Source organism: Enterobacter sp. R-25, from assembly GCF_049913205.1.
Taxonomy (GTDB): Bacteria; Pseudomonadota; Gammaproteobacteria; order Enterobacterales; family Enterobacteriaceae; genus Enterobacter; species Enterobacter ludwigii.
Genome location: NZ_CP183982.1, coordinates 3,502,590 through 3,559,513, shown reverse-complemented (window position 1 = coordinate 3,559,513; position 56,924 = coordinate 3,502,590). Strand labels below are relative to the sequence as shown.

Annotated in this window: 56 protein-coding genes (2 of these 56 cut by a window edge); 39 read left to right on the top strand and 17 right to left on the bottom strand. The window is 55.4% G+C overall.

What is annotated here, in order from left to right; all coding sequences use genetic code 11:
* The 3 genes from ACN9MQ_RS16895 to trxC all read right to left on the bottom strand — a co-directional run.
* Positions 1-169, bottom strand: the 5' portion of a protein-coding gene (locus ACN9MQ_RS16895; RefSeq protein WP_426262658.1) for a bifunctional acetate--CoA ligase family protein/GNAT family N-acetyltransferase. It extends 2,495 nt beyond the left edge of the window; the window shows 169 of its 2,664 coding nt (coding positions 1-169); it begins with the start codon at positions 167-169; its stop codon lies off the left edge, out of view.
* A gap of 35 nt (positions 170-204) precedes the next feature.
* Positions 205-903, bottom strand: coding sequence for a tRNA-uridine aminocarboxypropyltransferase (tapT, locus tag ACN9MQ_RS16890; RefSeq protein ID WP_151711808.1), 699 nt, complete (start codon positions 901-903; stop codon positions 205-207).
* A 69-nt stretch (positions 904-972) separates the two neighbouring features.
* Positions 973-1,392: a thioredoxin TrxC gene (gene trxC / locus ACN9MQ_RS16885; protein WP_014171226.1), complete on the bottom strand. Its 420-nt coding sequence runs from the start codon at positions 1,390-1,392 to the stop codon at positions 973-975.
* A 204-nt stretch (positions 1,393-1,596) separates the two neighbouring features.
* On the opposite strand from trxC, the gene ACN9MQ_RS16880 reads away from it, so the two are divergent.
* Positions 1,597-2,682 carry a tRNA/rRNA methyltransferase gene (locus ACN9MQ_RS16880; RefSeq protein ID WP_063214627.1) on the top strand — a complete coding sequence of 362 codons (1,086 nt, stop codon included), beginning with the start codon at positions 1,597-1,599 and terminating at the stop codon, positions 2,680-2,682.
* A 46-nt stretch (positions 2,683-2,728) separates the two neighbouring features.
* Here ACN9MQ_RS16880 and ung read toward each other — a convergent pair whose 3' ends face one another.
* Positions 2,729-3,418 carry a uracil-DNA glycosylase gene (ung, locus tag ACN9MQ_RS16875; protein ID WP_426021512.1) on the bottom strand — a complete coding sequence of 230 codons (690 nt, stop codon included), beginning with the start codon at positions 3,416-3,418 and terminating at the stop codon, positions 2,729-2,731.
* A gap of 314 nt (positions 3,419-3,732) precedes the next feature.
* Between ung and grcA the strand changes: the two genes are divergently transcribed.
* On the top strand, positions 3,733-4,116 hold the full coding sequence (grcA, locus tag ACN9MQ_RS16870; RefSeq protein ID WP_013098327.1) for an autonomous glycyl radical cofactor GrcA: 384 nt from the start codon (positions 3,733-3,735) through the stop codon (positions 4,114-4,116).
* A gap of 52 nt (positions 4,117-4,168) precedes the next feature.
* Here grcA and srmB read toward each other — a convergent pair whose 3' ends face one another.
* Entirely contained in the window at positions 4,169-5,497 is a 1,329-nt protein-coding gene (gene srmB, locus ACN9MQ_RS16865; protein ID WP_020882998.1) for an ATP-dependent RNA helicase SrmB, read from the bottom strand.
* A gap of 132 nt (positions 5,498-5,629) precedes the next feature.
* Here srmB and trmN point away from each other — a divergent pair, with 132 nt between their 5' ends.
* On the top strand, positions 5,630-6,367 hold the full coding sequence (gene trmN, locus ACN9MQ_RS16860) for a tRNA(1)(Val) (adenine(37)-N(6))-methyltransferase TrmN (RefSeq protein ID WP_426021513.1): 738 nt from the start codon (positions 5,630-5,632) through the stop codon (positions 6,365-6,367).
* On the opposite strand, the gene nadB is transcribed toward trmN, so the two are convergent.
* Positions 6,352-7,971, bottom strand: a complete 1,620-nt coding sequence (nadB, locus tag ACN9MQ_RS16855) for an L-aspartate oxidase (protein ID WP_426021515.1) — start codon at positions 7,969-7,971, stop codon at positions 6,352-6,354. The genes trmN and nadB overlap by 16 nt on opposite strands.
* A 424-nt stretch (positions 7,972-8,395) precedes the next feature.
* Between nadB and rpoE the strand changes: the two genes are divergently transcribed.
* From rpoE to acpS, 11 genes are all read left to right on the top strand, one after another.
* On the top strand, positions 8,396-8,971 hold the full coding sequence (gene rpoE / locus ACN9MQ_RS16850; RefSeq protein WP_006176728.1) for an RNA polymerase sigma factor RpoE: 576 nt from the start codon (positions 8,396-8,398) through the stop codon (positions 8,969-8,971).
* A 31-nt stretch (positions 8,972-9,002) separates the two neighbouring features.
* Entirely contained in the window at positions 9,003-9,653 is a 651-nt protein-coding gene (gene rseA, locus ACN9MQ_RS16845) for an anti-sigma-E factor RseA (protein ID WP_025203448.1), read from the top strand.
* Positions 9,653-10,606: a sigma-E factor regulatory protein RseB gene (gene rseB / locus ACN9MQ_RS16840; protein ID WP_047955969.1), complete on the top strand. Its 954-nt coding sequence runs from the start codon at positions 9,653-9,655 to the stop codon at positions 10,604-10,606. Before rseA ends, rseB begins: the two co-directional genes overlap by 1 nt.
* Positions 10,603-11,079 (top strand): SoxR-reducing system protein RseC, encoded by a 477-nt coding sequence (gene rseC, locus ACN9MQ_RS16835; RefSeq protein ID WP_014171217.1) that lies wholly within the window; start codon positions 10,603-10,605, stop codon positions 11,077-11,079. The genes rseB and rseC overlap by 4 nt, the downstream gene beginning before the upstream one ends.
* 185 nt (positions 11,080-11,264) lie before the next feature.
* Entirely contained in the window at positions 11,265-13,064 is a 1,800-nt protein-coding gene (lepA, locus tag ACN9MQ_RS16830) for a translation elongation factor 4 (protein ID WP_014171216.1), read from the top strand.
* Between the two features lie 15 nt (positions 13,065-13,079).
* A complete protein-coding gene (gene lepB, locus ACN9MQ_RS16825) occupies positions 13,080-14,054 on the top strand; it encodes a signal peptidase I (protein ID WP_014171215.1) in 975 nt (324 codons plus the stop codon).
* A 222-nt stretch (positions 14,055-14,276) separates the two neighbouring features.
* Complete coding sequence (gene rnc / locus ACN9MQ_RS16820; protein ID WP_003860711.1) at positions 14,277-14,957, top strand: ribonuclease III; 681 nt, start codon at positions 14,277-14,279, stop codon at positions 14,955-14,957.
* Entirely contained in the window at positions 14,954-15,859 is a 906-nt protein-coding gene (gene era, locus ACN9MQ_RS16815; RefSeq protein WP_014171212.1) for a GTPase Era, read from the top strand. The genes rnc and era overlap by 4 nt, the downstream gene beginning before the upstream one ends.
* Before the next feature lie 11 nt (positions 15,860-15,870).
* Entirely contained in the window at positions 15,871-16,578 is a 708-nt protein-coding gene (recO, locus tag ACN9MQ_RS16810; protein ID WP_014171211.1) for a DNA repair protein RecO, read from the top strand.
* 77 nt (positions 16,579-16,655) lie between these two features.
* On the top strand, positions 16,656-17,387 hold the full coding sequence (gene pdxJ / locus ACN9MQ_RS16805; RefSeq protein ID WP_014171210.1) for a pyridoxine 5'-phosphate synthase: 732 nt from the start codon (positions 16,656-16,658) through the stop codon (positions 17,385-17,387).
* On the top strand, positions 17,387-17,767 hold the full coding sequence (acpS, locus tag ACN9MQ_RS16800; RefSeq protein WP_014171209.1) for a holo-ACP synthase: 381 nt from the start codon (positions 17,387-17,389) through the stop codon (positions 17,765-17,767). Before pdxJ ends, acpS begins: the two co-directional genes overlap by 1 nt.
* Here acpS and ACN9MQ_RS16795 read toward each other — a convergent pair.
* A complete protein-coding gene (locus tag ACN9MQ_RS16795; protein WP_020883006.1) occupies positions 17,764-18,024 on the bottom strand; it encodes a YfhL family 4Fe-4S dicluster ferredoxin in 261 nt (86 codons plus the stop codon). The two genes, acpS and ACN9MQ_RS16795, sit on opposite strands and share 4 nt — an antisense overlap.
* A gap of 56 nt (positions 18,025-18,080) precedes the next feature.
* A complete protein-coding gene (locus tag ACN9MQ_RS16790; protein ID WP_014171207.1) occupies positions 18,081-18,929 on the bottom strand; it encodes a MurR/RpiR family transcriptional regulator in 849 nt (282 codons plus the stop codon).
* A 118-nt stretch (positions 18,930-19,047) separates the two neighbouring features.
* Between ACN9MQ_RS16790 and murQ the strand changes: the two genes are divergently transcribed.
* Genes murQ through tadA form a run of 4 tightly spaced genes read left to right on the top strand, consistent with a single transcriptional unit; the run spans position 19,048 to position 22,517 of the window.
* Positions 19,048-19,941 (top strand): N-acetylmuramic acid 6-phosphate etherase, encoded by an 894-nt coding sequence (gene murQ / locus ACN9MQ_RS16785; protein ID WP_047356626.1) that lies wholly within the window; start codon positions 19,048-19,050, stop codon positions 19,939-19,941.
* An 11-nt stretch (positions 19,942-19,952) separates the two neighbouring features.
* Positions 19,953-21,314: a PTS transporter subunit EIIC gene (locus ACN9MQ_RS16780; RefSeq protein ID WP_014171204.1), complete on the top strand. Its 1,362-nt coding sequence runs from the start codon at positions 19,953-19,955 to the stop codon at positions 21,312-21,314.
* Positions 21,315-21,317: 3 nt separating this feature from the next.
* Entirely contained in the window at positions 21,318-21,953 is a 636-nt protein-coding gene (gene yfhb / locus ACN9MQ_RS16775; RefSeq protein WP_121339128.1) for a phosphatidylglycerophosphatase C, read from the top strand.
* Between the two features lie 24 nt (positions 21,954-21,977).
* The gene (gene tadA, locus ACN9MQ_RS16770; protein WP_052445456.1) at positions 21,978-22,517 is read left to right on the top strand and encodes a tRNA adenosine(34) deaminase TadA; all 540 of its coding nucleotides are present in this window, start codon (positions 21,978-21,980) and stop codon (positions 22,515-22,517) included.
* Here tadA and mltF read toward each other — a convergent pair.
* Positions 22,405-23,955 carry a membrane-bound lytic murein transglycosylase MltF gene (gene mltF, locus ACN9MQ_RS16765; protein ID WP_014171200.1) on the bottom strand — a complete coding sequence of 517 codons (1,551 nt, stop codon included), beginning with the start codon at positions 23,953-23,955 and terminating at the stop codon, positions 22,405-22,407. The two genes, tadA and mltF, sit on opposite strands and share 113 nt — an antisense overlap.
* 267 nt (positions 23,956-24,222) lie before the next feature.
* On the opposite strand from mltF, the gene purL reads away from it, so the two are divergent.
* From purL to glnB, 5 genes are all read left to right on the top strand, one after another.
* The gene (gene purL, locus ACN9MQ_RS16760; RefSeq protein WP_426021517.1) at positions 24,223-28,110 is read left to right on the top strand and encodes a phosphoribosylformylglycinamidine synthase; all 3,888 of its coding nucleotides are present in this window, start codon (positions 24,223-24,225) and stop codon (positions 28,108-28,110) included.
* 535 nt (positions 28,111-28,645) lie between these two features.
* Complete coding sequence (gene qseE, locus ACN9MQ_RS16755; RefSeq protein WP_025203453.1) at positions 28,646-30,073, top strand: two component system sensor histidine kinase QseE/GlrK; 1,428 nt, start codon at positions 28,646-28,648, stop codon at positions 30,071-30,073.
* Between the two features lies 1 nt (position 30,074).
* Positions 30,075-30,824 carry a two-component system QseEF-associated lipoprotein QseG gene (gene qseG, locus ACN9MQ_RS16750; protein WP_014171197.1) on the top strand — a complete coding sequence of 250 codons (750 nt, stop codon included), beginning with the start codon at positions 30,075-30,077 and terminating at the stop codon, positions 30,822-30,824.
* Positions 30,821-32,158, top strand: a complete 1,338-nt coding sequence (gene glrR / locus ACN9MQ_RS16745) for a two-component system response regulator GlrR (protein WP_014171196.1) — start codon at positions 30,821-30,823, stop codon at positions 32,156-32,158. Before qseG ends, glrR begins: the two co-directional genes overlap by 4 nt.
* 80 nt (positions 32,159-32,238) lie before the next feature.
* Positions 32,239-32,577, top strand: a complete 339-nt coding sequence (glnB, locus tag ACN9MQ_RS16740; protein ID WP_003860685.1) for a nitrogen regulatory protein P-II — start codon at positions 32,239-32,241, stop codon at positions 32,575-32,577.
* Positions 32,578-32,672: 95 nt separating this feature from the next.
* Here glnB and hmpA read toward each other — a convergent pair whose 3' ends face one another.
* Positions 32,673-33,863, bottom strand: a complete 1,191-nt coding sequence (gene hmpA / locus ACN9MQ_RS16735) for an NO-inducible flavohemoprotein (protein ID WP_014171194.1) — start codon at positions 33,861-33,863, stop codon at positions 32,673-32,675.
* A 304-nt stretch (positions 33,864-34,167) separates the two neighbouring features.
* Here hmpA and glyA point away from each other — a divergent pair, with 304 nt between their 5' ends.
* Entirely contained in the window at positions 34,168-35,421 is a 1,254-nt protein-coding gene (glyA, locus tag ACN9MQ_RS16730) for a serine hydroxymethyltransferase (protein ID WP_020883014.1), read from the top strand.
* A gap of 53 nt (positions 35,422-35,474) precedes the next feature.
* On the opposite strand, the gene ACN9MQ_RS16725 is transcribed toward glyA, so the two are convergent.
* Positions 35,475-35,897 carry a DoxX family protein gene (locus ACN9MQ_RS16725; RefSeq protein ID WP_014171191.1) on the bottom strand — a complete coding sequence of 141 codons (423 nt, stop codon included), beginning with the start codon at positions 35,895-35,897 and terminating at the stop codon, positions 35,475-35,477.
* A 173-nt stretch (positions 35,898-36,070) separates the two neighbouring features.
* Here ACN9MQ_RS16725 and ACN9MQ_RS16720 point away from each other — a divergent pair, with 173 nt between their 5' ends.
* A complete protein-coding gene (locus ACN9MQ_RS16720) occupies positions 36,071-37,210 on the top strand; it encodes a 3-phenylpropionate MFS transporter (protein ID WP_032678696.1) in 1,140 nt (379 codons plus the stop codon).
* On the opposite strand, the gene csiE is transcribed toward ACN9MQ_RS16720, so the two are convergent.
* Positions 37,211-38,488, bottom strand: coding sequence for a stationary phase inducible protein CsiE (csiE, locus tag ACN9MQ_RS16715; RefSeq protein WP_014171189.1), 1,278 nt, complete (start codon positions 38,486-38,488; stop codon positions 37,211-37,213).
* 125 nt (positions 38,489-38,613) lie between these two features.
* On the opposite strand from csiE, the gene ACN9MQ_RS16710 reads away from it, so the two are divergent.
* Together ACN9MQ_RS16710 and ACN9MQ_RS16705 are read left to right on the top strand one after the other, a co-directional pair.
* Complete coding sequence (locus ACN9MQ_RS16710) at positions 38,614-39,252, top strand: DUF1007 family protein (protein WP_047955965.1); 639 nt, start codon at positions 38,614-38,616, stop codon at positions 39,250-39,252.
* On the top strand, positions 39,243-40,223 hold the full coding sequence (locus tag ACN9MQ_RS16705) for a nickel/cobalt transporter (protein ID WP_426021518.1): 981 nt from the start codon (positions 39,243-39,245) through the stop codon (positions 40,221-40,223). Before ACN9MQ_RS16710 ends, ACN9MQ_RS16705 begins: the two co-directional genes overlap by 10 nt.
* 52 nt (positions 40,224-40,275) lie before the next feature.
* Here ACN9MQ_RS16705 and suhB read toward each other — a convergent pair whose 3' ends face one another.
* Positions 40,276-41,079, bottom strand: coding sequence for an inositol-1-monophosphatase (suhB, locus tag ACN9MQ_RS16700; protein WP_020883019.1), 804 nt, complete (start codon positions 41,077-41,079; stop codon positions 40,276-40,278).
* Between the two features lie 130 nt (positions 41,080-41,209).
* On the opposite strand from suhB, the gene trmJ reads away from it, so the two are divergent.
* The 11 genes from trmJ (at position 41,210) to sseB (ending at position 49,885) form a co-directional block, all read left to right on the top strand.
* Positions 41,210-41,938, top strand: a complete 729-nt coding sequence (gene trmJ, locus ACN9MQ_RS16695; RefSeq protein ID WP_032669904.1) for a tRNA (cytosine(32)/uridine(32)-2'-O)-methyltransferase TrmJ — start codon at positions 41,210-41,212, stop codon at positions 41,936-41,938.
* A gap of 165 nt (positions 41,939-42,103) precedes the next feature.
* The gene (gene iscR, locus ACN9MQ_RS16690; protein WP_020883021.1) at positions 42,104-42,595 is read left to right on the top strand and encodes a Fe-S cluster assembly transcriptional regulator IscR; all 492 of its coding nucleotides are present in this window, start codon (positions 42,104-42,106) and stop codon (positions 42,593-42,595) included.
* A gap of 119 nt (positions 42,596-42,714) precedes the next feature.
* Positions 42,715-43,929 carry a cysteine desulfurase gene (iscS, locus tag ACN9MQ_RS16685; RefSeq protein ID WP_020883022.1) on the top strand — a complete coding sequence of 405 codons (1,215 nt, stop codon included), beginning with the start codon at positions 42,715-42,717 and terminating at the stop codon, positions 43,927-43,929.
* Positions 43,930-43,952: 23 nt separating this feature from the next.
* On the top strand, positions 43,953-44,339 hold the full coding sequence (gene iscU, locus ACN9MQ_RS16680) for a Fe-S cluster assembly scaffold IscU (protein ID WP_003860661.1): 387 nt from the start codon (positions 43,953-43,955) through the stop codon (positions 44,337-44,339).
* Positions 44,340-44,352: 13 nt separating this feature from the next.
* Positions 44,353-44,676 carry an iron-sulfur cluster assembly protein IscA gene (iscA, locus tag ACN9MQ_RS16675; protein ID WP_003860659.1) on the top strand — a complete coding sequence of 108 codons (324 nt, stop codon included), beginning with the start codon at positions 44,353-44,355 and terminating at the stop codon, positions 44,674-44,676.
* A gap of 76 nt (positions 44,677-44,752) precedes the next feature.
* On the top strand, positions 44,753-45,268 hold the full coding sequence (gene hscB, locus ACN9MQ_RS16670) for a co-chaperone HscB (protein ID WP_014171181.1): 516 nt from the start codon (positions 44,753-44,755) through the stop codon (positions 45,266-45,268).
* 14 nt (positions 45,269-45,282) lie between these two features.
* A complete protein-coding gene (gene hscA, locus ACN9MQ_RS16665; protein ID WP_025203461.1) occupies positions 45,283-47,133 on the top strand; it encodes a Fe-S protein assembly chaperone HscA in 1,851 nt (616 codons plus the stop codon).
* A gap of 1 nt (position 47,134) precedes the next feature.
* Entirely contained in the window at positions 47,135-47,470 is a 336-nt protein-coding gene (fdx, locus tag ACN9MQ_RS16660) for an ISC system 2Fe-2S type ferredoxin (RefSeq protein WP_014171179.1), read from the top strand.
* Position 47,471: 1 nt separating this feature from the next.
* A complete protein-coding gene (iscX, locus tag ACN9MQ_RS16655; protein ID WP_014171178.1) occupies positions 47,472-47,672 on the top strand; it encodes a Fe-S cluster assembly protein IscX in 201 nt (66 codons plus the stop codon).
* Between the two features lie 53 nt (positions 47,673-47,725).
* Entirely contained in the window at positions 47,726-49,012 is a 1,287-nt protein-coding gene (gene pepB, locus ACN9MQ_RS16650; RefSeq protein ID WP_426021519.1) for an aminopeptidase PepB, read from the top strand.
* Between the two features lie 96 nt (positions 49,013-49,108).
* Positions 49,109-49,885, top strand: a complete 777-nt coding sequence (sseB, locus tag ACN9MQ_RS16645; protein WP_025203462.1) for an enhanced serine sensitivity protein SseB — start codon at positions 49,109-49,111, stop codon at positions 49,883-49,885.
* A gap of 17 nt (positions 49,886-49,902) precedes the next feature.
* Here the strand turns inward: sseB and ACN9MQ_RS16640 are convergent, their stop codons facing one another.
* The 4 genes from ACN9MQ_RS16640 to ACN9MQ_RS16625 all read right to left on the bottom strand — a co-directional run bounded on the left by ACN9MQ_RS16640 (position 49,903) and on the right by ACN9MQ_RS16625 (position 54,536).
* Positions 49,903-50,673: a MurR/RpiR family transcriptional regulator gene (locus ACN9MQ_RS16640; RefSeq protein WP_014171175.1), complete on the bottom strand. Its 771-nt coding sequence runs from the start codon at positions 50,671-50,673 to the stop codon at positions 49,903-49,905.
* Positions 50,673-51,521, bottom strand: a complete 849-nt coding sequence (gene sseA / locus ACN9MQ_RS16635; protein WP_426262657.1) for a 3-mercaptopyruvate sulfurtransferase — start codon at positions 51,519-51,521, stop codon at positions 50,673-50,675. Before sseA ends, ACN9MQ_RS16640 begins: the two co-directional genes overlap by 1 nt.
* 90 nt (positions 51,522-51,611) lie before the next feature.
* On the bottom strand, positions 51,612-52,979 hold the full coding sequence (locus ACN9MQ_RS16630; RefSeq protein ID WP_014171173.1) for a 6-phospho-alpha-glucosidase: 1,368 nt from the start codon (positions 52,977-52,979) through the stop codon (positions 51,612-51,614).
* A 12-nt stretch (positions 52,980-52,991) separates the two neighbouring features.
* Positions 52,992-54,536, bottom strand: coding sequence for a PTS transporter subunit EIIC (locus tag ACN9MQ_RS16625; protein ID WP_279258521.1), 1,545 nt, complete (start codon positions 54,534-54,536; stop codon positions 52,992-52,994).
* A gap of 285 nt (positions 54,537-54,821) precedes the next feature.
* On the opposite strand from ACN9MQ_RS16625, the gene ACN9MQ_RS16620 reads away from it, so the two are divergent.
* Positions 54,822-56,924 carry the beginning of an alpha-2-macroglobulin family protein gene (locus ACN9MQ_RS16620; RefSeq protein WP_426021520.1) on the top strand. Its footprint extends 2,850 nt past the window's final position, so 2,103 of the gene's 4,953 nt are visible here — the first part of the coding sequence; its start codon is at positions 54,822-54,824; its stop codon lies beyond the right edge, outside the window.

Sequence of the window (56,924 nt, the reverse complement as noted above, 5' to 3'; positions counted from 1 at the left end):
CCCCCTGAACAGCCTTATAGGCAGGCGTCACGGGCATGACGGGGCCATTAAATCCGCCAGCCAGCAGGTTACGCATCATCAGATAGCCTGCGCGATCCGGTTTCATTGATGCGCCGATAACGGCAATGGATTTAGGACGAAGTAGCGCTTCTAACCCTCGCTGGCTCATGCAGGCCTCCTGTGAATGCAAGCGACCTGATGATTTTAAACGTTTTCTGTCTCAGTTGCTGTGACGCTGCCCTTATGAACGGTTTTTCCTGCCAGGTAACGTTCACGAAAGCAGGAGAAATGGCTCCCCAGCGCACCTGCCGCGACGGTATCTCCCGCTAAATCCAGAAGGGCAATCGCCACTTCAGCGGTACAGTATTGCCCGTCAGCATGCGCTTCTCGCAGGCGGTAGGCCGAGACGCGTGAAAGGTCGACCGAAATCACCGGCAATGAATCGAGATAAGGACTTTTGCGGAACATTTTTCGCGCTTCGGTCCAGGTTCCGTCCAGCATAATAAACAGCGGCGGTTTACCAGATGGCGGTGCCGAAAGCACCTGGCGATCTTCGCCAGCATACGAGGCCGGAAATACGACCATTGGCTGATAGTCCGGGTTTGCCACTAAGTCGAGCAGGGCCTGCGGAGGTTCCGTGCGTGACCACTGAAATGCCGCGGTATCCGGCAGAATGTCGGCAATAAGGCGTCCGGTATTGCTGGGTTTCATTGGTTCGGTATCGAACATGACCAGGCAAAAACGACTCTTCGCCGTGCTCGGCGCAAGGGTCTCGCACAGACAAACTTTTAGCGGCAGCAGACAACGCTGACAGCGGCGAATACGATTGCCGCGGGCAAGAAAAGGGCGAGTCGCGCGGGCCAGGCGTGCGGCGCGCAGTTGAAGAACAGCGTTATCAGTCATGGGCGAAGTGCAGGAAAAACCCTATTTTCGCAGAGGAAGGAACGGGGCACAAGATGCGCCCCGTTAATGTTACAGCGATTCGTTTAACCAGCTATCAAACGGTGCTTTAGGAACGGCACCGTTAAGCATGTCGATCACTTCACCATTTTTGAAAATCATGATGGTTGGGATGCTGCGAATGCGAAAGCGTGCGCTTAACTCACGTTCTGCTTCGGTATTGACCTTAACAAAACGCATTTTGCCGCTACGTTCTTCGGCAACATCTTCGAAGACTGGCGCGAAGCTACGGCACGGACCACACCACGGTGCCCAAAAATCGACAACCACCGGAAGATCGTCCTTGAGGAGTTTGTCCAGCGTAGCACCCGTAGCGTTGATAACATCGCCATCAAACAGTTCATGGCCACAACGCCCGCATTTCGCACCATCTTCAATCCGATCGTCCGGAATGCGATTAAGAGCCTGACAGTTGGCACATACGGTATTCATAACTAACCTCTGATAGAGCCGTGGGACAGCGGCAGAATGCCGATAATGTTTCTAATATGTTACATATTATCATTCAGCCTGTTTGAAACGACAATGCGTTTTATTCAATGAGAACAATAGTCACAGGCTTTTGTACGAATTTATGGCTATGAGCTTGCACATCGGGTAATCTGCGCGCTTCGCGCAGCGCTGGTGGAGAAAAGCATGAACGACGAAATGAAAAACAAAAGCGGCAAGGTCAAAGTGATGTATGTCCGCAGTGATGATGACTCTGATAAACGCACCCAAAATCCGCGTACCGGAAAAGGTGGCGGGCGTCCGGCGTCTTCTCGTGCAGACGGTGGCCGTCGCCCCGCCCGCGATGACAGAAATAACCGCGGTGATGACCGCAAACGTGATGACCGCAAGCGTGACGATCGCAAACGCGATGATTTCTCGCGCGAGGGTTCATCCCCCTGGCGTACTGTTTCTCGCGCCCCTGGTGATGAGGCGCCTGAAAAAGCCGATCACGGCGGCATCAGCGGGAAAAGCTTTATTGACCCGGAAGTGCTGCGCCGTCAGCGTGCAGAAGAGACCCGAGTCTATGGCGAGAACGCCTGCCAGGCGCTGTTCCAGAGCCGTCCTGAGTGCATCGTTCGCGCATGGTTTATCCAGAGCGTAACCCCGCGCTTTAAAGAAGCGCTGCGCTGGATGGCGGCAAACCGTAAAGCCTACCATGTGGTGGATGACGCTGAGCTGACGAAAGCATCAGGCACTGAACACCACGGTGGCGTGTGCTTCCTGATCAAAAAACGTAACGGGACTACCGTACAGCAGTGGGTTAGCCAGGCGGAAGCCGATGACTGCGTGCTGGCACTTGAAGATGTGGGCAACCCACATAATCTGGGTGCAATGATGCGTAGCTGCGCGCACTTTGGCGTGAAAGGCGTGCTGTTACAGGATGCCGCGCTGCTGGAATCGGGTGCCGCGATCCGTACTGCAGAGGGCGGGGCAGAGCATGTTCAGCCGATCACCGGCGACAGCGTTCTGGATGCCATTGAGCAGTTCCGTAATGCGGGATATGCCATCGTCACGACCTCCAGCCATGCCGCTACGCCGCTGTTTAAAGCGACACTGCCGCGTAAAATGGTGCTGGTGCTGGGTCAGGAGCGTGATGGCCTGTCGGATGCTGTGCTTTCCAGCGCGGATCTGAGCGTCTCTATCGACGGTACAGGCAATGTTGAAAGTCTGAACGTTTCCGTTGCGACTGGCGTACTGCTGGCGGAATGGTGGCGTCAGAATAAAGCATAATACTGTGCGTCGGATGTGCCCGCTAAAAAAGGGCACATCCGATGCGTTACTCACTCTCAGCCGGTAACACTGGCATCCAGTCAATTGGCGTTTCGCCACGTTTTTCCAGCCACTCGTTCGCCAGAACAAAATGATTACAACCAAAGAAACCACGATGCGCTGACAGCGGTGACGGATGCGGTGCCTTCAGGACATGATGACGCTGCCTGTCGATAATCGCCCCTTTCTTCTGAGCGTGGGAACCCCACAGTAAAAACACCACCCCTTCACGATGCTCGTTGATAAGGCTGATGACTTTATCGGTAAAGGTTTCCCAGCCCAGGCTGGCGTGAGAATGTGCCTGACCGGCACGTACGGTGAGTACCGTATTCAGTAACAGCACGCCCTGGCGCGCCCAGCTTTCCAGATAACCATGCGTGGGCCGGGTAAAGCCGGGCACGGTCTTTTCGAGTTCTTTGTACATGTTCAGAAGCGAAGGGGGGATAGCAACCCCAGGACGTACAGAGAAAGCAAGCCCGTGAGCCTGTCCCGGTCCGTGGTAAGGATCCTGGCCGAGGATAACCACTTTCACATCGCTGAGCTCGGTATAGCGAAACGCGTTGAAAACATCTTTTTGTGGCGGATAAATCGTCTGGCCAGACTGCCGCTCTGCCGCAACGGTGCTGAGGGTGTTAATAAAATAGGGCTGCTGTTTCTCTTCTGCCAGCACATCGTGCCAGGTCAACAGTGTCGTCATCTCGCTCTCCTGCGAATCACATTCTGCGCCTAGCTTAACCGCTAAAACCCGGGGTGCAAAATCCCAGGCATAAAATCACCGTAAGTCATTCAATTTATTTTGAATGGATGCGAAAGGAGTTGAGCTGGTAAAGCAATGAAATTGATCTGGAACAATAAAATCAAACCACACTCTTTGTGTGGTTGGTGTTTTTGTTGATTTAAATCAATAAATGACCGGGGTGCGAGTGATATATATACACACAAGAAACAATGGTTTTACCAATTGGCCGCGCAAGGCCGACACCAGTTAATGTAGCCTAAGGGAGGCAACACATGATTACAGGTATCCAGATTACTAAAGCTGCAAATGACGACCTGCTCAACTCTTTCTGGCTGCTGGACAGCGAGAAAAATGAAGCGCGCTGTGTAGTAGCGAAAGCGGGTTTTGCTGAAGATGAAATCGTTCCGGTGAACAAACTGGGCGAAATCGAATACCGTGAAATCCCAATGGAAGTAAAACCGGAAGTGCGCGTTGAAGGTGGTCAGCACCTGAACGTGAACGTGCTGCGCCGTGAAACGCTGGAAGATGCGGTTAAGCACCCGGAAAAATACCCACAGCTGACCATTCGTGTATCAGGTTATGCAGTACGTTTTAACTCTCTGACCCCGGAACAGCAGCGCGACGTTATTGCGCGTACCTTTACTGAAAGCCTGTAAGGTTTCAGTCTCGGGGGTGGAATAAAAAAGCCGGGGTTTTCCCCGGCTTTTTTTACTCTTCAGTTTTCGTCTCTGGTGCGGCAGAGCTTGGTTTACGGCGCTTACCAATATTCTTGGTATCGCGGTGGCGCTGCTTCACGCGCGGCTTCTCTTTTTCTTTCTCTTTTTTCTCAGCACGTTTTGCGAGCGCTTTTTTAGACGGTTTGCCCGTCATTTTTTCACTCGGAGCACGTGTGGTCGGACGAAGCTCATCAATAACGCGTGCTTTCAGTGGCTCATCAACGTAGCGGCCAATTTTCTGCAGCAGCAGGTAGTCATGCGCTTCGACCAGAGAGATCGCGATACCTTTGCGTCCGGCACGGCCGGTACGGCCAATGCGGTGCAGATAGGTGTCGCCGCTGCGTGGCATATCGAAGTTAATGACGTGACTGACGTCCGGAATGTCGATCCCGCGTGCAGCAACGTCTGTTGCGACCAGCACGTTCACGCGACCATCAGTCAGACGTTTAATCCCTTCGGTACGCTTAACCTGCGCCATCTCGCCTTCGAGATAGCAGTTATTGATTCCGGCATTACGCAGCATTTCAGCCAGTTCATGCACACGCTCGCGCTTACGCACAAAGACGATGGTACGGGTGGCATCGTCCTGCTTCAGCAGGTGCTTAAGTAACTCAACCTTGTGTTCAAGGTTATCTGCACGGTAATACCACTGGTGGATCTTCTTGCGCTCGCGCGTGGACGGCGTCGCGGAAACTTCCACCGGATCTTCCAGCAGGCGCTCTGCGAAGTCTTTGATCGCGTCCCCTTCAAGGGTGGCAGAGAACAGCATTGTCTGGTTACGCCAGCGTGTCTCACCCGCGATATGTTCGATATCCTGCGCGAAGCCCATGTCCAGCATGCGGTCAGCTTCATCCAGAATCAGTGTTTCTACCGCGCGGCAGTCGAAGTTCTCTTCTTTAATGTACTGCAGCAGGCGACCGGTCGTCGCAACGACGATGTCCTGATTTTCGCTGAACACTTCGGCGTGGTTCATATACGCAACGCCGCCAGTGATCGTGGCGATATCCAGATGGGTATTGGCCGCCAGCTCGCGGGCGTGATCGGCAACCTGCATCGCCAGCTCGCGCGTCGGCGTCAGGATCAAAATACGCGGCGGGCCTGATTTTTTACGTGGAAAATCGAGCAGATGCTGCAACACAGGCAGCAAGTAAGCTGCTGTCTTCCCCGTGCCGGTTGGCGCAGAACCGAGCACATCGCGGCCCTCAAGCGCAGGCGGAATGGCCGCTGCCTGAATGGCGGTCGGGCGTGTAAAGCCTTTGCTCTCAAGTGCATTGAGCAGGCTTTCATCGAGTTCAAGTTCGGAAAAAGTCGTTACAGTCATGTTCTACCTCTGTGTGGGGCGCTGATTATAGACGTTACGGCTGTAATCTTCATCTGTTTGTATGGATATCGCTTTGCGGCCACTTCGCTTTCCCCTATGCTACTCCAGTTTCACTTAGAAGGTTGCCCTGACATGTCTCAACTCAAAGCGCAGTTGCGCCGCGATGGTTTTACGTTTAAACAATTTTTTGTCGCTCACGATCGCTGTGCCATGAAAGTCGGTACAGACGGTATTTTACTGGGTGCCTGGGCACCTGTCGCAGGTGTAAAGCGTATTCTGGATATTGGGACGGGCAGCGGGCTGTTGGCGCTGATGCTGGCGCAACGTACCGAAGCGCATGTCACCATAGATGCGGTGGAGCTGGATGCGCAGGCGGCAGAGCAGGCGAGTGAAAATGCGGCTGAATCTCGGTGGGCCGCCCGGATTAACGTTGAATGTGTAGATGTGCTCGACTGGACGCCGGAGCAAACCGCGCGTTACGACCTGATTGTCAGCAATCCTCCTTACTACGCGCCCGGAGTTGAGTGCGGAACGCCTGAGCGTGAACAGGCCCGTTATACCGGCTCTCTCGACCATAAGGCGCTGCTGATCAGTGCCGCAGAGCTTATTTCAGAAGAAGGGTTTTTCTGCGTGGTTCTGCCAGAAAGCACCGGCAATGCGTTTATTGGCATAGCGCAAGAGATTGGCTGGAAATTACGTTTACGCACCGATATTGCGGATACCGAAGGGCGATTGCCGCACCGCGTGCTGCTGGCGCTCTCACCCAAAGAAGGTGAATGCTTTAACGACCGAATGGTGATCCGTGGGCCAGACCAGCGTTATTCCGAAGATTACACCGCTCTGACCCAGGCGTTTTATCTGTTTATGTGAACCTGCGGGGAGAGGATCGACGGCCCGGACTCGGCCAGCTGATCGGGGTAGTCGAGGGTATAGTGCAAACCGCGGCTCTCTTTGCGCATCATCGCGCAGCGAACAATCAATTCGGCAACCTGAACCAGATTGCGCAGCTCCAGCAGATTATTGGATACGCGGAAATTGGCATAATATTCATCGATTTCCTGCTGTAACATCGTGATACGGCGTAATGCGCGTTCAAGACGTTTCGTGGTCCGCACAATCCCGACGTAGTCCCACATAAACAGCCGCAGTTCGTGCCAGTTATGCTGAATAACGACCAGCTCATCCGGGTTCTCCACGCGGCTTTCATCCCAGGCAGGCAGGTTTTCAGTCTGACGGGCGTAAGGCATGCGCTTCGTGATATCTTCCGCGGCAGACCAGCCGTAAACCAGACACTCCAGCAGTGAGTTCGACGCCATCCGGTTCGCGCCATGAAGCCCGGTATAACTTACTTCACCGATAGCATACAGGCCATCCACATCGGTGCGACCATGATCGTCAACCATTACGCCCCCGCAGGTATAGTGGGCGGCAGGCACGATAGGCACCGAATCGCGGGTTAAATCAATCCCCAGACCCAGCAGCTTTTCGTAGATCATCGGGAAATGCTGGCGGATAAACTCTGCCGGCTTATGGCTGATGTCCAGATACATGCAGTCTACGCCAAGACGCTTCATTTCATGGTCGATGGCGCGGGCAACGATATCGCGCGGTGCCAGCTCGCCCCTGGGGTCAAAGTCCGGCATAAAGCGGGAGCCGTCAGGACGTTTCAGGTATGCGCCTTCACCGCGCAGGGCTTCCGTCAGCAGGAAATTACGCGCCTGAGGATGGAACAGGGCGGTAGGGTGAAACTGGTTGAATTCAAGGTTTGCCACGCGACAACCGGCGCGCCAGGCCATGGCGATGCCGTCTCCGGAGGCAATATCGGGGTTGGTGGTATACTGATACACTTTGGATGCACCGCCAGTCGCCAGCACCACGGCTTTCGCCTGACAGGTCTCAACCTTCTCTTTATTGCGATTCCAGACCCAGGCACCCACGACACGACGCGTACCAGGCAGGCCAATCTTGTCGGAAATAATCAGGTCAACGGCATTGCTGCGCTCAAGGACCCGAATGTTAGGATGGCTGAGGGCTTTACTGGCCAGCGTGGTTTCGACTTCTTTACCGGTAGCGTCTGCGGCATGCAGGATACGGCGGTGGCTATGCCCGCCTTCGCGGGTGAGGTGGTAGCTTTCTTCACCGTTTGGCTGTACCTGCGTATCAAATAATACGCCCTGATCGATCAACCACTGCACGCAATGACGGGCATTACTGGCCACAAACTCTGCGGCATGTGCATCCACGATCCCGGCCCCGGCAATCAGCGTATCGTCGACATGCGACGCAATGCTGTCTGTCTCATCAAACACGGCGGCAATACCGCCCTGGGCATAAAACGTAGAACCTTCACTTATCGGCCCTTTGCTCAGAACGATAACGCTCTGATGTTCGGCCAGACGCAGTGCCAAGGAGAGACCGGCAGCGCCGCTACCGATGATCAGTACATCACAATGCAGTTCAGGTGTTGTGTTCATGATTTTTGTTTAATTTACTAAACAGTGTTTGGTCAGAATAGCATCCGAATGCGAGATATCGCACGTTTTTTTTGATGTGAGTTGTAACCGCTAAACTCGAGGCGGAGGATTAAAACCACGTAAAAGAAAGAAAATATTTTGCGAAGCAGATCGTTAGCGTCAGATTTTGTGGTGAAATAAAGACTGGGTTGCGTTACTCTTCTGGCGGGAAAAGAGATGTTTCTTGTCATAAAGTGGTGCGTATCGTGAACAGACTTATAATGAGAGAAAATGAACAGTCTGCGGCGCGATGAACAAAAACAAAGGCGTTACGGAACTTATTGAAGATCAGACACTCTAATTCGGTGCTTGCTCAAAGTGCGGTTTTTTAAGAGTGGCGTTTCGATAACGCGTGGAATTTAGGTTTGGGGAGACATTACCTCGGATGAGCGAGCAGTTAACGGACCAGGTCCTGGTTGAACGGGTCCAGAAGGGAGATCAGAAAGCCTTTAACTTACTGGTGGTGCGCTACCAGCATAAGGTGGCGAGCCTGGTTTCCCGCTATGTACCGTCAGGCGATGTGCCTGATGTAGTACAAGAGTCTTTTATTAAGGCCTATCGCGCGCTGGATTCATTCCGGGGAGATAGTGCTTTTTATACCTGGCTGTACCGTATTGCGGTCAATACGGCAAAGAATTATCTGGTCGCTCAGGGCCGCCGTCCGCCTTCAAGTGATGTGGACGCAATCGACGCCGAAAACTTCGAAAGTGGCGGTGCGCTGAAAGAAATTTCGAACCCTGAGAACTTAATGTTGTCAGAAGAACTGAGACAAATCGTTTTTCGCACGATCGAGTCGCTCCCGGAAGATTTACGCATGGCAATTACGTTACGGGAGTTGGATGGTCTGAGCTATGAAGAGATAGCCGCCATCATGGATTGTCCGGTCGGCACGGTACGTTCACGTATTTTCCGTGCGCGAGAAGCAATTGATAATAAAGTTCAACCGCTTATCAGGCGTTGACGATAGCGGGATACTGGAAAAGGTATTAGGCATGCAGAAAGAAAAACTTTCCGCTTTAATGGATGGTGAAACGCTGGATAGTGAGCTGCTCAACGAGCTGTCTCATTCTCCCGAAATGCAAGAGACCTGGGAGAGTTATCATCTCATCCGTGACACCCTTCGCGGTGACACCGGCGAGGTTCTCCATTTCGATATCTCAGCTCGCGTGATGGCGGCCATTGAAAATGAGCCTGTCCGTCAGACCACTCCGCTGATTCCTGAAGCTCAACCTGCGCCTCACCAGTGGCAGAAAATGCCGTTCTGGCACAAGGTGCGTCCGTGGGCCAGCCAGCTCACCCAAATGGGTGTGGCTGCATGCGTATCGCTTGCAGTTATCGTTGGCGTCCAGCACTATAATACTCAGTCTGAAACTAATCAGCAGCCAGAAGCGCCAGTGTTCAACACACTGCCGATGATGGGCAAAGCCAGCCCGGTAAGTTTGGGTGTTCCGGCTGATGCATCCGCCAGCGGCGGCCAGCAACAGCAGGTTCAGGAGCAACGCCGTCGCATTAATGCGATGTTGCAGGATTACGAGTTGCAGCGTCGTCTGCACTCTGAACAGCTTCAGTTTGAGCAGGCACAAACCCAGCAAGCGGCTGTGCAGGTGCCCGGAAACCAAACTTTAGGAACGCAATCGCAGTAATGAAGCAACTTTGGTTCGCCATGTCTCTGATGGCGGGTAGCCTGTTCTTCTCTGCCAACGCCTCGGCTGATGTTTCATCCGGGGCGTTGTTGCAGCAAATGAATCTGGCCAGCCAGTCACTCAATTACGAGTTGGCATTTATCAGTATCAATAAGCAGGGCGTCGAGTCGTTACGATACCGCCATGCCCGTCTTGATAACCAGCCGCTCGCCCAGCTTTTACAGATGGATGGCCCGCGTCGGGAAGTTGTCCAGCGTGGTAACGAAATCAGTTATTTCGAACCCGGTCTGGAGCCTTTCACGCTGAATGGCGATTATATCGTCGATTCTCTGCCATCGCTTATCTACACCGACTTCAAACGTCTTGCGCCTTACTATGACTTCATTTCGGTAGGGCGTACGCGCATTGCGGACAGACTGTGTGAGGTGATCCGCGTTGTTGCCCGTGACGGAACGCGCTACAGCTATATCGTCTGGATTGACGCCGAAACCAAGCTGCCAATGCGTGTAGACCTGCTTGACCGTGATGGTGAAACGCTGGAACAGTTCCGCGTTATCTCCTTTAGCGTGAACAATCAGGTGGGTAATAGCATGCAGAATCTGGCGAAAGCCAGCCTGCCGCCGCTGCTTTCGGTACCGGCGGGTGATTCCGTCAACTTCAACTGGGTTCCTTCCTGGATCCCGCAAGGGTTTAGCGAAGTCTCCAGCAGCCGTCGACAACTGCCAACCATTGAAACACCGGTTGAATCGCGTCTTTATTCCGATGGTTTGTTCAGTTTCTCGGTGAACATTAACCGCGCATCGGCAAACAGTTCTGAACAAATGCTTCGTACCGGACGCAGGACGGTCAGCACCACGGTTCGCGATAACGCAGAGATCACCATTGTGGGTGAATTACCGCCACAAACGGCGAAGCGTATTTCCGACAGCATTAAATTCAGGACTGCACAATGATTAAAGAGTGGGCTACGGTCGTATCGTGGCAGAATGGCATTGCGCTGGTGAGCTGTGATGTTAAGGCCTCATGCAATAGCTGTGCTTCCAGAGCCGGTTGCGGTAGCCGCGTGCTGAACAAGCTCGGGCCGCAAACCTCGCATACCATTTCCGTGCCAAGCGATCGGCCGCTGATGGTGGGGCAAAAGGTGGAGCTGGGAATTGCAGAAGGTAGCCTGCTCACGTCCGCCATGCTGGTTTATCTCTCTCCGCTGGTGGGGCTGTTTGTTATGGGCGGCGTATTCCAGATGCTGTTTGGTACCGATGTGGCCGCCATGTGCGGTGCTGCATTGGGCGGCGTAGGGGGATTCTGGCTGGCCAAAGCTCTCTCCCCGAAGCTTGCCGCACGCGAAGAATGGCAGCCTGTTATTCTCAGCGTTGGGCTGGCACCCGACCAGCTTCGTGTTGAGACGCTCTCTTCTGAGGCCCGGTGATCCATCGGGCTTTGTCCTTTTTTACGTCCTAAAACAGAAAACGTCATTTCTTCACGCTATACCTGGCGCTAAGTACATTTCCAGGTAACGGGGATGTAGTGTAGAATGCGGCGTTTTCGCACTGAAAAACGTCAGGCTAAGAACAGCGGCCTCCAGGAATTCGTAAGGCATAATTATTTAACTATATGAAGAACATACGTAACTTTTCGATCATTGCTCACATTGACCACGGTAAGTCGACGCTGTCTGACCGTATTATCCAGATTTGCGGTGGCCTGTCTGATCGTGAAATGGAAGCCCAGGTTCTGGACTCCATGGACCTGGAACGCGAACGCGGTATCACCATCAAAGCGCAGAGCGTTACGCTTGATTACAAAGCGGCTGATGGCGAAATCTATCAGCTGAACTTTATCGACACCCCAGGCCACGTTGACTTCTCCTATGAAGTTTCACGCTCGCTGGCGGCCTGTGAAGGCGCGCTGCTGGTTGTGGATGCCGGGCAGGGCGTTGAAGCCCAGACCCTGGCAAACTGCTACACCGCGATGGAAATGGATCTCGAGGTTGTTCCGGTTCTGAACAAAATTGACCTGCCAGCTGCCGATCCTGAGCGCGTAGCGGAAGAGATTGAAGATATTGTCGGCATCGACGCGACCGATGCGGTGCGCTGCTCCGCTAAAACGGGCGTGGGCGTGACCGACGTGCTGGAACGCCTGGTGCGTGATATCCCGGCACCAGAAGGTGACCCGGATGCCCCGCTGCAGGCGCTGATCATCGACTCCTGGTTTGATAACTACCTGGGCGTTGTCTCACTGGTGCGTATTAAAAACGGCACCATGCGTAAAGGCGACAAAATCAAGGTAATGAGTACTGGCCAGGTTTACAACGCTGACCGTCTGGGTATCTTCACGCCAAAACAGGTTGACCGTACCGAGCTGAAATGTGGCGAAGTAGGCTGGCTGGTCTGCGCCATTAAAGACATCCTCGGCGCGCCAGTGGGCGATACCCTGACCGGTGCACGTAACCCGGCAGACAAAGCGCTGCCAGGCTTTAAAAAGGTTAAACCGCAGGTTTACGCGGGTCTGTTCCCGGTCAGCTCTGACGACTATGAAAACTTCCGTGATGCGCTCGGCAAGCTGAGCCTCAACGATGCTTCCCTGTTCTATGAACCAGAAAGCTCTACGGCGCTGGGCTTCGGCTTCCGCTGCGGCTTCCTTGGTCTGCTGCACATGGAGATCATCCAGGAGCGTCTGGAGCGTGAATACGATCTGGATCTGATCACCACGGCACCGACCGTTGTGTACGAAGTGCAGACCACCAACAAAGAGATCGTCTACGTCGATAGCCCGTCCAAGCTGCCACCGCTGAACAATATCGAAGAACTGCGCGAGCCCATTGCAGAGTGTCATATGCTGCTGCCGCAGGAGTTCCTGGGTAACGTTATTACGCTGTGTATTGAGAAGCGTGGCGTACAGACCAACATGGTTTACCACGGTAATCAGGTTGCGCTGACGTACGAAATCCCTATGGCGGAAGTGGTCCTCGACTTCTTCGATCGTCTGAAGTCTACCTCTCGTGGCTATGCGTCACTGGATTACAACTTCAAACGCTTCCAGGCGTCTAACATGGTGCGTGTGGACGTGCTGATCAACGGCGAGCGTGTGGATGCGCTGGCACTGATCACTCACAACGACAATGCGCCATACCGTGGCCGTGAGCTGGTTGAGAAGATGAAAGAGCTGATCCCGCGTCAGCAGTTTGATATCGCGATTCAGGCCGCCATCGGTAACCACATTATTGCCCGTTCTACTGTGAAACAGCTGCGTAAAAACGTTCTGGCGAAATGCTACGGCGGTGACGTCAGCCGTAAGAAAAAGCTGCTGCAGAAACAGAAAGAAGGTAAGAAGCGTATGAAGCAGGTCGGTAACGTCGAACTGCCGCAGGAAGCATTCCTTGCCATCCTTCATGTTGGTAAAGACGGCAAATAACCCTAAGGAGTTGGCATGGCGAACATGTTTGCCCTGATTCTGGTCATTGCTACCCTGGTGACAGGTTTGTTGTGGTGTCTGGATAAGTTTATTTTCGCCCCAAAACGCCATGAACGTCAGGCTGCCGCACAGGCAGCCACTGGCGATGGGCTGGACGCGAAAACCCTGAAGAAAGTCGGTCCGAAACCGGGCTGGCTGGAAACCGGGGCATCAGTATTTCCGGTGCTGGCGATTGTGCTGGTTGTCCGCTCGTTTATTTACGAGCCATTCCAGATCCCGTCTGGTTCAATGATGCCAACGCTGCTGATTGGCGATTTTATTCTGGTTGAGAAGTTTGCCTACGGGATTAAAGATCCGATCTACCAGAAAACGCTGATCGAAACCGGTCATCCAAAACGTGGCGACATCGTGGTGTTTAAATACCCGGAAGATCCGCGTCTGGATTACATCAAGCGTGCAGTGGGTCTGCCGGGTGATAAAGTCACCTACGATCCGGTGGCGAAAGAAGTTACCGTTCAGCCTGGCTGCAGCTCCGGTACCGCGTGTGAAAACGCGCTGCCAATCACTTACTCAAACGTTGAGCCAAGTGATTTTGTGCAGACCTTTGCTCGCCGTAACGGCGGTGAAGCGACCAGCGGTTTCTTCCAGGTCCCCAAAGGCGAGACCAAAGAGGACGGTATTCGCCTGGTAGAACGTAAAGAGACGCTGGGTGATGTGACCCACCGTATCCTCACCGTGCCAATCGCGCAGGATCAAGTGGGGATGTACTACCGGCAGCCGGGCCAACAGCTGGCCAGCTGGATCGTACCACCGGGACACTACTTCATGATGGGTGATAACCGCGATAATTCCGCGGACAGCCGTTACTGGGGCTTTGTGCCGGAAGCGAATCTGGTAGGTAAAGCGACCGCTATCTGGATGAGTTTTGAGAAGCAGGAAGGCGAATGGCCGACCGGCGTTCGCCTGAATCGTATCGGCGGGATCCATTAATTCTCATTAAATGAACGCGTAGCCGCGTTAATTAGCGGCTACGTGAATTATTTCAGCGATAAATCTCTTTGGACTAACGACATCCCCTGTCGTTGTGTATAGAATATTCCCCCGAAGTTTAAGGTTGGCCCTGCAAGGGTGCCACGGCACACGAAACCGCGTTGGTCTTCTCAGGTCGGTTTCGTGTGCTGCATTTTTGACGCATTCATTTACTGGTATCGCATGAACCCCATCGTAATTAATCGGCTTCAACGGAAGCTGGGCTACACTTTTCATCATCAGGAGTTGTTGCAACAGGCATTAACCCACCGCAGTGCCAGCAGCAAGCATAATGAGCGCCTCGAGTTCCTGGGTGACTCTATTTTAAGTTTCGTGATCGCGAATGCGCTTTATCATCGTTTCCCACGTGTGGACGAAGGTGATATGAGCCGCATGCGCGCGACGCTGGTTCGGGGTAATACCCTGGCGGAAATCGCTCGTGAATTTGAACTGGGCGAATGTCTGCGACTTGGGCCGGGTGAACTGAAAAGCGGCGGCTTCCGTCGTGAATCTATTCTTGCCGACACGGTCGAAGCATTAATTGGTGGTGTGTTCCTGGACAGCGATATTCAGACCGTAGAAAAGCTGATCCTTAACTGGTATCAAACCCGTCTGGACGAAATCAGTCCGGGCGATAAACAAAAAGATCCGAAAACGCGTCTGCAGGAATATTTGCAGGGTCGCCACCTCCCGCTGCCATCCTATCTGGTGGTGCAGGTGCGGGGCGAAGCGCACGATCAGGAATTTACCATCCATTGCCAGGTCAGTGGCCTGAGTGAACCGGTGGTCGGCACAGGTTCTAGCCGTCGTAAGGCTGAACAGGCTGCCGCCGAACAGGCGTTAAAAATGCTGGAGCTGGAATGAGCGAAGAAAAAACGTATTGCGGGTTTATTGCCATCGTCGGACGTCCGAACGTTGGCAAATCTACCCTGTTGAATAATCTGCTTGGGCAGAAAATTTCCATTACTTCCCGTAAGGCGCAGACCACGCGTCACCGCATCGTCGGTATCCACACGGAAGGCGCCTATCAGGCGATCTACGTTGATACCCCGGGCCTGCACATGGAAGAGAAGCGCGCCATCAACCGCCTGATGAACAAGGCGGCGAGCAGCTCGATTGGCGACGTAGAGCTGGTGATTTTCGTGGTGGAAGGCACCCGCTGGACGCCTGACGACGAAATGGTGCTGAACAAACTGCGCGACGGTAAAACGCCGGTGATCCTTGCGGTCAACAAAGTGGACAACGTGCAGGAAAAAGCCGATCTGCTGCCGCACCTGCAGTGGCTGGGAAGCCAGATGAACTTCCTTGATATCGTCCCGCTGTCTGCCGAGACCGGTCTGAACGTCGATACCATCGCAGGCATCGTGCGCAAACATCTGCCGGAAGCGATTCATCACTTCCCGGAAGATTACATCACCGATCGTTCTCAGCGCTTTATGGCCTCTGAGATCATCCGTGAAAAACTGATGCGTTTCCTTGGCGCGGAACTGCCGTACTCCGTAACGGTTGAGATTGAACGTTTTCAGACCAACGAACGCGGCGGCTATGACATCAACGGCCTGATCCTCGTTGAGCGCGAAGGGCAGAAGAAGATGGTGATCGGCAACAAAGGTGCCAAGATCAAAACCATCGGCATTGAAGCGCGCAGAGACATGCAGGACATGTTTGAAGCCCCGGTTCACCTTGAACTGTGGGTGAAGGTGAAATCAGGCTGGGCCGATGATGAGCGTGCATTGCGCAGCCTCGGTTACGGCGACGACGTCTAAGACTGAACATCGTGGATGGATGGCAGCGTGCCTTTGTCCTCCATAGCCGTCCGTGGAGCGAGACCAGCCTTATGCTGGACGTTTTCACGGAAGAGTCGGGCCGTGTGCGCCTTGTTGCTAAAGGCGCACGTTCCAAACGCTCCGGCCTGAAGGGCGCCTTACAGCCTTTCACTCCGCTGCTGGTACGCTTCGGCGGGCGTGGGGAAGTCAAAACCCTGCGCAGTGCCGAAGCCGTCTCTCTGGCGCTCCCCCTTTCTGGTATCACGCTGTACAGCGGTCTCTATGTCAACGAACTCATCTCACGTGTTCTGGAGCATGAGACTCGCTTCTCTGAACTTTTCTTTGATTACCTGCACTGTATCCAGGCGCTGGCCGGCGCTACCGGTACGCCCGAACCTGCCCTGCGTCGTTTTGAACTGGCGCTGCTTGGACACCTGGGCTATGGGGTCGATTTTTTGCATTGTGCAGGGAGCGGAGACGAGGTAGAGGATGCGATGACCTATCGCTACCGTGAAGAAAAAGGCTTTATCGCCAGCGTCGTGATAGATAACAGCACCTTTACCGGGCGACAGCTTAGAGCGCTGTATGCGCGCGAGTTTCCCGATCAGGATACCCTTCGCGCAGCAAAACGCTTTACCCGGATTGCGCTCAAGCCGTATCTTGGCGGCAAGCCCTTAAAGAGCCGCGAATTGTTCAGGCAGTTTATGCCGAAACGTTAACGTATCAGACCCTCGCTCCAGCCCTCTCACTGAGGGAGAGGGAGGCAGGGACACGAACTAAAATACCGAGGATTGTCATGGCTGAATTACTGTTAGGCGTCAACATTGATCACATCGCCACGCTGCGTAATGCACGCGGCACGGCTTATCCCGATCCGGTTCAGGCGGCGTTCATCGCTGAGCAGGCTGGCGCCGATGGCATTACCGTTCACCTGCGTGAAGACCGCCGTCATATTACCGACCGCGATGTGCGCATTCTGCGTCAGACGCTGGACACCCGCATGAACCTGGAGATGGCGGTCACGGAAGAGATGCTGACGATTGCCTGCGAGACGAAGCCGCATTTCTGCTGCCTGGTACCGGAAAAACGTCAGGAAGTGACCACCGAAGGGGGCCTGGACGTGGCGGGTCAACGCGACAAAATGCGTGATGCCTGCAAGCGTCTGGCTGAGGCGGGTATCCTGGTCTCTCTGTTCATCGACGCCGATGTAGCACAGATCAAAGCGGCTGCCGAAGTGGGCGCGCCCTATATTGAAATTCATACCGGCTGTTACGCTGATGCGAAAGATGAAACTACGCAGGCCAAAGAGCTGGAGCGTATCGCCAATGCGGCCACCTATGCCGCGAGCCTGGGTCTGAAAGTTAACGCCGGGCATGGCCTGACCTACCATAACGTCAAGGCCATTGCAGCCCTGCCGGAAATGCATGAGCTGAATATCGGCCACGCTATTATTGGCCGTGCGGTAATGAGTGGCCTGAAAGAGGCGGTCTCAGAAATGAAACGCCTGATGCTGGAAGCGCGTCAGTAATGGCTATTCTGGGCTTAGGCACCGATATCGTTGAAATAGCCCGCATTGAAGCGGTGATCGCCCGTAGCGGCGATCGCCTGGCACGACGCGTGCTGAGCGATAACGAATGGGCCATCTGGGAGACGCATCAGCAGCCGGTACGTTTTCTGGCCAAGCGCTTTGCCGTCAAAGAGGCGGCAGCCAAAGCCTTCGGCACCGGTATTCGTAACGGTCTGGCGTTTAATCAGTTTGAAGTGTTTAACGATGAGCTGGGTAAACCGCGCCTGCGTTTATGGGGTGAGGCGCAAACGCTGGCAGAGAAACTCGGCGTAAATCACATGCATGTCACGCTCGCCGATGAACGACACTACGCCTGCGCGACGGTGATTATCGAAAGTTAAAGTTTGTCCGCGTGATGCAGCAGGACAAACTTATCCCAAAGCTGCTCTTCGCTCTCGACGTGTGCCGGATCCTTCAGGATGGTATTGGGGATTGGGCACACTTTCTGACAGGTCGGCGTTTCGTAGTGGCCGATGCATTCAGTGCAGCGGTCGCTGTTAATCTCATAAATGCTCTCGCCCATCGAAATCGCCTGGTTCGGGCATTCCGGTTCGCACATATCGCAATTGATGCATTTTTTGGTGATTAACAGCGCCATCAGGAAATTCTCAGAAACAACACAAACAGGGCGGGCATTATACGCTCATTACCTGTTCAAACCAGTTTTTTTACCAGCTCTTCACTGTGCCGGATACGCTCTGGCGCGTGCTCCAGATCCTGTTGCACCAGGGCCATAAACAGCAGGTCGGTCAACATCATCTGCGCACTTGTCGAGGAGATCGCCGCGCTGCGCGTGGCCTGCTCTTCCGCGATAGTATATAAACAGCGCGTAGCCCGCTGCTGCAGCGCGTTGGGAGTAAACCCGGTGATGGCCAGAATCTTACCGCCTACGCGTAAGGCTTCATCGGTAGCCATATTGATCTCGCGGCGTTCGCCGGAATAGGAGATCGCCAGCAGCAGATCGTTAGCATCCATCGCCTGCACGGTCGCCAGCAGGGCGTGCATATCCTGCTCGACAATGGCGTTGTAACCTATTTTTGTCAGCTTCCAGCCAAAGTTACGTGCCACCAGTCCGGACGCGCCTATCCCGGTCAAAATAATACGTCGCGCTGCACGCAGCATCGCCACGCTTTCCAGTAATTTTTCTTCGGTATTCACATCAAGGGTGGCATGCATGGCCGCGACATTCTCTTTGATGAGCTTCTCTCCCACCAGACGCATCGGGTCATCGCCACGAATCTGATTATGTACCGGCATCGACTGCGGATTGGGGTTACTCACCAGGGCTTCGCTAATCGCCAGCTTGAGAGCCGGGAAGCCTTTAAAGCCAATCTTCTGGGCAAATTTTACCACGCTCGACTGACTCACTCCGGCCTCGCTCGCCAGCTGCTGCGAGCTGAGATGGCGGGCATGGTCGGGCTGAGAGAGCAGAAAATCCGCCAGTTTTTTGTCGCTTTGAGCAAAGCCTGCATACCGCTGGCGAATGCGAATTAAACAGTTCATAGGTTCTCCTGGCGAAATTGTGATTGTCTGCGCAAATACGAATTTTGCTCGCCTGAATGAATTTTATATTCCATTATAGTGAGATTATTATGAATTAAAAATTCTTGAGGTACAAAAGATGAATCTTGGCTCACTTGTTTCTGAAACGCGTAACCCACAAACCATGGATCTGGATGCGCTCAGCACCCTGGAGCTGGTTAACCGTTTTAATCAACAGGATACGCTGGTCGCGCAGGCAGTGAAAGAGACATTACCCGAGGTGGCGAAAGCTGTCGATGCGGCGGCGGAAGCACTGAAGGCCGGTGGTCGCATTATCTACATGGGCGCCGGAACCAGCGGGCGTCTTGGTGTGCTGGATGCCTCTGAATGCCCGCCAACGTTTGGTGTGCCGCACGGTCTGGTGGTCGGGTTGATTGCTGGCGGCCCTGGCGCGCTGCTGAAAGCCGTGGAAGGAGCGGAAGACAACAAACAGCTCGGCGAGGATGACCTGAAGGGGATAAATCTGACCGCTCAGGATCTGGTTGTTGGGCTGGCGGCTTCCGGGCGTACACCGTACGTTATCGGCGGTCTGGAGTATGCCAACAAGACGGGCTGCACCACGGTGGCGATTTCCTGTAATCCTGGCTCGCCGATTGCGCAGGTCGCTGCTATCGCTATCTCTCCGGTTGTCGGCCCGGAAGCGTTAACCGGCTCTACGCGCCTGAAATCCGGCACCGCGCAAAAGCTGGTGCTCAACATGATCTCCACTGGCGCGATGGTGAAGTTTGGCAAGGTTTATCAGAACCTGATGGTGGATATGCAAGCGACCAACGTCAAGCTGGTGGACAGAGCCTGCCGTATGGTTATGGAGGCGACGGGAGCAAGCCGCGAAGAGGCGGAAGCGGTACTGAAACAAACCGATCACGATGTTAAACCGGCCATTCTGATGATCCTGAGCGGACTGGACGCTGCGGCCGCCAGAGCAAGGCTCAATGCCCATAACGGGTTCTTACGGGCGGCATTAGAAAACTAACAGAGGCGTGTATGGACAAAACAGCAGCGCTCGCCAGCGATATCCTGCAGGGGATCGGTGGGGAAAAAAATATTCAGCGTCTGGAAAACTGCATGACGCGCGTGCGCGTCGAGGTGCATAACGACGAGCAGCTTGATGTGCCGCGTCTGAAGCAGCTTTCCGGCGTGAGTGGTTACGTTAAACAGGGGCAACAGCACCAGCTGATTGTCGGGCCGGGAAAGGCGGCGCAGGTTGTGGATGCCATGCGTGCGCTGATGGTCGGCGGCGAGAGCGTGGCGATCGATGACGTCGAACGTACGAAGGCGCAGGCAAAGGCCCGATACAAAGCCCCCATGAGCGATGCGCTGCGACAACTGGCCAACGTCTTTATTCCGCTGATCCCGGCGTTTATTGCCTCTGGCTTAATCACCGGGATCATCAATATTCTTAAGCGTCCGGATATCGTAGGGGACTTCGCGACCCAGTATCCTAATTTATTAGGCATTCTCGGTATTTTCGGCAGCGCCGTGTTTGCCATCATGAACATTCTGGTGGGGGTCAACACCGCGAAGGTCTTTGGCGGCTCGCTGGCCATGGGCGGGGTGATGGCAGGTATTCTGTCCAGCCCACAACTGGCCCAGATAACCCTGTTTGGTGAGGCGCTCCAGCCTGGCCGCGGCGGGGTGATTGCCGTGCTGCTGGTGGTCATCCTGATGTGCTGGATCGAGAAGAAACTGCGCACCCTCCTGCCTGGATCAATTGAGCTGATCCTCAATCCACTGTTAACGACATTGATCACCGGCAGCGTGGCTATTGTGGCGTTGCAACCGCTGGGGGGCTGGATCTCTGAGGCCATCGCCCATGGCGCATCGCTGGCTATCGATCGCGGCGGTCTGTTAGTGGGTGCCGTGCTGTCAGGCACCTTCTTGCCGCTGGTACTGACCGGTCTGCATCAGGGGCTGGTGCCGATCCACGTCGAGCTGGTGCAGGCGCACGGTTACAACGCGCTGCTGCCCATCCTGTCGATGGCTGGCGTGGGGCAGGTCGGGGCGGCGATTGCCGTACTGATGAAAACCCGCAACGCGCGGCTGAAAAAAGTGATCAAAGGTGCGTTGCCGGTCGGATTACTCGGAATTGGCGAGCCGCTGATTTTCGGCGTCACGCTGCCGCTGGGGAAACCGTTCCTCGGTGCTTGCCTGGGAGGGGCGGTAGGCGGAGCGCTGATCAGCTACTGGAAAGTGGCAACGGTGATCACCTTCGGGATCTCCGGGCTGCCGCTGGCGCTCACCATCGTGACCGGAAAAGTTATGCTCTATCTGTTAGGCTATCTGGTAGCGGTGATCGCCGGGTTCCTGTTTACCTGGCTGTTAGGATTCAACGATCCAGAGGAGTAAGGTTTGGCAAATCACGAGCGTCGCGTTGTTTTTTTCGACCTGGACGGTACGCTGCATCAGCAGGATATGTTTGGTACGTTTATGCGCTACCTGCTGCGGCGTCAGCCTTTGAATGCGCTGCTCGTATTACCTCTCTTACCCGTAATTGGCATTGCGCTGCTGCTAAAAGGTCGGGCAGCGCGCTGGCCAATGAGCCTGTTGCTCTGGGGCTGTACCTTTGGACGCAGCGAAGCGCAGCTTAAACAGCTTCAGCAGGACTTTGTGCACTGGTTTCGCGGGCATGTGACCGCGTTTCCGGTTGTTCAGGCAAGGCTCACCAGCTATCTCGACGCGAACGATGCCGACATCTGGTTGATTACCGGATCCCCGCAAGCGCTGGTGGAACAGGTCTATTATGATACCCCGTGGCTGCCGCGGGTGAATCTTATCGCCACGCAAATTACCCGCGGGTACGGTGGATGGGTACTGACCATGCGCTGCCTGGGACATGAAAAGGTGGTGCAACTGGAGAAGCGAATCGGTACGCCACTGCGTCTTTACAGCGGCTACAGCGACAGCAAGCAGGACAACCCACTGCTCTATTTTTGCCAGCATCGCTGGCGCGTCACGCCCGCAGGCGAACTTCAGCAACTCGAATAGTCTTATCTATAGCGGGTGTGTATAATGCCGCCCGCTTTTAGACTGGAGTATCAACCGTTGTGCAACCCTGAATGCGATCATGAATACTGGATGCGCCATGCGCTTACGCTTGCCCAGCGCGCCTGGGACGAGGGGGAAGTGCCCGTGGGTGCCGTGCTTGTCCACAATAACCAGGTGATAGGGGAAGGGTGGAACCGCCCGATTGGCCGTCACGATCCGACTGCGCACGCTGAAATCATGGCCCTTCGTCAGGGCGGAATGGTGCTGCAAAACTATCGTCTGCTTGATACCACGCTGTATGTCACGCTTGAGCCGTGCGTTATGTGTTCCGGCGCGATGGTGCATAGCCGTATCGGCACGCTGGTCTTTGGCGCGCGGGATGAAAAAACCGGAGCGGCCGGTTCGCTGATGGACGTACTGGGACACCCGGGGATGAACCACCAGGTGCAGACTATCGGTGGGGTACTTGCACCAGAGTGTGCGGGGCTATTAAGTGATTTCTTTCGAATGCGCCGTCAGCAGAAAAAGCAACAAAAGGCAGAATTGAAGTTGTCGGGCGAGTAAGTTCGTCCGGTGCCACCACCGGATAACTTTGAGCCAGCTGGTTTGCCTCTGCCGCCTCTTTTTCCTTCTCCAGCAGATAACCCACCAGGCTAATCTGATATTTACGGATATTTTCCACGTAGGCGTAGGCTTCATGCCCGCGGGCGTAACCGTAGGTCAGCTTGTTGTACCACGGCTTCTGGCTCAGCAGCGGCAGGCGCTGTTTTACGTCTGACCAGCTGTCCGGGTTACCTTTCGTTTTCGCCGTCAGCGCGCGCGCGTCAAGCATGTGCGCGTAACCCATGTTGTAGGCTGCCAGCGCAAACCAGATCCGTTCCTCTTCAGGCACCGTCTCCGGCACTTTGCCCATCATATCCTGCAGATACCGTGCGCCGCCGCTGATGCTCTGTTCTGCATCGGTACGGTCAGTCAGCCCAAGGCTCTGAGCGGTATTTTTAGTGAGCATCATTAAGCCGCGAACGCCAGTGGGCGAGGTGGCCTGAGTATCCCAGTGGGATTCCTGATAAGAGATCGCTGCCAGTAATCGCCAGTCGATCTCCTGGGCATACTTCTCAAATAACGGCTGCAGGTCTGGCAGCACACTATCGACTGCGCGCAAGAAGCTTCGGGTGTCGACGTAATCAAAATCGTCACCGTGGCCGAGGTATTTCTCTTCCAGACGCGCCAGCGTACCGTCTTCATTGATGGTGTTGAAGAAATCGAGCATCGCCGCAGAGAGGGTCTGATCGTCATCAAGCTGGCTAAACCAGGTCACCGGCTGTTCGTCTGTCACGTCCAGCGCCACCGCGATTTCGGGGTGCACGCGCTGGAAAAGGCTGATCGCGACCGAATCAGCGATGGTGTAGGGCAGTTTTTTATCTTTTACCTGGTCCAGCAGCTCAGTCGTACCGAGCTTAGGATCAACCGTCCAGCTCAGGTCCGGGAATTTCTTCTCCTTGAGCTCACGCAGATCGTCAATCACGACGTGACCCGGGGCGATGGTCAACTGTTGTGCATTAATCGCCGCCAGCGTTCGCGGGCGCAGGCTCCCGACCCGGTAGACCAGCTGTTGCGAAACGGAGTAGTAGGTTGGGCCTGGCTGATAGTTCTTGCTGCGCTCGCTGTTGTACACCAGCCCGGCCGCAAGGATATCGGCATCGTTGTTATCCAGGTCATCAAACAGCTGGCTGATATTCTGACGGACGGTAATTTTGAGCTTCACGCCAAGATAGTCGGCAAACTGCTGCGCCAGTTCATAATCCAGGCCAATCGTTTTGCCGTTAATGTCGCTGTAAATCAGCGGCGAGTTGAGGGTACTGACGCGCAATTCCCCCCGCTCCTGTATGGCGGCGATACGGTTTTCGGCTTTACCGAACCAGGGGATGGAAGGCCAGAGGGCCACTGCCAGCAGCAACGTTACAATGCCGATGAGCAGATAATTAATCTTTAATTTTTTCAATTAGTTAATTCTCTGCGACGCCGGGTGCCTCAGTATGCTGTAGCCATGTTAAGAATAAGGTTTGCCATTGAATGAGCGGCATTTTGCGTAAAGTTACGCCACTTGGCAACAAATTAGAGAGAGAGGTCACATCTATTGTTAAACGTAAACGTTGATTTTATTTCGACGCAAACGGTTTCGTCGACGCTCAGGATTCTCTATAATGACGCCCGTTTTCCCCCCTTGCGCACACTGTAAGCGCCCCGGCGCTTCGAAGACGAGAGACTTATGATGGAAATTCTGCGTGGTTCGCCTGCACTGTCTGCCTTCCGTATCAATAAACTGCTGGCACGTTTTCAGGCAGCCGACCTTCCGGTAAGCAATATTTACGCTGAGTATGTCCATTTTGCTGACCTGAATGCACCCCTGAATGCAGAGGAGCGAGTACAGCTGGAACGCCTGCTCAAATATGGTCCAAGCCTGAGCAGCCATACGCCAACCGGCAAACTGATCCTTGCGACGCCTCGTCCAGGCACCATCTCCCCCTGGTCTTCCAAAGCCACCGACATCGCCCACAACTGTGGTCTGAACCAGATTAACCGTCTGGAGCGCGGCGTGGCGTACTACGTTGAAGCCTCTACCCTGACCGATGCGCAGTGGCAAACCGTTGCCGCTGAGCTGCACGACCGCATGATGGAGAGTGTCTTTGCCTCTCTGGACGATGCGCAGAAACTCTTCTCCCACCATCAGCCTGCGCCGGTACAGAGCGTCGATTTGCTAGGGCAGGGCCGTCAGGCGCTGATTGACGCCAACCTGCGTCTCGGTCTGGCACTGGCAGAAGACGAAATTGACTACCTGCAGGATGCGTTTGTTAAGCTGAACCGCAACCCGAACGACATCGAACTTTACATGTTCGCTCAGGCAAACTCTGAGCACTGCCGTCACAAGATTTTCAACGCCGACTGGATTATCGACGGTGAAGAGCAGCCGAAGTCGCTGTTCAAAATGATCAAAAACACCATGGAAAAAACGCCTGACCACGTGCTGTCTGCCTACAAAGACAACGCCGCGGTGATGGAAGGTTCTGACGTGGGCCGCTTCTTCGCCGATCGCGAAGCAGGGCGCTATGATTTCCATCAGGAGCCGGCGCATATCCTGATGAAAGTCGAAACGCATAACCACCCGACGGCGATCTCGCCGTGGCCGGGTGCGGCGACCGGGTCTGGCGGGGAAATCCGCGACGAAGGCGCAACCGGACGGGGTGCTAAACCAAAAGCCGGTCTGGTCGGTTTCTCCGTCTCCAACCTGCGCATCCCGGGCTTTGAACAGCCGTGGGAAGAAGATTTCGGCAAGCCGGAACGTATTGTGACCGCGCTGGATATCATGACCGAAGGCCCACTGGGCGGGGCGGCGTTCAACAATGAATTTGGACGTCCTGCGCTAAACGGTTACTTCCGTACCTACGAAGAGAAAGTGGAGAGCCACAACGGCGAAGAGCTGCGCGGCTATCACAAACCGATCATGCTGGCTGGCGGGATCGGTAACATTCGCGCCGATCACGTGCAAAAAGGCGAGATCGTAGTCGGTGCGAAGCTGATCGTTCTGGGTGGCCCGGCAATGAACATCGGCCTGGGCGGCGGGGCTGCCTCCTCTATGACCTCCGGTCAGTCTGATGCAGATCTCGATTTTGCATCCGTACAGCGTGATAACCCGGAGATGGAACGCCGTTGCCAGGAGGTCATTGACCGCTGCTGGCAGTTGGGTGATGCCAACCCCATCCTCTTTATTCACGACGTAGGCGCGGGCGGTCTGTCCAACGCCATGCCGGAGCTGGTCAGTGACGGTGGTCGTGGCGGTCGTTTCAACCTGCGCGACATCCTGAGTGATGAGCCAGGCATGAGCCCGCTGGAAATCTGGTGTAACGAATCCCAGGAACGTTATGTTCTGGCCGTCGCTGCCGATCAGTTGCCGCTGTTTGACGAGCTGTGCCGCCGCGAGCGTGCCCCGTATGCCGTCATCGGTGAAGCGACCGAAGCGCTGCACCTGTCCCTGAGCGACACCCATTTCGACAACCAGCCGATCGATCTGCCGCTGGACGTGCTGCTCGGCAAAACGCCGAAGATGACCCGCGACGTTGAGACCCGTAAAGCGGCTGGCAAAGCGCTGGATCGTCAGGGCATTACCGTGGCTGACGCGGTCAATCGTGTTCTGCACCTGCCGGCCGTGGCGGAGAAAACCTTCCTGGTCACCATCGGCGACCGTACCGTGACCGGTATGGTGTCGCGCGATCAGATGGTTGGCCCGTGGCAGATCCCGGTGGCTAACTGTGCCGTCACCACCGCGAGTCTCGACAGCTACTACGGTGAAGCGATGGCGCTGGGCGAACGTACCCCGGTTGCTCTGCTGGACTTCGCCGCGTCTGCTCGCCTGGCCGTTGGTGAAGCGCTGACTAACATTGCCGCAACGCAGATTGGTGACATTAAACGTATCAAACTTTCCGCGAACTGGATGGCCGCAGCGGGCCACCCGGGCGAAGATGCGGGCCTGTATGAAGCCGTGAAGGCGGTGGGTGAAGAGCTCTGCCCGGCACTTGGCCTGACCATTCCGGTGGGTAAAGACTCCATGTCGATGAAGACCCGCTGGCAGGAGGGTAACGAGCAGCGCGAGATGACCTCTCCGCTGTCGCTGATCATCTCCGCGTTTGCCCGCGTAGAAGACGTGCGCCATACCGTGACGCCACAGCTGGTGACTGAAGATAACGCCCTGCTGCTGATTGACCTGGGTAAAGGCCATAACGCACTAGGAGCGACCGCGCTGGCGCAGGTTTATCGTCAGCTGGGTGATAAGCCGGCAGATGTGCGTGATGTGGCGCAGTTAAAAGGTTTCTACGACGCCATCCAGGCCCTGGTGGCACAGCGTAAACTGCTGGCCTACCACGACCGTTCCGACGGCGGCCTGCTGGTTACTCTGGCTGAGATGGCCTTCACCGGCCACTGCGGTGTCGAAGCGAACATCGCGACGCTGGGCGAGGATCGTCTGGCGGCGCTGTTTAACGAAGAACTGGGCGCGGTGATTCAGGTGCGTGCCGCAGATCGTGACGTGGTTGAAAGCGTACTGGCTCAGCACGGCCTGGCAGATTGCGTGCATTATCTGGGTAAAGCCGTGCAGGGCGACCGCTTTGTCATTGAAGCGGGTGGCCACGCGGTGTTCAGCGAGAGCCGTTCTACCCTGCGTATGTGGTGGGCTGAAACCACCTGGCAGATGCAGCGCCTGCGTGACAACCCGGAGTGTGCCGATCAGGAACACAACGCGAAGGCTAACGACAACGATCCTGGCCTGAACGTGAAGCTCTCCTTCGACATCAACGAAGATATCGCCGCGCCGTACATTGCGACCGGCGCGCGTCCGAAAGTGGCCGTACTGCGTGAGCAGGGCGTCAACTCCCACGTTGAGATGGCTGCTGCCTTCTACCGTGCGGGCTTTGATGCCATCGACGTTCACATGAGCGACCTGCTGGCCGGGCGTACCGGTCTGGAAGATTTCCAGGCGCTGGTGGCCTGCGGTGGTTTCTCTTACGGCGATGTGCTGGGGGCAGGTGAGGGTTGGGCGAAGTCCATCCTCTTCAACAGCCGTGTCCGCGACGAGTTTGAAACCTTCTTCCACCGTCCGCAAACGCTGGCGCTGGGCGTATGTAATGGTTGCCAGATGATGTCCAACCTGCGCGAGCTGATCCCCGGTAGCGAAGCCTGGCCGCGCTTTGTGCGTAACCAGTCTGACCGCTTTGAAGCGCGTTTCAGCCTCGTGGAAGTGACCCAAAGCCCGTCTCTGCTGCTGCAGGGCATGGTAGGGTCGCAGATGCCAATCGCCGTTTCCCATGGCGAAGGCCAGGTTGAAGTGCGCGATGCAGCTCATCTGGCTCAGCTTGAAAGCAAAGGTCTGGTGGCGCTGCGCTTTGTCGATAACTTCGGCAAGGTGACAGAATCCTACCCGGCTAACCCGAACGGTTCGGTGAACGGTATCACTGCGGTGACCAGCGAAAGCGGTCGTGCGACCATTATGATGCCGCACCCGGAACGAGTGTTCCGTACCGTGAGCAACTCCTGGCACCCGGAAAACTGGGGCGAGGACAGCCCGTGGATGCGTATCTTCCGAAATGCGCGTAAACAGCTAGGTTAAGCGTACCGCTACTCCCACAGCAGGCCCGGTGCGCGAAAACGCCACCGGGTTTTTTTGTGCCTGTCGCAAAACCGCGACAATCCGCTATTCGTGGTGTCTCCAAAAGGAGACATTTAACTCATTGAATTATATAGGGTGTGGTGGGTTGTCGTTAAGGTGTTGCTTTTTAGCGACACTTAGCCTGGAAATCATTCAGCGGGCAATTAACGGCATAATTGCATAAAATACATAAATATCAACAAGATAATTTATTGTTTTGCATTATGGCACGAGTGTTGCATAATATTAATCAGTGGCTCATTCACCTTCTTATGTCAGCCCCTTCGGGACGTGCTACATAAACTTCGAATGACGCACAAAAAGGTGCCTGCCGTCCAACTACTGATCATAGCGTTGCTTTATCAGGCCAGGGCGAAACGTCGAGTTAGGCACCGCCTCATTCCATGACAAAGCCGGGTTTTTACCCGGCTTTGTTGTATCTGAAGGGCAGACTCAGTTACGCTCTCCTCAAAACCCTGATAAAGAGAGTAATGCGTTGAAACGCTGGCCCGTTTTTCCTCGTTCCCTGCGACAGCTTGTCATGATGGCCTTTCTGCTAATCCTGCTGCCTTTGCTGATCCTGGCATGGCAGGCGTGGCAGAGTCTCAACGCGCTGAGTGCGCAGGCGGCACTGACTAACCGCACGACGCTGATCGACGCCCGACGCAGTGAAGCGATGACTAACGCCGCGCTGGAGATGGAACGCAGCTATCGCCAGTACTGCGTGCTCGACGATCCTACTCTGGAAAAGGTCTATCAGAATCAACGTAAACGCTACAGTGAAATGCTGGATGCCCATGCAGGGGTGCTGCCGGACGATAAGCTTTATCAGGCGTTACGTCAGGATTTGAACGATCTGGCGCAACTGCAGTGTAAGAACAGCGGCCCGGATGCCGCAGCGGCTGCCCGTCTGGAAGCCTTTGCGAATGCCAATACCGAGATGGTGCAGTCTACCCGCACGGTTATCTTCTCTCGCGGGCAACAGCTGCAGCAGGAGATTGCGGAACGTGGCCAGTTCTTTGGCTGGCAGGCGCTGGTGCTGTTCCTCGTCAGCCTCGGTCTGGTTCTGCTCTTTACCCGCATGATCATCGGCCCGGTGAAGGGTATCCAGCGCATGATTAACCGCCTGGGCGAGGGGAAGTCTCTCGGGGATACGGTCGCCTTTAAAGGCCCGCGCGAGTTGCGCTCTGTTGGCCAGCGCATTATCTGGCTTTCTGAACGTCTGGCATGGCTGGAATCCCAGCGCCATCAGTTCTTGCGCCATATTTCCCATGAGCTTAAAACGCCGCTTGCCAGCATGCGCGAAGGAACGGAACTGCTGGCGGATGAAGTGGCGGGGCCGCTTACGCCCGAACAGAAAGAGATTGTCGACATCCTGGATGCCAGCAGCCGCAATCTGCAAAAGCTGATTGAGCAATTGCTGGACTATAACCGCAAGCTGGCGGATGGCGCGGTGGTGCTGGAAAACGTCGATATTGCGCCGCTGGTGGATATGGTGATCTCCGCCCATAGCTTGCCAGCAAGAGCTAAAATGATGCATACCGGGGTGGAGCTCAGTGAGCCAACCTGCCTCGCGGAACCGATGCTGTTGATGAGCGTTCTGGATAATCTTTACTCCAATGCGGTGCACTATGGTACTGAATCCGGTAACATTTATATCCGAAGTTATACGAATGGTTCACGGGTGTTTATTGACGTCGCTAACACCGGCACTCCAATCCCTGATGACGAAAAAACCATGATCTTTGAACCCTTTTTCCAGGGAAGTCATCAGCGGAAAGGGGCGGTAAAAGGAAGTGGGCTGGGCCTGAGTATTGCCCGGGACTGCATACGACGCATGCAGGGTGAGCTGAAAATTGCCACGGACGAACGGTCAGATGTTTGCTTCCGTATTGAACTGCCCCTGAGCCGGAAAAATCAATGAAATGAATCTATGCCTGGTGAGTATGTCACACGTCTTTTCCCGCGCCGTGCGCGCGGTGTTTTCCAGCAATATGTTTCGCCTGAGCCTGCCCTGTTTATTTCTGGCGGGCTGTGTTTCCCATGTGCCACAAAGTGCGATTAGCGATAAACAACAAGATAAATGGCCAGATAATCAGCTGGCAGATTTCCTGTCGACCCGCTGTGACGACATCTGGAATCTGTCGGGGCATGACGTCGAGAGCAATCCGCTGTTCTGGCTACGTGGAATAGATTGCGCCCAGCGTCTGGCGCCGGTTGAGGCGCGTTCGCAAGCGGCGATGCTCAGTGACGATACCTGGCAGGACGCGTTCAAGCGTGGAATTTTACTCGCGGATGCGAAAATCACCCCCGTCGAGCGTCGCACCAACGTCACGCGGCTGGACACGTTTGTCGGAAATCTTCCGGCGCAGGTGCGCCCGGTGTATCAGCTCTGGCGTGATGGTCAGGCGTTACAACTGCAGTTGTCTGAAGAGCGTTTTCGCTACAGCAAATTACAGCAATCCACCGACAGCGAGCTAGATACGCTGCGCCAGCAGGAGCAGCACTTGCGTGCTCAACTGGATACCACGACGCGCAAGCTTGAAAACCTGACCGACATCGAAAGACAGCTCTCGACGCGTAAACCGGCCGGAAATTATCTGCCTGACGCGCCAAAAGGGTCAGCCGCGACGCCAGACGGTGATGCGCAGAAACAAGAGGATGTGAAGCCATGACAAGCCGAAAACCTGCCCATCTCTTACTGGTGGATGACGATCCGGGGCTGTTAAAGCTGCTGGGGATGCGTCTGGTCAGTGAAGGCTACAGCGTGGTGACGGCGGAAAGCGGGCAGGAGGGGCTGAAAGTCCTGAGCCGCGAGAAGGTTGATCTGGTGATTAGCGACCTGCGAATGGATGAAATGGATGGCCTGCAGCTGTTCGCGGAGATCCAGAAGCAGCAGCCTGGCATGCCGGTGATCATCCTGACGGCGCACGGATCGATTCCGGATGCCGTTGCCGCGACGCAGCAGGGGGTATTCAGCTTCCTCACCAAGCCGGTAGATAAAGATGCCCTCTATAAGGCTATCGACAGCGCGCTTGAGCACGCGGCTCCGTCGAATGATGAAGCGTGGCGGGAGTCTATCGTCACCCGCAGCCCGATTATGCTGCGTCTGCTCGAACAGGCCCGGATGGTGGCGCAGTCAGACGTTAGCGTGCTGATTAACGGCCAGAGCGGTACCGGGAAAGAGATCCTTGCCCAGGCTATCCATAACGCCAGCCCGCGCAGCAAAAACGCCTTTATCGCGATTAACTGTGGTGCGCTCCCTGAACAACTGCTTGAGTCTGAACTGTTTGGTCATGCCCGCGGGGCGTTCACCGGGGCGGTGAGCAGCCGGGAAGGGCTTTTCCAGGCGGCAGAAGGCGGCACACTTTTCCTGGACGAGATTGGCGATATGCCGGCACCGCTGCAGGTCAAATTGCTGCGTGTTTTGCAGGAGCGAAAAGTGCGCCCCCTCGGCAGTAACCGCGATATCGATATTAACGTGCGTATCATTTCGGCCACGCACCGCGATTTACCAAAGGTCATGGCGCGCAACGAGTTTCGTGAAGATCTCTACTACCGTCTGAACGTGGTGAACCTGAAAATTCCGGCACTGGCCGAGCGGGCGGAAGATATTCCGCTGCTGGCAAACCATCTTTTGCGCCAGGCGGCCGATCGGCATAAGCCTTTTGTCCGGGCGTTTTCCACCGATGCGATGAAACGGCTGATGGCCGCAAGCTGGCCGGGCAACGTGCGCCAGCTGGTGAACGTTATTGAACAGTGCGTGGCGCTGACCTCGTCACCCGTCATTAGCGACGCACTGGTGGAGCAGGCGCTGGAAGGGGAAAACACCGCGCTGCCGACGTTTGCAGAAGCGCGTAATCAGTTCGAACTGAACTATCTGCGCAAGCTCCTGCAGATAACCAAAGGCAACGTAACCCATGCGGCGCGTATGGCCGGGCGCAACCGTACCGAGTTCTACAAGCTGCTCTCCCGCCATGAGCTGGAAGCAAACGATTTTAAAGAGTAGTACCGCAAAATCTGAATGAGTATGATACTGTGAGCAACCGATTACGAAGCAGCTTACAGGCAAGAGTTTAAGGACCCACCATGAAAAAGATTGATGCGATTATTAAACCTTTCAAACTGGATGATGTGCGTGAAGCGCTGGCGGAAGTGGGCATCACCGGGATGACAGTGACGGAAGTGAAAGGTTTTGGTCGCCAGAAGGGCCACACCGAACTTTACCGTGGCGCAGAGTACATGGTGGACTTTCTGCCAAAAGTGAAAATTGAAATCGTGGTGAGCGACGATATCGTGGATACCTGTGTGGATACCATTATCCGTACGGCGCAGACCGGCAAAATTGGCGACGGTAAAATCTTCGTCTTTGATGTGGCACGCGTGATCCGTATCCGTACCGGTGAAGAAGACGACGCCGCGATTTAATCGTCAGTACCTGATTCCTGATTCAGCCGGGTGGCGCTATGCTTACCCGGCCTGCAAAACCTCACCGGCCGGGAAAGTGTAGCGCCATCGGGCGATTACAGTACTTTATGCGGCCCGAAACATTCGTAATGAATGTTGTCTTTATTCACACCCAACTCCACCAGCTGCTTCGCGGCATACTGCATAAACGCGACCGGTCCGCAGACGTAAAACTGCATCTCCGGCGCGCTGAATGCCCCCTCGTGCTGACTCAAATTCATCAGACCTTCGCTGTCAAAGCGTGCGGCTGCACGGTCGGCATCCGTCGGCAGACGATACCAGGTATGGGCGGTAAAGCGTGGCAGACCGGAAGCCAGCGCATTCACTTCATCGGCAAACGCGTGCACTTCACCGTTCTCGGCGGCGTGGAACCAGTTTACCTGCGCGCTGTGGTTTGATTTAGCGAGGGTGTCGAGCATCGCCAGCATTGGCGTCTGACCCACCCCGGCTGAGATCAGGGTAACCGGCGTATTCGCCTCAACCGCCATAAAGAAGTCGCCCGCAGGCGCGGCCAGATGAACCACATCACCCACGTTAGCCTCGTTATGCAGCCAGTTTGATACCTGGCCGCCATCTTCGCGTTTTACGGCAATGCGATAACGTTTACCGTCTGGTTTGCGGGTCAGGGAGTACTGGCGAATCTCCTGGTGCGGGAAACCTTCAGGCTTCAGCCACACGCCCAGATACTGCCCCGGCTGATAATCAGCGACCGGCTTGCCATCCACTGGCTCGAACTCAAAACTGGTGATGAGCTGGCTGCGCGGCGTTTTCTCGACGATGCGGAAAGCGCGGGTACCTTCCCAGCCGCCTGTCTTACTGGCGTTTTCGCTGTAGATCTGCGCTTCACGGTTAATGAACACGTTTGCCAGCACGCCGTAGGCTTTCCCCCACGCATCCAGCACCTCCTGGCCCGGGCTAAACATCTCATCCAGTGTGGCCAGCAGATGGCCGCCGACGATGTTGTACTGCTCGGGTTTGATCTGGAAGCTGGTGTGCTTCTGCGCAATTTTTTCCACGGCAGGCAGCAACGCCGCCAGATTTTCGATATTACTGGCGTAGGCTGCGATGGCGTTAAACAGAGCTTCGCGCTGATCGCCGTTACGCTGGTTGCTCATGTTGAAAATCTCTTTCAACTCCGGGTTATGCGTAAACATACGATCGTAGAAATGGGCGGTGAGTTTCGGGCCGGTTTCGACCAGCAGGGGAATAGTGGCTTTAACTGTGGCGATGGTTTGAGCGTCGAGCATAGCAGCGTCCTTCAGTGGTGTTTTTAATGATGTATTTTAAATGCATCTTATAAAAAATACCCCTGCGTTGTAAATGGTTCTTTGCAACGTGAAAAATATGCATCACAAACCTGAAAAGAAATCCGTTGAAAATGATGAGGGCTTTATTCCTCAAACCCTTGCGTGGCGGGTAGGAAAACGTTTGCGTAAAATCGTTTGTCAAGACCTGTTATCACAGAACTAATCAGTTATACTGTTGCCCGTCGTCCAACAGGACTGCCTTTTCAGGCCAAAATTTTATTGTTAGCTGAGTCAGGAGATGCGGATGTTAAAGCGTGAAATGAACATTGCCGATTATGATGCCGAACTGTGGCAGGCTATGGAGCAGGAAAAAGTACGTCAGGAAGAGCACATCGAACTGATCGCCTCCGAAAACTACACCAGCCCGCGCGTAATGCAGGCGCAGGGTTCTCAGCTGACCAACAAATACGCTGAAGGTTACCCGGGCAAACGCTACTACGGCGGTTGCGAGTACGTTGATATCGTTGAGCAACTGGCCATCGATCGCGCTAAAGAACTGTTTGGCGCCGACTACGCTAACGTACAGCCGCACTCTGGCTCTCAGGCTAACTTCGCGGTCTACACCGCGCTGCTGCAACCGGGCGATACCGTTCTGGGTATGAACCTGGCGCAAGGCGGCCACCTGACTCACGGCTCTCCGGTTAACTTCTCTGGCAAACTGTACAACATCATTCCTTACGGCATTGATGAGTCCGGTAAAATTGACTACGAAGACATGGCGAAGCAGGCGCAGACCCACAAACCGAAGATGATTATCGGCGGTTTCTCTGCTTACTCCGGTATTGTTGACTGGGCAAAAATGCGTGAAATTGCAGACAGCATCGGTGCTTACCTGTTCGTTGACATGGCGCACGTTGCCGGCCTGATTGCTGCAGGCGTTTATCCGAACCCGGTTCCGCATGCTCACGTTGTGACCACCACCACGCACAAAACCCTGGCGGGCCCACGCGGTGGCTTGATCCTGGCAAAAGGTGGCGACGAAGAGCTGTACAAAAAGCTGAACTCTGCCGTATTCCCAAGCGCGCAGGGCGGCCCACTGATGCACGTTATCGCGGCGAAAGCGGTGGCGCTGAAAGAAGCGATGGAGCCAGAGTTTAAAGTTTACCAGCAGCAGGTTGCTAAAAACGCCAAAGCGATGGTGGAAGTCTTCCTGAACCGCGGTTACAAAGTGGTTTCCGGTGGTACTGAGAACCACCTGTTCCTGCTGGACCTGGTTGATAAAAACCTGACCGGTAAAGAAGCTGACGCTGCCCTTGGCCGCGCCAACATCACCGTGAACAAAAACAGCGTGCCAAACGATCCGAAGAGCCCGTTCGTGACCTCCGGTATCCGTATCGGTTCTCCGGCTGTTACTCGCCGCGGCTTTAAAGAAGCGGAAGTGAAAGAGCTGGCAGGCTGGATGTGTGACGTTCTGGACAATATCAATGACGAAGCGGTTATCGAGCGCGTTAAAGGTAAAGTTCTGGAAATCTGCGCACGCTTCCCGGTATACGCATAATCTTTCTGTTTGCAGAAATAAAAAAGGCCGCGATTGCGGCCTTTTTTTATGGGTTAACGCCGGTCAAGGGAGAGGGCTCCCGGTCCCACTATCGCCAGTAAAATAAACGCTCCGGCAATACTGATATTCTTGTAGAAGTTAATCATATTCGGCATGACGGCATCACCGGTCATATCCCAGTAGTGGTGGCCGATAATCGCGGTACCCAGCGTGTAAAATACAAAGAGTACGGCAACAGGGCGGGTGAAAAAGCCCAGCACGATCAGGATGGCGGCAGGCACCTCCATTACCACCGCAATAATGGCCGCCAGCATGGGCATGGGTGTACCCAGCGACGTCATATATTGTACGGTCCCGCTAAACCCCGTCAGTTTTGGATAGCCGAAGATAATAAACAGTACGACAAGCGCGATACGACCTATTAACAGCAACAGGTGACGTGCCTGGCCGAAATCTAAATAGCGAAGTGAGTTCATGGCAGAAATACCTCTGCAAGTGGAGTAATTTAAACGTAATACACATTTTCATTCCCTGCCATAAGTCAGATGACTGCACAATATGTTAAATTTTCGTTAATTTATAGCAGGCTATCGACTTGCTTAATTTTTGTATTCTCGCCAGACTATGGCCTCCATTTCGGGAGGGATTCATGGTCTTGCATTCCACGCGCTGGCTGGCGCTCAGTTATTTCACCTATTTCTTTAGCTACGGTATTTTTCTGCCTTTCTGGAGCGTCTGGCTCAAGGGGATCGGCCTGACGCCCGAGACCATAGGTATCCTGCTTGGCGCTGGTCTGGTGGCACGTTTCCTGGGAAGCCTGCTGATCGCACCGCGCGTCAGCGATCCCTCCTTGCTGATTAAGGCGGTACGCATTCTGGCGCTGTTGACGCTGGTCTTTGTCGCCTGTTTCTGGGTGAGCCACCAGTTTGCATGGCTGATGGTGGTGATGGTCGGTTTTAACCTCTTTTTCTCGCCGCTGGTTCCGCTGACGGATGCCCTGGCAAACACCTGGCAAAAACAGATAACGATGGATTATGGCCGCGTGCGGCTGTGGGGCTCAATTGCCTTTGTCATCGGCTCTGCACTGGTGGGTAAACTGGTTAGTCTTTACGATTACCGTGCGATCCTTGCGCTGCTGAGTATCGGCATTGCCTCCATGCTGCTGGGGATGCTGTTGCGTCCATCGGTAATGCCGCAAGGTGAGAGCCGTCATCAGGAAAGTGCCGGCTGGCCGGCCTGGCGAAGCCTGGTGGCACAAAGCTGGCGTTTCCTGGCCTGCGTCTGTCTGCTGCAGGGCGCGCACGCGGCGTACTATGGTTTCAGCGCCATCTACTGGCAGGGGGCAGGGTACTCCGCATCTGCAGTGGGTTACCTGTGGTCGCTTGGTGTGGTCGCTGAAGTGATTATCTTCGCGCTGAGCAAAAAGCTGTTCCGGCGCTTCGGCGCGCGCGATCTGCTCCTGCTTTCTGCAGTCTGTGGTGTCGTACGGTGGGGCATTATGGGCTGGACGACGGAACTGCCGTGGCTGATCGTGGCGCAAATTCTGCACTGCGGCACCTTCACGGTATGTCACCTGGCGGCCATGCGCTATATCGCCGCGCGTGAAGGCGGGGATGTCATTCGGTTGCAGTCGGTTTATTCGGCGGTGGCGATGGGCGGCAGCATTGCGGTGATGACGGTCTTTGCGGGCTTCCTTTACCAGCATCTGGGACACGGGGTCTTCTGGGTCATGGCGCTTGTCGCCCTACCGGCGATGTTCGTTCGTCCTAAAGTCGCCGCGCGCGCATAGCTACGATTCCAGCATGGCGCGAATATGTTCTTGCTGCTGCGTGTTCAGCGTCTCAACGGCGTGGATCAGCGGTGGTGAGAACAGGGGCAGGGCGGTCGGATAAGGGGTGATGACCAGCGCCGCTTCGCGCGGTGCCCCCTCTTTCTGATAGGCCTGCAGCGTCTGATATCGAATGTTGAGCGGCAGCAACGTCAATTCGCGCAGTTGCTGCTCTATCACGTCCTCACAGGATTTATCCTCTCCCGTCAATAACACCACCTGCTTCTCATGCAGATCGGTCTCCTGCATCAGCCAGGCGCCGAAAATGACCGCCACCAGGCTCATCTCTTCATCAGAAAAACGCAGCCCGAATTCCGCTTCCAGCTCAAACAACGCCTCTTTGGTGGTGCGTAACAGGCGGGGGTAGAGACGATGGATCTCTTCCGGCAGGCTATTGTCGATGCCTATCTCAAACAGCGAACGGTCCAGCGCCTGGGCCAGATGAATATAAAGCTGATCGGTCAGCCCCTGTTCATCGCTGAAGTTCATCCCGGTTTGCGCCCGAAAACGGGCGACCATGCGCACAATCGCCCGACGCAGGCGCTGATCCTGCTGATGCTTATCAAGCACAGGGTCAGGGGTGCGCAGCATCATAAACAGCAGTGCAAGAAACAGTTGTTCATCGCTGTGGGTCCCTTGTGGCACACGGCGTTTCCAGTGACGAACAATCTCCTGAGCGGTGAAATATTCCCCTCTTGATTGCGTCCAGTTACGCTGCACCGATGAAAACTGCGGGGTATTCCCCAGATGATGCTGCATCAGGCAATACTGCAGATAGAGCTGCAAAAACTGTACGTCCCGGCAATCAAACGGCCGCTGAAGCTTGCGCGAGCAGAAGCTGATCAACGCCCGCAGGTTGGTATCGTCATAGAGAGGACGGGCAATGCCCTGCTGTTTAAGCGCGGTTTTCAGCGCGGGGGTAAACTGATGCGAAACGAATTGCGGACACAGCCGCATAGCCCTGCGCAGCCAGTGCAGCAGGCATAAACGTTGATTCAGGGCTGAGCCTTCAATCCGGTAGCTGCCGTCATGGTACGTGACGATGTCGAGCCGGTGATAGCGCTGGATTTCATCGCGCGTCTCGGCTATATCTTGCCGTGCCATAGCGTCGTCCACGCCATTGGCAGCGATAATGCTCTGTGCGGTAACGGCAGCATCGGGCAGGTAAAGCATTAAAAGCACCTGGCAGCGGCGCTGCGAACTGGAAAGCACAGATGGAATTTCAAGCGTCGTCATCATCTGTCGGGTATCCAGTGGGAATGTTTGATAAGAATAGCTAAAGGATGGGCGCTGAAAAGCGCGCCGGCAGGCCTTTCACTCAGGATTGCTGACGAACATCACAGAATTTATGACGTGAGGAATTGATGCAAACAGTTAAACAAAGCGCAATGGCGTTATTTTTGACGGTGATCCCCTTTGCTGTCGTCGCGCATCCTCACAGTTTTATCAGCCTGAAAACCGAGCTGGTAACGGACGGAACGCAGCTCAGTGGCCTGAAAATGCGCTGGACGATGGATGAAATCACCTCGGCTGACCTGCTGTACGATGCCGGGAATGCAAAACCCGGGGATGAAATCTGGAAAAAGCTGGCGGCGGAAGTGATGGCCAACGTGCTTGGTCAGCACTATTTCACCGAGTTCTGGCATAACGGACAAAAAGTGAAATTTATGAATCGGCCGACGGAATATGGCATGACCCGCGACGGACATCAGGCGGTACTGACGTTTGTCCTGCCGCTGGCGCATCCGCAACCGCTGGCTGGGCAGACCTATACGTTTTCCACCTTTGATCCCACTTACTATGTCGATATGCATTACGCAGAGGGGAGTGATGTGACGCTACCGGCAGCCCTGCAAAAAACCTGCAAGATGGCAATGCACACGCCAAAACCGAGCGAAGAGACGCTCAATTTTGCGGTCTCTCTCGATAAAGAAGATGCACCACCCGAAGACATGGAGCTGGGTAAACAGTTCGCACAGCAGGTGACGTTGCAATGTCAGTGATCGCGTCTCCGGCACGAAAATCACGCCGCTGGCTTCATCTCTGGCCGCTGGCGCTCTTTTTGCTGCTGGCCGTGTGCGGCGCGTTGTGGCTATGGCACGCCTGGCCGCAGATGATGATGAAAAGCATTGTCTGGCAGCGCGAGGTCAACCAGCAGATGAGTGGCTTACTGAAGGCGGTGGCGGAAAACCCGACGAAGGCAGGCGGTTCTCTTCTGGCCTTCAGTTTTCTCTACGGTGTCCTGCATGCGCTGGGGCCGGGACACGGCAAAATCGTGATCGCGACCTGGCTTGCGACCCATCCGTCCAGGCTCAAATCAAGCATTGGGTTGACCCTCGCATCTTCGCTGCTTCAGGGCGGCGTGGCGATTGCGCTGGTGGTGGTCGTCCTGTCGTTATTACGCCTTCCTGCTCGTCAGCTGCATATCAGCAGTTTCTGGCTGGAGAAGGGCAGTTACGCGCTGGTCGGTGTGCTGGGCTTGCTCCTGTGCTGGCGGGCACTGAAAAAACTGCGGGCTTTACTGCACAAACCCCAGTTCAGGGCTTTTACGCCGCACCATGAACACACTGCGAACTGCGGCTGTGGGCATCAGCATCTGCCGACGCAGGCGCAGCTGCAGAACGGTGATGACTGGCGAGCGCGGCTGATGGTTGTGCTCTCAATGGGCATGCGTCCGTGTTCAGGGGCAATCATGGTGCTGCTGTTCAGTAAGGTGATGGGTGTATTTGGCTGGGGAATGCTCTCGGCATTGGCCATGGCGGCCGGGACGTCACTCACGATTTCGTCACTGGCACTGCTGGTGCACAGTTTCCGTCAACTGGCGGTCAAACTCAGCGGCAATAAAACGCCGGTGCTGTGGCGGCAGGTCGGATGGACAACGCTCGCGCTGGCGGGCGGGATGATTCTGCTGGTGGCTGCGGTAACGATGTGGATGAGCGCGGTGCCGGTGGGAAGGGGATTAAGGCCGTTTTAGTCAGGTACAGCATGGTGCCCTTTCCCGGCGGGAGAGGGCACCGCAGGCTGGATTAACGCTTCAGCGCGTCGCTCAGCTCATCACGCATGTTTGCCAGCATGGCTTTAACAACACGTGGGTTACCTGCAACGATGTTGCCGGTCGTCAGATGGTTGTGGCCGCCGGTGAAATCGCAAACAATGGCGCCTGATTCACGCGCGATCAGCTCGCCCGCTGCAAAATCCCACGGCTTCAGTGACAGCTCAAAGTAACCGTCAACGCGACCGGTAGCCACATAGGCCAGGTCCAGCGCGGCAGAACCGGTGCGACGGAAGTCCGCGCATTCGGTGAACAGTTTGCCCAGAATATTCATGTAAGTGGTTGCGTGCTGCTTCGCCTTGAACGGGAAGCCGGTCGCCAGAATGGTACCGTCGAGGTCGCGTGCATTGCTGCAGCGCAGACGGTAGCCGTTCAGCTGCGCGCCCTGACCGCGGGTCGCGGTGAACAGTTCGTTACGCATTGGATCGTAAACCACGGCGACTTCAGTACGGCCTTTAATGCGTACAGCGATAGACACGGAGAAGTGTGGCAGACGTTTGACGAAGTTGGTGGTGCCATCCAGTGGATCGATAACCCATTGAACATCCTGATCGGTACCTTCAAGTTCACCGCTTTCTTCGGTGATGATGGTGTGCTGCGGGTAAGATTTGCGGATGGTATCGATAATAATCGCTTCAGCGGCTTTATCGACGTTGGTTACGAAATCATTGCTGCCTTTCTGGCTGGTTTCAACAGAATCTGGCGTTTCGTAGTGTTTGGCAATTACATTACCCGCCTTGCGCGCTGCGCGCACGGCGATGGTCAGCATCGGATGCATCGGTCTCTCTCACTGGATGTTAAAGAACGGGAAAATCGGCGCAGAGTATAGCAGCGAGATCGGAATATGTCTCTCGTTTATGATAATATGGACGAATATTCTTCAGACACAGAATCCAGACATTAAAACTATGCTGCAAAACATTCGAATCGTGCTGGTCGAAACATCGCACACTGGCAATATGGGCTCCGTAGCCCGCGCTATGAAAACCATGGGCTTAACGAACCTGTGGCTGGTTAACCCACTGGTGAAACCCGACTCACAGGCTATCGCTCTGGCTGCGGGTGCCAGCGATGTCATTGGTAACGCGCAGATCGTGGATACCCTGGACGAAGCCCTGGCAGGGTGCAGTCTGGTGGTCGGGACCAGCGCCCGCTCCCGTACACTGCCGTGGCCGATGCTGGATCCGCGTGAATGCGGTCTGAAAAGCGTCTCTGAAGCCGAACAGGCTCCTGTAGCGCTGGTGTTTGGCCGTGAACGCGTGGGCCTGACCAACGATGAACTGCAGAAGTGCCATTACCACGTGGCCATTGCCGCTAACCCGGAATACAGCTCCCTGAACCTGGCAATGGCCGTTCAGGTCATTGCCTATGAAGTGCGTATGGCGTGGCTGGCGACGCAGGAAAAAGCAACGGCAGAGCCGCAGGAAGAGGCCGTCTACCCGCTGGTGGACGATCTGGAGCGCTTCTATGGTCACCTGGAGCAGACCCTGCTCTCTACCGGTTTCATCCGTGAAGGTCACCCGGGGCAGGTAATGAACAAGCTGCGCCGCCTGTTTACCCGTGCACGTCCGGAAAGCCAGGAACTGAACATTCTGCGCGGGATTCTGGCTTCGATTGAGCAAAAGAATAAAGAGTAGTGCCCATCCTGGTGATACGGCACGGAAGGTTAAATACCTGACTAAAACAGTCAAGTAAATAGTTGACCATTTTAGTCAGGAATGTCAGACTTGGCCCTGCTATGCAATACCCCCATTTTACTATAAAAAACCCCGGGCAGGGGCGAGTTTGAGGTTAAGTAAGACATGAGACTGACATCTAAAGGGCGTTATGCCGTGACCGCGATGCTGGACGTTGCGCTCAACTCCGAAGCGGGCCCGGTTCCGTTGGCTGATATTTCTGAACGACAAGGGATCTCCCTCTCCTATCTGGAGCAGCTGTTCTCCAGACTGCGTAAAAATGGACTGGTTTCCAGCGTTCGTGGCCCAGGCGGCGGTTATCTGCTGGGTAAAGACGCGGGCAGTATTGCAGTTGGCGAAGTGATCAGTGCCGTTGACGAATCCGTTGATGCGACCCGTTGCCAGGGTAAAGGCGGCTGCCAGGGCGGCGATAAGTGCCTGACCCACGCGCTGTGGCGCGACCTGAGCGATCGTCTGACCGGCTTCCTGAACAACATCACCTTAGGTGAACTGGTAAATAACCAGGAAGTTCTGGATGTCTCAGGCCGTCAGCACAGCCAGGACTCCCAACGCAGCACCCGCGGGCAGGACGCGATCGACGTCAAATTACGCGCGTAATAAAAAGATAAGTATTTCAGAATCAGGCCGGAGCGTTCGCTCGCTCCGTGTACTCGGTCGTACATCCAGCCGGTTGCCTGATTCCTTGCATTGAAGCGATGTACGGAGTTTATAGAGCAATGAAATTACCGATTTATCTCGACTACTCCGCAACCACGCCGGTGGACCCGCGTGTTGCCGAGAAAATGATGCAGTGTCTGACCCTGGACGGAAACTTTGGTAACCCAGCTTCCCGTTCACACCGTTTTGGCTGGCATGCTGAAGAGGCGGTAGATATCGCCCGTAATCAGATTGCTGACCTGGTGGGTGCCGACCCGCGTGAGATTGTATTCACCTCCGGTGCGACCGAATCCGATAACCTGGCGATCAAAGGTGCGGCCAACTTTTATCAGAAAAAAGGCAAGCACATCATCACCAGCAAAACCGAACACAAAGCCGTGCTGGACACCTGCCGTCAGCTCGAGCGTGAAGGTTTCGACGTGACTTACCTGGCACCACAGAGCAACGGTATCATCGACCTGAAAGAGCTCGAAGCGGCCATGCGTGATGACACCATCCTGGTCTCCATCATGCACGTAAACAACGAAATCGGCGTTGTGCAAGATATCGCGACCATCGGCGAAATGTGCCGTGCGCGCGGCATCATCTACCACGTAGACGCCACCCAGAGCGTGGGCAAACTGCCTATCGATCTGAGCCAGCTGAAAGTGGACCTGATGTCCTTCTCCGGCCACAAAATCTATGGCCCGAAAGGTATTGGTGCACTGTACGTTCGTCGTAAACCGCGTATCCGCATCGAAGCACAGATGCACGGTGGCGGTCACGAGCGCGGTATGCGTTCCGGTACGCTGCCTGTTCACCAGATCGTGGGTATGGGCGAAGCTTACCGTATTGCGAAAGAAGAGATGGAAACCGAGATGGCGCGCCTGCGCACGCTGCGTAACCGTCTGTGGGATGGCGTGAAAGATATGGAAGAAGTGTATCTGAACGGCGATCTCGAACAGGGCGCACCAAACATTCTCAACGTCAGCTTCAACTATGTTGAAGGTGAATCGCTGATTATGGCGCTGAAAGACCTGGCGGTTTCTTCCGGTTCTGCCTGTACGTCTGCAAGCCTGGAGCCATCCTATGTGCTGCGCGCACTGGGCATGACTGACGAGCTGGCACACAGCTCTATCCGTTTCTCTTTAGGTCGTTTCACTACCGAAGAAGAGATTGACTACACCATCAAGCTGGTTCGCAACTCCATCGGTCGTCTGCGTGACCTTTCTCCACTGTGGGAAATGTTCAAGCAGGGCGTGGATCTGAACAGCATTGAATGGTCACATCACTAATCGGTACATAAGGAGAATTCAACATGGCATACAGTGAAAAAGTTATTGATCATTACGAGAACCCGCGCAACGTTGGCTCTTTTGACAACAGCGACGAAAGCGTAGGTAGCGGTATGGTCGGTGCGCCAGCGTGTGGCGACGTGATGAAGCTGCAGATTAAAGTCAACAATGAAGGTATCATTGAAGACGCGCGCTTCAAGACCTACGGCTGCGGTTCTGCTATCGCCTCCAGCTCCCTGGTCACCGAATGGGTGAAGGGCAAGTCTCTGGACGAAGCACAGGCAATCAAGAACACGGATATTGCTGAAGAACTCGAACTGCCACCCGTGAAAATTCACTGTTCTATCCTGGCAGAAGACGCGATCAAAGCCGCCATTGCGGATTACAAAAGCAAACGTGAAGCAAAATAATTGAGGTTTGAGTATGTCGATTACCCTTAGCGACAGCGCTGCCGCGCGAGTAAGCTCTTTTCTGGCGAACCGTGGTAAAGGCTTTGGCCTGCGACTGGGCGTACGTACCTCCGGCTGTTCTGGTATGGCTTACGTACTGGAGTTTGTTGACGAACCGGCGTCTGATGACACCGTATTTGAAGACAAGGGCGTGAAGGTGGTGGTCGATGGCAAAAGCCTGCAATTCCTCAATGGCACTCAGCTGGACTTTGTAAAAGAAGGCCTGAACGAAGGGTTCAAATTCACGAACCCGAACGTCAAAGACGAGTGTGGTTGCGGCGAAAGCTTCCACGTTTAACCGCGCGTCATCCGAAACCCCACCGCAGGACTCCTGTGCGTGGGGTTTGTTCTAACAGGCTACCCCTGAGATTGTTATGGATTACTTCACTCTCTTCGGACTACCCGCTCAATACCCGATTGATCTGCAGGCGCTGACGATCCGCTTCCAGGATCTGCAGCGTCAGTATCATCCGGATAAATTCGCCAGTGGTACTCAGTCAGAGCAATTGGCTGCGGTATCGCAATCTGCGACCATCAATCAGGCCTGGCAGACGCTGCGCCATCCACTGTCTCGCGCTGAGTATCTGCTCTCGCTTCATGGCTTTGATCTGGCGAGTGAACAGCACACCGTGCGTGATACGGCGTTTTTGATGGAACAGCTGGAACTGCGTGAAGAGCTGGATGAGATTGAACAGGCCAAAGATGAAGCGCGTCTGGAAAGTTTCATCAAGCGCGTAAAAGGCATGTTCGATACCCGCCATCAACTGATGGTGGAGCAACTGAACAACGAGACCTGGGATGTGGCGGCAGACACTGTGCGCAAACTCCGTTTTCTCGATAAACTGCGAAGCAGTGCTGAACAACTCGAAGAAAAGCTGCTCGATTTTTAATTTCGGAAGCAATTATGGCCTTATTACAAATTAGTGAGCCTGGCTTAAGTGCCGCACCGCACCAGCGTCGTCTGGCGGTAGGTATTGATCTGGGCACCACCAATTCTCTCGTGGCGACCGTGCGAAGCGGCCAGGCGGAAACGCTGGCTGACGAGCAGGGCCGTCATCTGCTGCCTTCCGTGGTCCACTACCAACAGCAGGGCCACGCGGTTGGCTACGACGCACGCGCGAACGCCGCGCGCGATCCGGCAAACACCATCAGTTCCGTAAAACGCATGATGGGCCGCTCCCTCGCCGATATTCAGACCCGTTATCCGCATCTGCCGTATCAGCTGCAGGCCAGTGAAAACGGCCTGCCAATGATTGCCACGACAGCGGGGCTGCTGAACCCGATCCGCGTTTCTGCTGATATCCTCAAAGCGCTGGCGGCGCGTGCTACGGCAACGCTCGGCGGCGATCTCGATGGCGTGGTCATTACCGTTCCGGCCTACTTTGATGATGCACAGCGTCAGGGCACCAAAGACGCGGCGCGTCTGGCGGGACTGCACGTTCTGCGCCTGCTGAACGAACCGACGGCGGCCGCCATAGCCTACGGCCTGGACTCCGGTCAGGAAGGGGTGATCGCGGTTTACGATCTGGGGGGCGGGACCTTTGATATCTCTATCCTGCGCTTAAGCCGTGGGGTGTTTGAAGTGCTGGCTACCGGCGGTGATTCTGCGCTGGGTGGCGATGACTTCGACCATCTGCTGGCCGATTTCATTCGCGAGCAGGCGGGTATTCCCGATCGCAGCGATGCACGCGTGCAGCGTGAACTGCTGGACGTGGCCATCGACGCGAAAATCGCGCTGAGCGATGCGCAGTCTGTCACCGTCAACGTGGCGGGCTGGCAGGGGGAAATTACCCGGGAACAGTTTAACGACCTGATCGCGCCTTTGGTGAAACGCACTCTGCTGGCCTGCCGTCGCGCACTGAAAGATGCGGGCGTTGAGGCTGACGAGGTGCTGGAAGTGGTCATGGTTGGCGGCTCCACGCGCGTACCGCTGGTGCGTGAACGGGTGGGCGAATTCTTTGGCCGCACGCCGCTGACGTCCATCGACCCGGATAAAGTGGTTGCCGTGGGCGCGGCTATCCAGGCGGATATTCTGGTCGGCAACAAGCCGGACAGCGAGATGTTGCTGCTGGATGTTATTCCGCTCTCTCTGGGGTTAGAAACCATGGGGGGACTGGTGGAGAAAGTCATTCCGCGTAACACCACCATTCCGGTGGCGCGTGCACAGGAATTCACCACCTTCAAAGACGGCCAGACCGCGATGTCCATCCATGTGATGCAGGGCGAGCGCGAGCTGGTGCAGGACTGTCGTTCACTGGCGCGCTTTGCGCTGCGCGGTATTCCTGCGCTGCCTGCGGGCGGTGCACATATTCGCGTTACCTTCCAGGTGGATGCGGACGGCCTGCTGAGCGTCACGGCGATGGAGAAATCCACCGGCGTTGAGTCGTCTATCCAGGTGAAGCCGTCCTACGGCCTGACCGATGGTGAGATCGCCTCCATGATTCAGGATTCAATGAGCTACGCCGAACAGGATGTGAAGGCGCGTATGCTGGCAGAACAGAAAGTTGAAGCCGCACGCGTGCTGGAAAGTCTGAACGGTGCGCTCGCTGCCGACGCCGCGCTGTTAAGCGCCGCTGAGCGTCAGGTGATTGACGAGGCTGCCGCGCGCTTAAGCGCAGTGGCCGAAGGCAATGATGCTGATGCAATAGAAGAAGCCATTAAAAACGTTGATAAACAAACCCAGGACTTTGCTGCTCGCCGCATGGACAAATCTGTCCGCGTCGCGCTGAAAGGCCAGTCCGTGGACGAGGTTTAATATGCCAAAGATTGTTATTTTGCCTCATGCGGACCTCTGTCCGGATGGTGCTGTTCTGGAAGCGAAGACCGGTGAGACCATTCTCGATGTTGCCCTGCGTAACGGTATCGAAGTGGAACACGCCTGTGAAAAATCCTGTGCCTGCACAACCTGCCACTGCATCGTGCGTGAAGGTTTTGACTCTCTGGCCGAGAGCACCGAAGATGAAGACGACATGCTGGATAAAGCATGGGGTCTGGAGCCAGACAGCCGTTTGAGCTGCCAGGCTCTGGTGACCGATGAAGATCTGGTCGTGGAATTCCCACGCTACACCATCAACCACGCACGCGAGCACTGATATGGGACTGAAGTGGACTGACAGCCGTGAAATCGGCGAAGCGCTCTACGACGCTAACCCGGATCTCGATCCTAAAACCGTACGCTTCACCGATATGCATCAGTGGATCTGCGATTTAGACGATTTTGACGACGATCCAAACGCATCCAATGAAAAAATTCTGGAGGCGATTCTGTTAGTCTGGTTAGATGAAGCAGAATAAATCACCTTACGGGCTGCCTTCAGGCGGCCCGTTTGCTAATAAGGATAAATAAAATGACCGAAGCGATGAAGATTACGATCTCGAATCAGCCTGCTGACGCGCGCTGGGGCGAGAAAGCCACCTACAGTATCAACAACGACGGTATTACCCTGCACCTGACTGGCAACGATGATTTGGGTCTGATCCAGCGCGCGGCGCGTAAAATTGATGGTCTGGGCATTAAACATGTCACCCTGGACGGCGAAGGCTGGGATATCGACCGCAGCTGGGCATTCTGGGCGGGTTACAAAGGACCGAAAGGCAGCCGTAAAATCGAGTGGGCGACGCTCGACGAAGCGGGTCAGAAAGAGCTGGAAAGCCGTCTGACCATTATCGACTGGGTGCGCGATACCATTAACGCCCCGGCAGAAGAGCTGGGTCCTGAACAACTTGCGCAGCGCGCCGTTGACCTGCTGTGCGGCGTGGCTGGCGACAAAATGTCTTACCGCATCACCAAAGGTGAAGACCTGCGCGAGCAGAACTATATGGGGATCCACACCGTGGGTCGCGGTTCCGAGCGTCCTCCGGTATTGCTGGCGCTGGATTACAACCCAACCGGTGATAAAGCAGCACCGGTATTTGCCTGCCTGGTCGGGAAAGGCATCACGTTCGATACCGGCGGTTACAGCCTGAAGCAGAGCGCGTTCATGGACTCCATGAAGTCCGATATGGGCGGCGCGGCAACCATCACCGGCGCGCTGGCGTTTGCCATTACGCGCGGTCTGAACAAGCGCGTGAAGCTTTACCTGTGCTGTGCGGACAACATGGTGAGCGGTAATGCCTTTAAGCTCGGCGACATTATTCGCTACCGTAACGGTAAAAACGTGGAAGTGATGAACACCGATGCGGAAGGTCGTCTGGTGCTGGCCGATGGTCTCATCGACGCGTCTGCGCTGAAGCCAGAGCTGATTATCGACATGGCGACCCTGACCGGTGCGGCGAAAACCGCGCTGGGCAACGACTACCATGCGCTGTTCAGCTTTGACGACAAACTGGCAGCCCGTCTGCTGGCAAGCGCGGCCGCGGAGAACGAACCGTTCTGGCGTCTGCCGCTGGCCGAATTCCACCGCAGCCAGCTGCCGTCTAACTTCGCCGAACTGAACAATACCGCGAGCGCAGCCTATCCGGCGGGTGCGAGCACGGCGGCCGGCTTCCTGTCTCACTTCGTTGAGAACTATCACGAGGGCTGGCTGCACATCGACTGCTCCGCAACCTACCGTAAAGCGGCCGTTGAGCAGTGGTCTGCAGGGGCAACGGGACTGGGCGTGCGTACTATCGCGAACCTGTTGACTGCCGAGTAATTGTCTTTGTCCGGCGGCGCTGTGCTTGTCCGGGCCTACGGTTTTGTAGGCCTGTTAGCCTTGCGCCAGCCGACATTATGTTGAAGTAGCCAAACTATGTCTGAAACGAAAAACGAATTAGAAACTCTGCTGGAACAGGCGGCGACCGAGCCCGCCCACCGTCCGGCATTTTTCCGCACGTTGCTGGAGTCCACCGTCTGGGTTCCGGGTACCGCAGCGGAAGGCGAACAGGTTGTTGAAGACAGCGCGCTGGACCTGCTCCACTGGGAGAAAGACGACGGCACGTCGGTGATCCCGTTCTTCACCTCGCTGGAAGCGCTGCAGCAGGCCGTTGAAGACGAGCAGGCGTTCGTGGTGATGCCGGTGCGCACTCTCTTCGAAATGACGCTGGGCCAGACCTTGTTCCTCAACGCCAAACTGCCAACCGGGAAAGAGTTCACGCCGCGTGAAATCAACCATCTGATTGGCGAGGAGGGCAACCCGCTCAGTACGCAGGAAGTGCTGGAAGGGGGCGAAACGCTGCTGTTGTCTGAAGTAGCCGACCCCCCTGCGCAGATGATTGATTCGCTGACCACGCTGTTCAAAACCCTCAAACCCGTGAGGCGCGCGTTCCTCTGCTCTGTTAAAGAGAGCACGGATGAACAGCCGGTACTGCTGATTGGCATTGAAGCAGACGGCGATATCGAGGAGATTATTCAGGCTGCGGGCAGTGTTGCCACCGATACGCTGCCGGGTGATGAGCCGATCGATATCTGTCAGGTGAAGAAGGATGAGAAGGGCATCAGCCACTTTATTACCGAGCACATCACGCCGTTTTACGAGCGTCGCTGGGGCGGATTCCTGCGCGATCTCAAAACCACCCGCATTATCTGATTACGCGGGGTGATTTTTCACCCCGTCGCTTCCAGCAGCAGTAAATCCATCAGCAGGACCAGATTCGACTCAAACGACGTCACGCCAGCGGCTTCTGCGGCGTAATGTACCGCCTCGTCATATAAAGCAAAGTGCAAATCTGCCATTCCCGCCAGCGTATTGGCCGAAGCGCGCGTAAAAGCCACGACCGTCATACCCACGTTTTTAGCGATCCGCGCTTTATCCAGCACCTGTTCGGTTTCACCGCTGCGTGAGACGGCGATAAACACCTGATACCGCGCAGCGTTGCTGAGGAAAATGTTCCGGCTATCGCCCGGCCCGGAAATAAACGCCGTTTTGCCCAGCACCTGCAATTTCTTGGTGAGGTACTCGGCGAAGAGATAAGAGAAGCCGGCGCCATAAAGAAAGAAGCTCTCTTTCTGGCGCAGCAACGTCGAAAATTGCGCGCGCTTCTCCTGCGTTACCCACTGAAAGGTTTGCTGATAGTTCGCGATAAATTGACTGAAAAGCGCCGGCAGTTCGGGGCGCTGTTGTGCCTGCGCGGCGATATACGGCGTCTCGGTTAACAGCTGTTTGCAGTGCCAGATAAATTCGCTGAAACCGCTGAAGCCTAATTTCTGACACAGACGCATAATGGTGGCGGTTGAGACGAACGTCGCCTGCGCCAGTTCGCGCACCGTAATATTGCCCACCAGCAGAGGATGCTCTGTGAGGTGGGCCAGCACGCGATATTCCGCGCGGGTCAGTGACGCCCCGCGCGTTAACAGCGTGGCCAGACGGTTATCCATTATTTGGCCGGTTCAACGGGCAAATCGTCTCGTGCACCCCATTCACTCCAGGCGCCATCATAGAGCGTCACGTCGTTTACACCGAGTGTGGCGAGCGCCAGAATCACCACGCAGGCCGTGACGCCGGACCCGCAGCTGGCAATAACTGGACGATGCAAATCCACGCCCTGACGATCAAAAATGGCGCGCAGCTCATCGGTCGTTTTTAATTCACCTTCAAATACCAGATCGCCCCACGCCACATTCAACGCGCCGGGAATATGGCCGCGCTTCAGCCCCGGACGCGGTTCATCCGCCTGGGCGTTAAAGCGCGCTGCAGGGCGGGCATCGACAATTTGCGCCGTTTTTTCATGGCTGACCACCAGCACGTCGGTCAGACGTTTTACCTGATGCGCATCAAACGTCGCGTCGAACTCGCCTTCCGGCAGCGTCACGTCGCCCTGCTGCAATGGCAGTTCATCACGCTTCCAGCCCGCGAGACCGCCCGCAAGAATTGAGACTTTCTCCACGCCAAAGTTTTTCAGCATCCACCAGGCGCGCGGTGCGGAGAAGAGGTTACCTTCATCGTAAACCACGAGGTGTTTGTCACGATTAACGCCAAGTTCGCGCATCGCCACGGAGAACGCTTCCGGGCGCGGCAGCATGTGCGGGAGAGGGGAGTTATGGTCGGACAGGGCTTCAATATCAAAAAATACCGCGCCCGGCAAATGCCCTGCGCGGTATTCTGCGACCATATCGCGAAGGTGTTCCTGCCCGGCAGGTGCCATACGCGCGTCAATAATCTGTACTTCCGGATCGTCACCGTGCTCAATCAGCCAGTCGGCGGCGACAAAATATGAGGTGGACATGGGTTGCCTCCATTCTTTTCCGTAAAAAAGGATTGTCGGTGTTTTTTCTGACACCGACAAGCAAACCACATTCAACTCGCGAGCACGACCCTATTTTTTCACCGCTTCACCGTTCTGCCAGGCTTTTTGCAGCGCAGGCCAGTAGTCACGGTTGGCGTCAATCATGTCATCGAGAATCGCTTTTGCGTGCTCCATGGTAGGCACGGTACGGTTCAGGGTGAACGCCTGCAGTGCTTTTTCGTAGCTGCCTTCAATGGTCGCTTCCACCAGCAGCTGTTCAGAGGCGAGCTGCTGCTGAAGCAGCGTCTGATGGAACAGCGGGACCCGACCCACGCGGATCGGCTCTGGCCCTTCAGAGGTGATGTAGGCCGGGACTTCCACCACCGCATCGTACGGCAGATTGGTTATCGCCCCGCGGTTTTCCACCATTACCAGATGGCGCTGACGCAGGTTAAATGCCAGCGAGCAGGCGACATCGACAATAAACTCGCCGTGGACGCCCACGTGGAAGGCATCCGGTAAAATCCCGGTACGCTTATACTCTTCTGCGGCGGCAAACAGCTTTTTCTCACGCCCGTTCATCACTTCGTTCGCGCGGGTGTAGTCCGGGTTCTGATGCTCCACAATCTGGTTTGGCATCAGGTAGTACTGCAGATAGGGGTTTGGCAGATATTCCGGGAAGTTATCCATGATGGGCTTGATGTTGCGCCAGGTTTTCACCCACGACGGATCCGAGTGCTGCGGGTCGGTTTTGGCCGCATCTTCCGTCAGCAGGCCGAACCTCGCGATATGCCGACGCAGTTCCGGCAGCTTGTCCTCGCCGTCCACCCGCACGCGGGTAAACCAGCCGAAGTGGTTCAGACCAAAGTAGTCCACCTCCAGCTTGTGGCGGTCCACACCCAAAATGGCCCCCATGTTACGCATCGCCGCCACTGGCATATCGCAGATATTAAGCACGCGGGCGTCCGGTCGCAGGCGGCGCACCCCTTCCGCAACGATCGCTGCCGGGTTGGAATAGTTCACGATCCAGGCTTTTTCATGCGCGTAGCGATCCACCAGATCGATCAGCTCGACCATCGGCAGGATCGTGCGCAGGCCGTATGCCAGCCCGCCAGGACCGCAGGTTTCCTGGCCTACCACGCCGTGGCGCAGCGGGATCTTCTCATCCTGCTCACGCATTCTGTACTGGCCGACACGCATCTGGGCGAAGACAAAGTGCGCCCCGCTGAACGCGACTTCCGGGTCTGTGGTCACGGTGAAGGTAATGCTCTGGCTATGGTCGCGAATGACCTTCTCCACCACCGGTGCAATGGTGTTCTGGCGTGCTTCGTCGATATCGTAGAGGCGAATCTCGGCCAGCGGGAAGTCCTGCAGGCGTACCATCAGGCTTTTCACGATACCTGGCGTATAGGTGCTGCCGCCACCGGCAATCGACAGAATAAAAGGGGGTGTAAACATCTTTAGCTCCTCTCAGAGAAACGTCTCAACGGCTTCTCGCATTTTTTTGACATGCAGCCCGTAGACCACCTGAACGTTGTTACCTTGTTTGATAATCCCTTTCGCGCCGGTCGCTTTCAGGCGCGGCTCGTCGATGATGGAGACATCCTTCACCGTGACGCGTAAGCGGGTGTAGCAGTTATCCACTACCTCAATGTTTTCCCGGCCTCCCAGCCCCACCACGATGGATTCACCCAGCCCGTCATTGTTCCCCTTCGCCTGATACTCCTGTTTGCTGTACAGGCGCGTCTCCTGATCGTCATCCTCGCGTCCCGGCGTCTTCATGTTGAAGCGCAGGATCAGGAAGCGGAACACCACAAAATAGAGCGCGAACATGATGAGCCCGACCACGATGTACATCGGCCAGTTGGACTTCTCCGTGCCGAGCGGCAGGTTATAAAGAATAAAATCGATAATTCCGTTAGCGCCGATGGCATGAACACCGAACAGGGAGAAAAGCATCATGCCGATGCCGGTCAGCGCCGCATGTACCACAAACAGCAGCGGAGCGACGAACAGGAACGAAAACTCAATCGGCTCGGTAACGCCCACCAGCAGAGAGGTTAACGCTGCCGGGATCAGGATGGCTTTGGCTGCCGCTTTGCGCTCCGGCCTGGCGGTCATGTACATCGCCAGCGCCGCCGCGGGCAGGCCAAACATTTTGCTGATGCCGCGCGCGTCCCACACTACCGTGCTGCTCAACTGCTTCACTTCCGGACAAGCCATTTCGGCGAAATAGATATTGCGTGCGCCCTGATAAACCGTGCCGCATACCTCTTGCGTCCCCCCAAGTTCGGTATACAGGAAGGGGGTATAGACCAGATGATGCAGGCCGGTCGGCACCAGAATGCGTTCCAGGAAGCCGTAAATGGCCACCCCAAAAGGCCCGGAACCTTTGATCGCCAGCGCCAGTGCGCTGATGCCATGCTGGGCAAATGGCCACAGTTCGCTCATCACGACGCCGAGCAGCATTGAGACAGGAAGCATGACGATGGCGACGAAACAGTGGCCGGAATAGATGGCCATCGCGCCGTTAAACTGTACGCCGGAGTATTTGTTGTACAGGTATCCGGACAGCGCCCCGGTCAGGATCCCGGCGAAAACGCCCATCTCCAGCACCTGCACGCCCAGCACCATACTTTGCCCGGCGGCTTTCATCTGGTCAGCGGGAGCCAGTTCGCCCTGGAGCTGCAGCGTAACGTTCATCGCGTTAATGAAAACAACGAAGGTCACCAGGCCGATCAGGGCCGCATAGCCTTTATCACGCGTGGCCAGGCCAATCGGTATCCCGACGGCAAAGACCAGCGCCAGGTTAACTAGAACTGACACGGCCGATTTCGCGATAAGCTGACCAATATGCTGAATCAGCGGATGGCCGAGAAACGGCACATACTCTGCGAGGTTACCGTTCCCCAGGACGTTACCGAATGCGATAAACAGACCGACGATCGGTAAGATAAGTACCGGTCCGTACAACGATTTTCCGAAATTTTGTAGGGCGTTCACGGCTCGTTTCATGACTGTCTCTCTTAGTGAACCGCGCACTCGGGGTGCGTCTTGAGCTTAAAGCTAGCAGGCTAAAGGCGAGGTAATCCAGCTATCTTCTTGTTTTAAAAACAAATGACGTAAAAGGTAACATGTGACGTTTGCGACTGTGATCGGCATAGCAGTGCCTGAGTAAAGGCGTCGTCGCTCTGCGAGGTGCTTTCCAGATTCTAAAATTAGACTTTTTGTATTAATAAAACTTGCGGATAATACTTATCCGGAAGACGACCAACAGGCTCCATGGGCCAGGGACAAAGGATGACACCGTTTCGCTTAGCCGCGATTTCTCTCGCGCTGCTTACCACATTTTCGCTTGTCGGCTGTGATAACAGCGACGATAACTCTCAGGCTGCGGCTCCCGCAGCATCCACAGCAACGACACCGAAAGCACCGGAAAAGCCGGACGCTGAAAAGCTGGCAACGCTGGCGGCACAGAGTCAGGGCAAAGCGCTCACCCTGCTGGATACCTCAGAGGTGCAGCTTGATGGCGCGGCCACGCTGGTGCTGACCTTCTCTGTTCCGCTCAATCCCGATCAGGATTTCGCCAAAACAGTGCATGTGGTGGATAAAAAAAGCGGCAAGGTTGACGGGGCGTGGGAACTCGCACCTAACCTGAAAGAGCTACGCCTGCGCCATCTGGAGCCCAACCGCAATCTGGTTGTCACCGTTGAACGTGATTTGCAGGCGCTGAACAAAGCGACATTTGGTATCGATTACGAAAAAGCCCTGACTACCCGGGATGTTGAACCGACGGTCGGTTTTGCCAGCCGTGGCTCGCTGCTGCCGGGCAAGGTGGTGGAAGGTCTGCCGGTAATGGCGCTCAACGTCAACAATGTTGACGTGAATTTCTACCGCGTTAAGCCTGAATCCCTGGCCTCCTTTGTCAGCCAGTGGGAGTACCGTAACTCCCTGACCAACTGGGAGTCCGATAATCTGCTCAAAATGGCGGACCTGGTGTATACTGGCCGGTTTGACCTCAATCCGGCACGCAACACCCGTGAAAAACTGCTGTTGCCGCTGCGGGATATTAAGCCGCTCCAGCAGTCAGGCGTGTACATCGCGGTCATGAATCAGGCCGGGCACTATAACTACAGCAATGCCGCAACCCTCTTTACCTTAAGTGATATTGGGTTGTCCGCTCACCGTTATCATAACCGTCTGGATATTTTCACCCAGAGCCTGGAAGATGGCGCGGCGCAATCCGGCGTTACCGTCACCCTGTTGAATGATAAAGGGCAGACGCTTGCCGAAGCGAACAGCGATGCTGACGGCCACGCAAAGCTTGAGACTGACAAAGAAGCCGCGCTGATTCTGGCCAGCAAAGACGGACAGACCACGCTGCTTGACCTCAAGCTTCCGGCCCTCGATCTGGCGGAGTTTGATATCGCAGGTAGCCCAGGCTACAGCAAGCAATTCTTTATGTTTGGCCCGCGCGATCTCTATCGCCCTGGCGAAACGGTGATCCTCAATGGTTTGCTGCGTGACAGCGACGGTAAACCGCTTCCTGCCCAGCCGGTTAAACTCGACGTACTGCGCCCGGACGGACAGGTGGCACGCACGGTTGTCGTCCAGCCTGAGAACGGCCTCTATCGCTTCAATTATTCCCTGGACGGCGGGGCGCAGACCGGTATGTGGCATATCCGCGCCAATACCGGCGATAACCAACAGCGCCTGTGGGATTTCCACGTTGAAGATTTTATGCCGGAGCGTATGGCGCTTAATCTGACGGGACAAAAAGCGCCGGTTTCCACCGAGGATAACGTCGACTTTAACATTGCGGGTTATTACCTGTATGGCGCACCTGCCAACGGAAATTCCCTGCAAGGCCAGCTTTTCCTGCGACCGCTGCGCGAAGCCGTCGCTGCACTGCCGGGCTTCCAGTTCGGTGATATCGCCGAAGAGAACCTGAGCCGCAGCCTGGATGAAGTTCAGCTAACCCTTGATGAACAGGGGCGCGGACAGGTCTCGACCGAAAGCCAGTGGAAAGAGGCGCATTCACCGCTGCAACTGATCCTGCAGGCCAGCCTTCTGGAATCGGGCGGTCGCCCGGTGACGCGCCGTGCTGAGCAGGCCATCTGGCCGGCGGCCGAGCTGCCGGGTATCCGTCCTCAGTTTGCCAGTAAGGCCGTTTATGACTATCGCACTGACACTACCGTCAACCAGCCGATCGTGGATGAAAACGGCAATGCCAGCTTTGATATCGTCTATGCCGATGCCAGCGGGGCAAAAAAGGCGGTTTCCGGGTTACAGGTTCGCCTGATCCGTGAGCGCCGTGACTACTACTGGAACTGGTCAGAGAGCGATGGCTGGCAGTCACAGTTTGATCAGAAAGACCTGGTGGAGGGCGAGCAGGAGCTGACC

Coding starts and splice junctions, on each gene's coding strand:
- tapT (WP_151711808.1), bottom strand. CDS start 903: ATGACTGATAACGCTGTTCTTCAACTGCGCGCCGCACGCCTGGCCCGC.
- trxC (WP_014171226.1), bottom strand. CDS start 1,392: ATGAATACCGTATGTGCCAACTGTCAGGCTCTTAATCGCATTCCGGAC.
- ACN9MQ_RS16880 (WP_063214627.1), top strand. CDS start 1,597: ATGAACGACGAAATGAAAAACAAAAGCGGCAAGGTCAAAGTGATGTAT.
- ung (WP_426021512.1), bottom strand. CDS start 3,418: ATGACGACACTGTTGACCTGGCACGATGTGCTGGCAGAAGAGAAACAG.
- grcA (WP_013098327.1), top strand. CDS start 3,733: ATGATTACAGGTATCCAGATTACTAAAGCTGCAAATGACGACCTGCTC.
- srmB (WP_020882998.1), bottom strand. CDS start 5,497: ATGACTGTAACGACTTTTTCCGAACTTGAACTCGATGAAAGCCTGCTC.
- trmN (WP_426021513.1), top strand. CDS start 5,630: ATGTCTCAACTCAAAGCGCAGTTGCGCCGCGATGGTTTTACGTTTAAA.
- nadB (WP_426021515.1), bottom strand. CDS start 7,971: ATGAACACAACACCTGAACTGCATTGTGATGTACTGATCATCGGTAGC.
- rpoE (WP_006176728.1), top strand. CDS start 8,396: ATGAGCGAGCAGTTAACGGACCAGGTCCTGGTTGAACGGGTCCAGAAG.
- rseA (WP_025203448.1), top strand. CDS start 9,003: ATGCAGAAAGAAAAACTTTCCGCTTTAATGGATGGTGAAACGCTGGAT.
- rseB (WP_047955969.1), top strand. CDS start 9,653: ATGAAGCAACTTTGGTTCGCCATGTCTCTGATGGCGGGTAGCCTGTTC.
- rseC (WP_014171217.1), top strand. CDS start 10,603: ATGATTAAAGAGTGGGCTACGGTCGTATCGTGGCAGAATGGCATTGCG.
- lepA (WP_014171216.1), top strand. CDS start 11,265: ATGAAGAACATACGTAACTTTTCGATCATTGCTCACATTGACCACGGT.
- lepB (WP_014171215.1), top strand. CDS start 13,080: ATGGCGAACATGTTTGCCCTGATTCTGGTCATTGCTACCCTGGTGACA.
- rnc (WP_003860711.1), top strand. CDS start 14,277: ATGAACCCCATCGTAATTAATCGGCTTCAACGGAAGCTGGGCTACACT.
- era (WP_014171212.1), top strand. CDS start 14,954: ATGAGCGAAGAAAAAACGTATTGCGGGTTTATTGCCATCGTCGGACGT.
- pdxJ (WP_014171210.1), top strand. CDS start 16,656: ATGGCTGAATTACTGTTAGGCGTCAACATTGATCACATCGCCACGCTG.
- acpS (WP_014171209.1), top strand. CDS start 17,387: ATGGCTATTCTGGGCTTAGGCACCGATATCGTTGAAATAGCCCGCATT.
- ACN9MQ_RS16795 (WP_020883006.1), bottom strand. CDS start 18,024: ATGGCGCTGTTAATCACCAAAAAATGCATCAATTGCGATATGTGCGAA.
- ACN9MQ_RS16790 (WP_014171207.1), bottom strand. CDS start 18,929: ATGAACTGTTTAATTCGCATTCGCCAGCGGTATGCAGGCTTTGCTCAA.
- murQ (WP_047356626.1), top strand. CDS start 19,048: ATGAATCTTGGCTCACTTGTTTCTGAAACGCGTAACCCACAAACCATG.
- ACN9MQ_RS16780 (WP_014171204.1), top strand. CDS start 19,953: ATGGACAAAACAGCAGCGCTCGCCAGCGATATCCTGCAGGGGATCGGT.
- tadA (WP_052445456.1), top strand. CDS start 21,978: ATGCCGCCCGCTTTTAGACTGGAGTATCAACCGTTGTGCAACCCTGAA.
- purL (WP_426021517.1), top strand. CDS start 24,223: ATGATGGAAATTCTGCGTGGTTCGCCTGCACTGTCTGCCTTCCGTATC.
- qseG (WP_014171197.1), top strand. CDS start 30,075: ATGAATCTATGCCTGGTGAGTATGTCACACGTCTTTTCCCGCGCCGTG.
- glrR (WP_014171196.1), top strand. CDS start 30,821: ATGACAAGCCGAAAACCTGCCCATCTCTTACTGGTGGATGACGATCCG.
- glnB (WP_003860685.1), top strand. CDS start 32,239: ATGAAAAAGATTGATGCGATTATTAAACCTTTCAAACTGGATGATGTG.
- hmpA (WP_014171194.1), bottom strand. CDS start 33,863: ATGCTCGACGCTCAAACCATCGCCACAGTTAAAGCCACTATTCCCCTG.
- glyA (WP_020883014.1), top strand. CDS start 34,168: ATGTTAAAGCGTGAAATGAACATTGCCGATTATGATGCCGAACTGTGG.
- ACN9MQ_RS16725 (WP_014171191.1), bottom strand. CDS start 35,897: ATGAACTCACTTCGCTATTTAGATTTCGGCCAGGCACGTCACCTGTTG.
- ACN9MQ_RS16720 (WP_032678696.1), top strand. CDS start 36,071: ATGGTCTTGCATTCCACGCGCTGGCTGGCGCTCAGTTATTTCACCTAT.
- csiE (WP_014171189.1), bottom strand. CDS start 38,488: ATGATGACGACGCTTGAAATTCCATCTGTGCTTTCCAGTTCGCAGCGC.
- ACN9MQ_RS16710 (WP_047955965.1), top strand. CDS start 38,614: ATGCAAACAGTTAAACAAAGCGCAATGGCGTTATTTTTGACGGTGATC.
- ACN9MQ_RS16705 (WP_426021518.1), top strand. CDS start 39,243: ATGTCAGTGATCGCGTCTCCGGCACGAAAATCACGCCGCTGGCTTCAT.
- suhB (WP_020883019.1), bottom strand. CDS start 41,079: ATGCATCCGATGCTGACCATCGCCGTGCGCGCAGCGCGCAAGGCGGGT.
- trmJ (WP_032669904.1), top strand. CDS start 41,210: ATGCTGCAAAACATTCGAATCGTGCTGGTCGAAACATCGCACACTGGC.
- iscR (WP_020883021.1), top strand. CDS start 42,104: ATGAGACTGACATCTAAAGGGCGTTATGCCGTGACCGCGATGCTGGAC.
- iscS (WP_020883022.1), top strand. CDS start 42,715: ATGAAATTACCGATTTATCTCGACTACTCCGCAACCACGCCGGTGGAC.
- iscU (WP_003860661.1), top strand. CDS start 43,953: ATGGCATACAGTGAAAAAGTTATTGATCATTACGAGAACCCGCGCAAC.
- iscA (WP_003860659.1), top strand. CDS start 44,353: ATGTCGATTACCCTTAGCGACAGCGCTGCCGCGCGAGTAAGCTCTTTT.
- hscB (WP_014171181.1), top strand. CDS start 44,753: ATGGATTACTTCACTCTCTTCGGACTACCCGCTCAATACCCGATTGAT.
- hscA (WP_025203461.1), top strand. CDS start 45,283: ATGGCCTTATTACAAATTAGTGAGCCTGGCTTAAGTGCCGCACCGCAC.
- fdx (WP_014171179.1), top strand. CDS start 47,135: ATGCCAAAGATTGTTATTTTGCCTCATGCGGACCTCTGTCCGGATGGT.
- iscX (WP_014171178.1), top strand. CDS start 47,472: ATGGGACTGAAGTGGACTGACAGCCGTGAAATCGGCGAAGCGCTCTAC.
- pepB (WP_426021519.1), top strand. CDS start 47,726: ATGACCGAAGCGATGAAGATTACGATCTCGAATCAGCCTGCTGACGCG.
- sseB (WP_025203462.1), top strand. CDS start 49,109: ATGTCTGAAACGAAAAACGAATTAGAAACTCTGCTGGAACAGGCGGCG.
- ACN9MQ_RS16640 (WP_014171175.1), bottom strand. CDS start 50,673: ATGGATAACCGTCTGGCCACGCTGTTAACGCGCGGGGCGTCACTGACC.
- sseA (WP_426262657.1), bottom strand. CDS start 51,521: ATGTCCACCTCATATTTTGTCGCCGCCGACTGGCTGATTGAGCACGGT.
- ACN9MQ_RS16630 (WP_014171173.1), bottom strand. CDS start 52,979: ATGTTTACACCCCCTTTTATTCTGTCGATTGCCGGTGGCGGCAGCACC.
- ACN9MQ_RS16625 (WP_279258521.1), bottom strand. CDS start 54,536: ATGAAACGAGCCGTGAACGCCCTACAAAATTTCGGAAAATCGTTGTAC.